Origin of the sequence: Bradyrhizobium tunisiense (genome assembly GCF_042263385.1) — a bacterium.
Taxonomy (GTDB): domain Bacteria; phylum Pseudomonadota; class Alphaproteobacteria; order Rhizobiales; family Xanthobacteraceae; genus Bradyrhizobium; species Bradyrhizobium tunisiense.
In genome coordinates, this window is sequence record NZ_JBHLEV010000006.1 from 55,394 (window position 1) to 111,068 (window position 55,675).

Here is a 55,675-nt window from a genome sequence, read left to right on the forward strand (position 1 = left end):
AATCCCCGCAAGAACGCACTTTTTTGAGCCATGGGCACATTGTTGAAACCTGAGAACACCGATTTGCCTGCCTCGCCGAGGCCAAATCCAGGGTCAGATGCGAGGCCGGATCCCAACCATGCCGACTGCCGCGGGGTCGCCTCCGTGCTGTCCCGCGTCGGCGACAAATGGAGCGTGTTCGTGATCATGATGCTCGGCGGCGGGCCGAAGCGCTTCAATGAGCTCAAACGCATGATCAACGGCATCTCGCAGCGGATGCTGACCCTGACGCTGCGCGGGCTGGAGCGCGACGGCCTTGTCACGCGCACGATCTTCCCGACAATTCCGCCGCGCGTCGATTACGAGCTGACCGATCTCGGCCGCGGGCTGTCGCAGCCGGTCGAGGCCCTCGGCAGATGGGCAATGGAGCATCTCGCGCAGATCGAGGCTGCACGGACACGTTTCGATCAGCGCAACGATAACTAGATCAGCGACACCAACCCGCCGCCATGACGCTCGAGCTTTCCGGCAAGCTCGAGCTCCAGCAGCACGGTGCGCACGATCGCGGGCGAGGCGCCCGACATCCGCACGAGGTCGTCGATCGTCACAGGGGCAGGGCCGAGGAGGCCGGTGATCTGGTCGCGGTCGTGGCCTTGCGGATCGCTCTCGAACGGCTCGCTGTCGGGCTCTTCAGCCGGACGCATCAGCGGCCGCTCCATGATCGGCTGGACCGCGTTGACGATGTCGGCGGCTTCCGTGACCAGCGTTGCGCCCTGCTTGATCAGATCGTTGGCGCCGGCGGCGCGCGGATCGAGCGGCGAGCCCGGCACGGCGAACACCTCGCGGCCCTGTTCGGCCGCCATGCGCGCGGTGATCAGCGAACCCGAGCGGTGCGCTGCTTCCACCACGACCACGCCGAGCGAGGCGCCCGAGATCAGCCGGTTGCGGCGAGGGAAGTCACGGGCGCGCGGCTCGTGGCCGAGCGGCATCTCGGAGATCGCAGCGCCCGCGTGGTCGAGGATCGCGGTGAGGAGATCGCCATGCTCGGGCGGATAGATGCAATCATGCCCGCCGGCCAGCACTGCGACCGTGCCGCCGTCGACGCTCGTGCGATGTGCGGCCTGATCGACGCCGCGGGCCAGGCCGGAGATGACGACGAAGCCGGCTTCGCCGAGCTCGCGCGCGAGCTGGCCGGCGAACTTCAGCCCCGCGCCGGAGGCATTGCGCGAGCCGACGATCGCAATCATCGGCCGCATCAAGGTTTTCGCGTCACCGCGCACGGCGAGCAGCGGCGGCGCATCGTCGATCATCGCCAGCCGGGCCGGATAGCCGTCCTCGCCCGGCGCGAGCCAGGCGATGCCGAATTTGCGGCTCGCGGCGAGCTCGGCCTTGGCTTCATCAGCAGTACAGATGCGCCCCGATCGCTGCGCACCGCCGCGCCGCGCCAGATCCGGCAGCCGCTCCAGCGCGGCGCGCGCGGTGCCGAAATGATCGACCAGCGAGCGGAAGGTGCGCGGGCCCACATTGTCGGAACGGATCAGCCGCAGCCGGTCGATCCGCTCAGCCTCGGTCAGCTCCACGCTCGAATTGATGGCGTCCACGGCGTCTCCTTGCAGGCACAGCATGGAACAACCTGAGGGCGTTGCGCAACAGCGGCGTGTGCTTGCGCGACTTCGCCCCGATGTTAAAAGCGATGCCAATAAGAAGGATGTTGCCATGATCTCACTCGCTGACCTCCAGCGCCGCATTGAAGCGGGCGAGTTGTCGCCCGATGCCGCCATCGCCCAGTCGCACGCGGCGATCGAGGCCAAGGAGAAGGACGTCCGTGCCTTCGTCCGCCACGACAAGTCGGCAAGAGCGCAGGCCACGGGTCCCCTGCGCGGCATCGCGGTCGGGATCAAGGACATCATCGACACCGCCAACATGCCGACCGAGATGGGCTCGGAGATCTATCGTGGCTGGCAGCCGCGCGCCGACGCACCCGTCGTGATGATGCTGAAGCGGGCAGGCGCCACCATCATCGGCAAGACCACCACGACCGCGTTCGCCTCGCGAGATCCAACGCCGACGCTCAATCCGCATAACCTTGGCCACACGCCGGGCGGCTCGTCCTCGGGCTCGGCGGCGGCCGTCGGCGCCGGCATGATCCCGCTGGCGCTGGGCACCCAGACCGGTGGCTCGGTGATCCGGCCCGCCGCCTATTGCGGGACCGCCGCGATCAAGCCGTCGTTCCGCATGCTGCCGACGGTCGGCGTGAAATGCTATTCGTGGGCGCTCGACACCGTCGGCCTGTTTGGATCGCGGGCGGAAGATCTCGCGCGCGGATTGTTGGCCATGACGGGGCGCACCGAGTTTGCCGGCATCGTTCCGGCGAAATCGCCGCGCATCGGCGTGGTCAGGCAGGAGTTTGCAGGCAGCGTGGAGCCGGCGGCCGAAGAGGGCTTGCAGGCCGCGATCAAAGCCGCCGAATGTGCCGGTGCCAGTGTGCAGACCATCGATCTGCCTGAGGCCGTGCAGGAGGCCTGGCGCATCCATCCCATCGTCCAGGATTTCGAGGCGCATCGCGCGCTGGCCTGGGAGTTTTCGGAGCGTCACGACGAGATCGCGCCGATGCTGCGGGCAAGCCTCGATGCGACCGCCAATCTGACGCCGAAGGACTATGACAATGCGCGCCGGATCAGCCGTCGTGGCCGCCGCGAGCTCGGCGAGCTGTTCGAGGGCATCGACGTGCTCCTGACCTATTCGGCGCCGGGCACGGCGCCGGCCAAGGAGCTCGCGACGACAGGCGATCCCCGCTACAATCGGCTCTGGACCCTGATGGGCAATCCTTGTGTCAACGTGCCGGTGCTGAAGGTGGGTGGCCTGCCTGTTGGCGTGCAGGTGATCGCGCGCTTCGGCAACGATCCGGTCGCACTCGCGGCGGCGTGGTTCCTGGAGGACGCGCTGGCGAAGTCAGGCTAGCGCCGGTTCGGCCGCGGGCAATTTGCGTTGAGCCTCATTGCTCGTCACGTCTTGCCCGAGCCAGCGCTCGGCAGCGTGACGGCCGCTCCGGTGCAGTTGCCGAACGAAGCCGCGGCCGAGATCGGTCGATGAGCGCTGCGCCAGGCCGTCAACGGAGTCTTCTGCCGCGATCCTGGTGAGGCGCAGCGACGGTGCGGCATGCGCCTTCGCCCATTCGATCGCGGCGATCTCGGCATTGAGCGCCGCGTTGGCCGCGATCTGGTCCAGCCGGCGGTCGATCGCAGCGAGCGTGATCGGCACGTAGCCGTCGCGCGCCGGCGTGACCTGGACCAGCAGGACGTCGGACGTTGTCGTCTCCTGCGCCAGCCGCAGCAGGGGCGGATTGCCGCCGAAGCCGCCGTCCCAATAGGCCTCGCCGTCGATCTCGACGGCACAGTGAACCAGCGGCGGGCAGGTTGAGGCCAGCGCGACGTCGGCGGTGAGGGCGTCGTTGCGGAAGATCTGCTGCTGCCCGTCGCGGATCCGCGTCGCCGCGATCAGCAGCTTTGGACCGCGGGCGCCACGCAGCGCGGAAAAGTCGATGTCGCGCGACAACGCCTGCCTGAGCGGATCGAGATCGAACGGATCGAAATGGCCGGAGCGCAAGGTCGGACCGAACGCGACCGAGCTTCCCGCCGGCGAGAAGCCACCGACCAGCATCAGCGAGCGAAACGAGGCCTCATGCATCAGGCGAAGCCAGAACCGGCTCAGCCGGCTACGTGCAGCTTCGCGGCCGCCCTCCGCGAGGCCGGAGCCGAGCAGGAGCGCATTGATCGCGCCGGCACTGGCGCCGCTGATCGTGTCGATCTCGATGGGCTCTTCCAGCAGCCGCTCCAGCACGCCCCATGTGAAGGCGGCAAAGGTGCCGCCGCCCTGGAGCGCCAGCGAGAGTCTTCGCGGCGGCCATTGGTCGGAGCGTGCCTGCGCGGGCCCGACCGGCGCAGCTCTGGTCGCGACCTCGACCGTCGCGGGCGCTTGCGCGATCACATCGGGTTGTGCCGCTGGCGGCAAGCCCGGAAGAGACTTTGGCGGAGGCGAGGGCGAGTCGGACCAGATATTGGTCGTCGAGAGCAGACGGCTTGCTGCGGTGCAGGAAGCACCCAGCGAACCAACTCCGTCATGCGTGCCGACAATCTTCTCGCTCATGCTGAGCAACCGCCGCCATTTCCGCCGTCAGGATGACAGGCTCGGAACCCGCTCGCCAATACAACCGTGATTCGGCCGCGAGTTGCGAACAGGATTTGGGCATATAATGCAGAAGGGTTGCTTCGGTATCCGTAGATGCCCGGCTTCTCTGGAAACGCGCTACGCCTTCTCGCCGATGCGGCTTTCCTTGCCCCCTTGCAACCGCTTGATGTTCTCGCGATGCGCGTAGAACATCAGCAGCGTCAGCACCGCGAACAATGCTGCGAGCGCGAGGTGCCCGAACCACCACAGGAATATCGGCGTGATGAAGGCCGCCACCAGCGCCGAGAGCGACGAATAGCGGGTGGTTAAGGCGGTCGCCAGCCAAAGCAGGCAGAACACCACCATGCCGGGCCAGAACAGGCCGAGCAGGACGCCGATGTAGGTGGCGACGCCCTTGCCACCCCTGAACTTGAGCCAGACCGGGAAGAGATGACCGAGGAACGCTCCGAGCCCGGCCACCATGGCAGCGTTGGGGCCGGCAAGATAGCCGGCAATCACCACGGCCGCTGTACCCTTGAGCGCGTCGAGCAACAGGGTGCCTGCGGCAAGGGCCTTGCTGCCCGTGCGCAGCACGTTGGTGGCGCCGATGCTGCCGGAGCCGATCGAGCGAATATCCTGCGTGCCGGCGAGCCTGGTCAGGACCAGCCCGAACGGAATCGAGCCGAAGAGGTAGCCGATGACGAAAGCCACCGGCAGGAAGGCTTCAAGCCCCATGGCTGAGTCTCCAAAGGCTGAATTGCCTCGAACGATCTTGCACGTCAGACATGCTCGTACACCGTGCGACCGCCGACAATGGTGCGCACCACGCGGCCTGTAAAGCGGGCCTCGTCGAACGGGGTGTTCTTGCAGGGTGATTTGAGGTCGGCGGGATCGACCACCCAGGGCACGTCGGGGTCGATCACGATGACATCGGCCGGGCTGCCCGCGCGCAGGGTTCCGCCAGGCAGGCCGAGCAGCTCGGCCGGGCGGGTCGACATTGCCCGGATCAGCGTCTTCAGTTCCAGCTCGCCGTTGTGAACGAGGCGCAGACCCGCCGGCAGCATTGTTTCCAGACCGACGGCGCCGGGAGCGGCTTCCGCGAAGGGCAGGCGCTTGACCTCGACGTCCTGCGGATTGTGGTCGGACATGATGACGTCGAGCAGGCCGGAGGCGGTCGCGGCCACCAGCGCGCGGCGGTCGTCCTCGGTCCGCAGCGGCGGCGACAGCTTCAGGAAGGATCGGTAGGGCCCGATGTCGTTCTCGTTCAGCGCGAGATGGTTGATCGAGACCGAGGCGCTGACGGGGAGGCCGGCATCGCGGGCGCGCTGCAGGATGTCGAGCGAGTCGATGCAGGTCAGCGAGGCCGCGTGATAGCGGCCGCCGGTCAACGCGACGAGGCGCATGTCGCGTTCGAGGATCACCGCCTCGGCGGCATTCGGGATGCCGACCAGGCCGAGCCGCGATGCGAACTCGCCTTCGTTCATCACGCCCTCGCCGACGAGATCGGGGTCCTCGGTGTAGTGGACGATCAGCGCGTCGAAATCGCGCGCGTAGGTCAGCGCGCGGCGCATCACCTGCGCATTGGTCACGCTTCTGGCGCTATCGCAGAAGGCGACGGCGCCCGCGGCCTTGAGCAAGCCGAACTCGGTCATCTCCTGACCGTGCATGCCCTTGGTGAGGGCGGCCATCGGCTGGATGTTGACGATCGCGGTGTCGCGGGCGCGGCGCATCACGAAGTCGACGGTCGCCGAGTTGTCGATGACCGGAGACGTGTCGGGCTGGCAGATGATGGTGGTGATGCCGCCGGTCGCAGCCGCCTGGCTCGCGGTGGCGAAGGTCTCGCGATGGCTGAAGCCGGGCTCGCCGACGAAGGCGCGCATGTCGATCAGGCCGGGCGCGACGACCTTGCCGGAGCAGTTGACGATGTCGGTGCCTTCAGGGACGCCGGCAGCGCCGATGCCGCGACGGGTCTCGCGGATGATGCCGTCGGCGATGAGGACGTCGCCGACACCGTCGAAATCCCTGGAGGGGTCGACGACGCGGGCGTTGGCGAGGAGGATGGGGCGGCGATCGGTCAGCATCGGCATCACGCGTTCGGCAGGTTGCGGGCGAGCGCTTCCAGCACCGCCATGCGCACGGCGACGCCCATTTCCACCTGTTCGCGGATCAGGGACTGCGCGCCGTCGGCCACGATCGAATCGATCTCGACGCCGCGGTTCATGGGGCCGGGATGCATCACCAGGGCATCAGGCTTGGCGTAAGCGAGCTTCTTCTGGTCGAGCCCGAAATAGTGGAAGTATTCGGACGACGACGGCACGAAGGAGCCGTTCATGCGCTCGCGCTGCAGCCGCAGCATCATGACGATATCCGCGCCGTTGAGGCCCTCGCGCATGTCGCGCGCGACCTCGACGCCCATCCGCTCGATGCCGGGCGGCATCAATGTGGTGGGGCCGACCACGCGGACGCGGGCACCCATCGTGTTGAGCAGGATGATGTTGGAGCGGGCGACTCGCGAATGCAGCACGTCGCCGCAGATCGCGACCACGAGCCCTTCGATCCGGCCCTTGTTGCGGCGGATGGTGAGCGCGTCGAGCAGGGCCTGCGTCGGATGCTCATGCGCGCCGTCGCCGGCATTGATCACGGAACCGTCGACCTTGCGCGCCAGCAGTTCCACCGCGCCGGAGGCGTGATGGCGCATCACCAGGATGTCCGGGTGCATCGCGTTCAGCGTCATCGCGGTATCGATCAGCGTCTCGCCCTTCTTCATGGACGAGGAGGACACCGACATGTTCATGACGTCCGCCCCGAGCCGCTTGCCGGCGAGCTCGAACGAGGATTGGGTCCGGGTGGAGGCCTCGAAGAAGAGGTTCACCTGCGTCCGTCCCCGCAGGACGGTGCGCTTCTTGTCAACCTGGCGGTTGAGCTCGACATATTCTTCGGACAGGTCGAGGAGGCCGGTGATGTCGGCCGCGGAAAGGCCCTCGATGCCCAGCAAATGCCGGTGGCCGAGGACGAAGGTCGATTTCGATGTCATTAAAAGCAGAGCTATAGGGGGGGATGACGGGGGGAGCAAGCTTCAAATCCGGCCCGCGGACTTATCCACGGCGCTTTGCGGTCGGGAGGACGCTGGCAGCCTGTGTTCGGGGCAGCCGCTTTGCGCTAGACTCGCGCCATTCGTTGCGTCACGGGCTGGATCATGACGAGCACGCGGTATTTTAATCGACTGGCGCGCAATATTGCTGCGCTGAGCGCCGCGTGCCTTGTCGGCCTGGCGACACCGGCGCTGGCGGAGAAGCGCGTGGCGCTCGTCATCGGCAACGACCTCTATCCGAACCTGCCGGCCGACCGGCAATTGAAGAAGGCGGCCAATGACGCAACGACCGTCGCCGATGCGCTGAGGTCACTTGGATTTGAGATCGTGCTCGGGACCAATCTCGGCCGTCAGGGCATGATCGACCGGCTCGCGGACTTCACCGCGCGGCTCGAGCCGGGCGATACGGCTGCCGTGTTCTATGCAGGGCATGGCGTTGCCATCGCCGGGGTGAACTACCTCGTGCCGAGCGATGTTCCCACCGTCGTCGAGGGCGCCGAAGCACGGGTGCGCGGGGCCTCGATCGCGGAGCCTGACGTGATTGCGGAGCTTCAGGCGAAGTCGGTGCGGGTCGCCTTCATCGTCATCGACGCCTGCCGTGACAATCCGTTTCCGCGCGCCTCCGGCCGTTCGATCGGCAATACGCGGGGGCTCGCTGATGCGCGGCCGGCGCGCGGGATCTTCACGCTCTATTCCGCGGGGATCGGCCAGACGGCGCTCGACCAGCTCAGCAGCAACGATAATGCACATAATTCGGTGTTCACGCGGATATTCATCGAGCAGCTGAAGCGGCCCGAGCTGCACCTCGGCGATCTCGCGGTCGAAGTGCGCGAGCGTGTGGCGGCGCTGGCGCAGACCGCAAAGGACGGTGGAGGGCAACCGGCGCCACACGAACAGACGCCGGCCTACTACGACCAGACGCTCGGCGGGCGCATCTATCTCTGGAATGCGGGATCGTCGAACGGGGCGCCGAAAGTGGCGGGCATGCTGGTGAAGCCGCCGGCAAGTCCTGCGGTCGCGGAGCGATCGGCTTTTCGTCCGCAGCGCCCGTCCACGGCCGGCGAAAGCTGCGCCCGCAGCGGATTCGAGACCTATTGCGTCAGCTCGATGCTGAAGCCGCAATACGGCAATTCGTACGGCGCTGCGAACCTGTTCGACGCCTCTACAGGGACGGCCTGGGTCGAGGGTGCGTCGGGCAACGGCATCGGCGAATGGATCACGATCGAGTTCGAAACCCTGCGGCTTGTCAAGTCGATCCATGTGCAGAACGGCTATCAGAAGAGCCCCGACATCTTCGCCAAGAACAACAGGGTCCGTCAGATCCGGGTGCTGCTCTCGGGTGGCGAGTCCCGGACTTTCATTCTCGACGACAAGCTGTCGGCGCAGCTCCTGACATTGCGGCCGCCGATTGCGGCCTATTGGCTGCAGTTCATCATCGACGATGTCTGGGCCGGCAACAAATACATGGACACCGCGATCACGAAACTTCTGGTCAGCTCGGATCCGGTGCAATGACCGCAAGGATTGGGATCGCAGCGCGCGCAACGCTGGTCGTGCTGCTTGCAATATCCGTCCCCGCGCCGGCGCGGGCGCAGGCCTTGCCGGGCGGCTTCGCGTACTTGCGCGACATCGACCCCAGCATCATCCAGGACATTCGCTATGCCACGTCGAACAATTTCGTCGGGCGTCCGCTTGCGGGCTATGGCGCCGGAGAGTGCGTGGTCAAAAGGGAGGTGGGACTGCGGCTGAAGGCGGTCCAGGAAGAGCTCGCGGCGCAAAGCCTGTCGCTCAAGATGTTCGATTGCTACCGGCCGGCGCGGGCCTCGCTCGACATGGTCAAGTGGTCGCAGAACGGCCAGGAGACCGCCGCCGAGCGGCGCTACAATCCCAAAATTCCCAAGACGGAGCTGTTCCGCCTCGGCTACATCGCCAGCCGTTCGCAGCATTCGACCGGTGCCGCGCTCGATCTCACGTTGGTCGATCTCAAGGCCGACGACACCGCGAAATATGATCCTTCAAAGACCTATGCCGATTGCACCGCGCCGGTCGGGGCGCGCGCGCCCGAAGGCAGCGTCGACATGGGCACCGGCTACGACTGCACCGACACGAAAGGCCATACTGCGGCACCGTCGATCACAGGGGAGCAGCGCACCTGGCGCAGGCGGCTGGTGGCTGCGATGGCCAGGCAAGGCTTTGTGAACTATTCGAAAGAGTGGTGGCATTTTTCCCTGCCGGGGGCGGGTGGGGCAGCCTATGATTTCCCGATCGAGCCGCGCCGGAACTAAAGACCGCGCCGAGGAACTGATGACCCAGCCGAGCTTCGCGACCCACGAGGTCTTCAATCAATCGCCCCCGTTCGAGGATATCGACCTGTTCGCCGTGGATCGGCCGCTGGTCGAGGCGGTCAAGGCCAATGGCGGTGGGGCGGCGGAACGCGAGCTGTCGGAGTTCGGCAAGCAATGGGGTTCGGCCACGATGGCCGATCGCGGGCGCCTCGCGAACGAGAACACCCCGAAGCTGCGCAGCTTCGATGCCAAGGGCAACCGCCGCGACCAGGTCGAGTTTCACCCCGCTTATCATGAGCTGATGGCGCACAGCGCCCATGCCGGCGTGCACAATTCGACCTGGACTGCGAACGGCAAACCTGCGGGCGATGCCGCGGAAGTCATTCGTGCGGCAAAGTTCTACATGGCGGCACAAGTCGAGACCGGCCATCTCTGTCCGATCACGATGACGCGCGCCGCCGTTGGCGCGCTGGCGACGCAGCCGGACCTGCTCGCGCGCGTGATGCCGGTACTGTCGACCAGGAGTTACGATCCCAGCTTTGCGCCGTGGTGGCAGAAGCGCGGCATGACGCTCGGCATGGGGATGACCGAGAAGCAGGGCGGCACCGACGTGCGCACCAACATGACCCGCGCGGTGCGCGAGGGGGAGGCCTATCGCATCACCGGCCACAAATGGTTCATGTCGGCGCCGATGTGCGATGCGTTCCTGGTGCTGGCGCAGGCCGAAGGCGGGCTGACCTGTTTCTTCATGCCGCGCTTCGCGCCGGATGACGCCGTGAATGCGATTCAGTTCCAGCGGCTGAAGGACAAGCTCGGCAACCGCTCCAATGCCTCCTCCGAGGTCGAATTCGCGGGTGCCTACGCCGAACCGATTGGCGAGGAGGGCAAGGGCATCCGCACCATCATCCAGATGGTGCAGCTGACGCGGCAGGATTGCGCGATTGCCTCCGTCGGCCTGATGCGCTCGGGATTGGCGCATGCGCTGCATCACGCCCGTCACCGCAGCGTGTTCCAGAAGCATCTCGCCGATCAGCCGCTGATGCAGGCGGTGCTGTCGGATATGGCGCTGCATGTGGAGGCGAGCACGGCTCTGGTGATGCGGCTCTGCCGCTCCTTCGATCGCACCCCGCACGATGCGGCGGAGGCCGCCTATATGCGATTGCTGACGCCGGCGATCAAATACTGGACCTGCAAGAGCGCGCCGCCGTTCCTCTATGAAGCCATGGAATGCCTCGGCGGCAATGGCTATGTCGAGGACGGCATTCTGGCGCGCCACTATCGGGAGTCGCCGGTCAATGCGATCTGGGAAGGCTCGGGCAACGTCATGTGCCTCGACGTGCTCCGCGCGCTCTCGCGTGAACCGGAGCCGGCGATGGCGGTGCTGCAATCGCTCGCGGCCGAGACGAAGGGCTTGCCCGGGGCAGCCGAGGCGGTCACCTTCATCGGCAAGACCTTCCGCCGCGCCGATGGCGAACGCATCGCACGGCTTGCGGTCGAGAAGCTGGCGCTGCTTGCGGCTGCCGCGGCGCTCAACGGCGTGTCACCGCGCAATGCCGAACTGTTCGCGAGCACGCGTCTTACAGCCAATCACGCCAGCATGTATGGCGCGGTGGACCTGGAGAGCGGCGAGGTGCGCGCATTGCTGGAGCGGGCGCTGCCGTGAGCCTCCCCAACGAAAGCCTCCTGATGGACTCCCTCAATCCCGATCACCTCCCGCCGACTGCGACGCCTGCGGAACAGGCGCCGCGCGTCTGGAAGTTCTGGGGCACGGCGCTGTGGGGCCTCTTCATCTTCTTCGCGATGTTCGTCGGGCAGATCGGCGCCGTCGTTCTGTTGGCGGTGCAGCGTGGTCTTCCCATGGACCTCGCCTCGATCCAGCTCGTCGGCCACGAGCCGCAGACGCTCGCGCTTTCGGTCATCATGGGCCTGCCGACGACGCTTTTGGCGGTGTGGCTCGCCATCAGCATCAAGAAGGCCTCCTTCGTCGACTATCTGGCGCTGCATTGGCCGTCCTGGAAGCAGCTCCTGTTCGGTGCGGTCGGGCTGATCGTGATCGTGCTGGTCTGGGAGACGATGTCGCGCGCGCTTGGCCGCGAGGCGACGCCGGGCTTCATGACCGATCTGCTGAAATCCGGTCGCGACAAGGGCGCGGCGCTGCTGCTTCTGTTCGCCTTCAGCGTGGCCGCGCCGATGTCGGAAGAGATTCTGGCGCGCGGCTTCCTCTATCGCGGCTGGTCGGCGAGCTTCCTGCGCGTACCGGGCGCAATCCTGCTGTCGTCGCTGGTGTGGACGATCGTCCATCTGCAATACGACATGTACTTCCTCGCCGAGGTCTTCACCATCGGCCTGTGGTTCGGCTACATGCGTCATCGTGCCAATTCGCTTTGGCTGACGATCGTGCTGCACGCGCTGAACAATCTTACTGCGGTGGTGCTGACGATGTGGCTGGGGAGCTAGGCGACCAGCGCGATCGCGATCGGCATGGTGATTGCCGCCAGGATCGTCTGCAGCGTGATGATCTGCGCCAGCAGTGGCGCGTCGCCGCCCATCTGGCGAGCGAGGACATAGGCGCTGGACGAGGTCGGCACCGCCGAGCAGATCGCCACGATCGCAAGGCTGTTGCCGGACAGCCCGAACCAGACACCGAGCCCAAGGGCAAGCGCCGGCATCAGCACGAGCTTGAAGACGACGCCGACGCCCGCGCCGAGGCTCGGGCGCAATAGCCCTTCGAGATGCAGCCCCGCGCCGGTGACGAGAAGGCCGATGGCGAGCGAGGAACTGCCGAGCGCGTCGGCAACCTCATGCCAGAGCCTCGGCAGCGGCAGATGGGAGACATTCACGGAAAGGCCGATGATGCAGGCCCAGATCAGGGGATTGCGCACCAGGGTCATGACGATGGCGCGGCCGGATTGCTTTTCGGGCGATGCATAACGAGCGAGCACCGCGACGCTGAACACGTTGACGAGGGGTATGATCGCGACCATCGCCACGGAGGCGAGCGCCAGTCCGACATCGCCGAACAAATTGGCGGCGATCGACAGTGCCACAAAGGTCTGCCAGCGCGTCGCGCCCTGGAAGATCGAGGTGAAGGCAGGACCGTCGATACCGAGCCGAGACAGGGCGGGACGCAGCGCGAGGCACAGCAGCGACATTGCGAGCGCCGACAGCAGCAGCGCGCCGCCGACGCCGGCGACCGGCACCTTGGAAAGGTCGGCCTTCACCAGCGTCTGGATCAGCAGCATTGGAAACAGCACGAAATAGGTCAGCCGCTCCAGGCCGTGCCATTGCGTGTCGAGCCGCATCAGGCTGCGCTTCAGCACGATGCCGAGCACGATCAGGATGAAGACCGGCAGCAGCGCCGCGACGACGACGGCCATGGCTCAGTCGGTCCCCGGGCTGGCGCGAAGATTGGCGAGGCGGTCGAGCGCGCCTTGCAGGATGAAGATGGCGGCATGCTCGTCGATCACCTCGGCGCGCTTGGCGCGGCTGACGTCCATGCCGATCAGCTCGCGCTCGACCGCCGCGGTCGAGAGGCGCTCGTCCCACAGGCCGATGGGCAGCGCGGTCAGGCCGGCAAGGTTGCGGGCGAAGGCGCGGGTGGATTGCGCACGCGGACCCTCGCTGCCGTCCATGTTGATGGGCAGGCCCAGCACGAAACCGGCCGCCTTGCGCTCGGCCGCAATCGCGAGCAGCCGGGCGGCGTCCTGCTTGAACGCCTTGCGCTGGACCGTCTCGACGCCGGTCGCAAGCCGCCGGTCCGGGTCGGACACGGCAACGCCAATGGTCTTGGTGCCGAGATCGAGCCCGACCAGCGCGCCGCGCGCGGGCCAGTGGGTTGCAGCATCGACGAGAGGCAGGATAAGAGCCGGCATGGCGTAGCGCATATCACGCGTCACGCCGCGGAGTGAACCCGGAACAATGGACGCGCTGACACTATTCGGCCTGTTTGCCGTTACGGCGATGCTGGTCTGTTATGCGATGGAAGATCGCAGCCGCTGGTTTGTGCTGCTGTTCGCGGTGTCCTGCGCGCTCGGATCGGCCTATGGCTTCTTGCAGGGCGCCTGGCCATTCGGCCTCGTCGAGGCGATCTGGGCCCTGGTGGCGCTGCGGCGGTGGCACCTCAGGCCGCAGTAAGGAAGGGGGCGAGGGCACGTGCGGTCCTCGCCCTTGAGAAGCTTTGCGCTCAGCGGATGGCGATCGGATTGATCATCGCCTGCACCCCGCCGGTCCAGCGCGGCTGTCCGAGCACGAACAGGAATTCGTAGCCCTTGTCCTTGGCGAGCGCGGCGGTGTCCATGTTCTCGAGGATGTAGGTCCCGTTCATCGCGAGCAGGATCTGGTGCACCTCGAACAGGTTCTTGGATTCGAACGGCACCACCTCGACGCCCCAGGTGTCGGCGCCCACCGCGACCACGCCCTTGCCGGTCAAATACTTCGCGCCTTCGACGCCGAGGCCGGGCTCACCGGCCGAATAGCGCTTGTCGTCCTTGCCAACCAGGCCGAGCCAGCCGGTGTGGAAGATGACGACGTCTCCCTGGCGGATCTCGACGTTCTGCTGCTTGGCGGCTTCCTCGATCTCCTTGACGTTGAAGGCGGTGCCTTCCTTCACCACGTCGGTCTTGAAATAGGCTGCCATGTCGAGCAGCACGCCGCGCGTGACCATCGGCGGCACCTTCTCGATGCCGAGCTTTTTCAAGCCGGTCGGATCGGCGAAATCGGCGAGCTTGTGGCCGTTGTAATAGACGTGCTCGATGCCGAGATGGCCGAGCCCGTCGAGTTGGCTGCCGACGCCGACCCAGGTATTCAGGATGTCATCGTTGTAGGTCGCCTTGTTCGGACCAAGGCCGCTGCTGCCCGCCTGTCCCGGCTGCACGATCGTGATCTTGTAGTCGCGCGGGGGATAGGCCGGAGTCTTGGAATCGACGGGCATGCCGAGCGCGTAGGTCTTGCCGGACTTTACAAGTGATGCCGCCTTCACCACGAGCTCCGGCGTCATGTAGTTGGCGGCGCCGATCTCGTCGTTCGGACCCCATTTCGATTTGGTCCAGTCCTGGGCATTTGCGGTGCCTGTGATCGCCGACAATGCAGCGACCCAGCACAACACGAGCGTATTGCGCATCGTTAGTCCTCCCGATGTCTTGCCGATGTTCGGCTTCGTTATGGTTCGCGTTGGTAGTGACGCATCCTAACGTCAAAGAATCGGGTGCTTCAAAATGTTTCAACGCGTTGCGCTGCGACGGCTGAGCGCAGGGCCGCGGCGATTGATTCAAGTACGACGGATTTGTGGCAGTGAATTTCGTGTTGTGGAACGAAGCGTCGCGTCAGGCCGCAATGACGTCTTCCTCCTGCTTCAGACATCCGGCAAAACCGCGGAGCGCCTTGGTTTGATGTCCGACGCTGCGCTGGATGAAGAGCGTTTCGACGCGCGCGTGCGAGGCACTCAACGTGTGGATCGACACGTTGCTGTTCATCGCGCTGCATTCGACGACCGCGCGCGGCAGCAGCGTCACGCCCATGTCGGCGGCGACGCAGCCGATCATGCCGTCGAGCGTGCCGAGCTCGAAACGCGCCGCCGACGGCCAGCCGAATTCGACGAACACCTGCTCGAGCCGCTGGCGATAGGTGCAACCGGTGCGGAACACCAGCGCCGTCGGGCCGGACTCCGGCGTGCCGGCGCGCAGTTCGGCCAGCGAAGCCCAGCGCTTCGCGCTGACCAGCACCAGCTCCTCGCGGAAGGCGCTGGTCGCGGTGAGGTCGGCATGCGCAATGGGACCCGCGACGAAGGCACCGTCGAGCGTGCCGTCGAGCACGGCAGCGACGAGGTCGGCGGTCGGCGCGGTGCGCAATGAGAGCCGCACGGCGGGAAAGCGGCGGTGGAAGTCGGCGAGCAGCGGCGGCAGCCGCACCGCCGCGGTCGTCTCCATCGAGCCGATTGCGAGCGGTCCCTTCGGCTCGCCATCGTCGCATGCCGCGAGCACGGCCTCGCGCGACAGCGCCGCCATCTTTTGCGCATAAGGGAGGAGGCGCTTGCCGGCGCCTGTCAGCGTCATGCCGCGGCTATGGCGTTCGAACAGCGCCGCGCCGATCTCCGCTTCCAGCGCCTTCACGCGCTGGGTGACGTTCGATTGCACGGTGTTCAGCTCCGCCGCTGCGCGGGTAATGCCGCCGGTGCGGGCGACGGCGGCAAAGGTCTGGAGATCGCTGAGTTCCATGTAATCGTTTCGCTTTTGAGATGGCAACGTTCGCAATAATTCATTTTCAGAGAATGCTAGCCTTCTCTAGTTTCGGTGTCCAGACCGGGGAAGATGTCATGCCGATCGCGACGTCGCTGACCACATTACTGGATATCAAGCATCCCATCCTGCTGGCGCCGATGGACGTCCTCGCAGGTAGCCGGCTGGTGACGGCCGTGAGCGACGCCGGCGGTTTTGGCATTCTGGGCGGCGGCTATGGCGAGAAAGCGTGGCTGGAGCGGGAGACGGCGAAGCTTGCCGGATTGCGTGAGCCCTTCGGCATCGGCTTCATCACCTGGAGCCTGGCCAAGCGACCCGAGCTTCTCGACGTCGCGCTCGCCGCAAAGCCGTCCGCGATCATGCTGTCGTTCGGCGATCCCGCGCCGTTCGCGCCCCGGATCAAGTCGGCGGGTTCACGCCTGATCTGCCAGGTGCAGGACGAGACCATGGCGCTGCAGGCGCTCGATGCCGGTGCGGACATCCTGGTCGCGCAGGGGACGGAGGCGGGCGGCCATGGCGCCTCACGCACCACCATCGACCTCGTGCCCGCCATCGTCGATCTCGCGGCAGGCCGCGTGCCTGTGGTCGCGGCAGGGGGCATCGCCGATGGCCGCGGGCTCGCCGCCATGATGATGCTGGGCGCCAGCGGCGTGCTGCTCGGCACGCGCTTCTACGCGAGCCAGGAGGCCGATGGTCCTGACGAAGCCAAGCGGCGGATCTGCGCGGCGAACAGCGGCTCGACCGTGCGCGGTATCATCTTCGATCTCTCCCGCAACAATGTGTGGCCGGCGCCGTTTACCGGTCGGTGCCTGATCAACGACCATGCCAGACGCTGGATGGGACGTGAGGTCGAGCTGATGCAGCATGTCGCCACGGTTGCCGCGGAGTACGGCGCGGCCAGGGCCGCCGGCAATTTCGACGTCGCCGCCGTGATCGCGGGCGAGGCGGTCGGGCTGATTCATGATATTCCACCGGCGGCCGAGATCGTCGCGCGGATTGCGGCTGAAGCGGAGCTGCTTTTCTCAGGCCAGCGCAACTCCATTGCTGCCGTTGCCTGAAACACGAGAGAACAACCATGTGGCCTGACCGTCGACTGATCGATCTCTTCAAGACCGAATTCCCGATCGTGCTGGCGCCGATGGCCGGGGTGATGGATGCGGAGCTGGTGATTGCGGCTGCGCAAGGCGGAGCGTTGGGCTCGCTGCCTTGCGCGATGATCTCGGCGGAGAAGGCGCGCGAGCAGGTTGGTCTGATCCGCCAGCGCGTGAAGGCGCCGGTCAACTTGAACTTCTTCTGCCACATGCCGGTCGAACTGACGACCGAGGCGGAGGCGCGCTGGAAGCAGCGGCTCGCGGGCTATTACACCGAGCATGGCCTCGATCCCGCCGCGCCGATCACCGCCGCGAACCGTGCGCCGTTCGATGCGGCGTTCTGCGAGGTGGTCGAGGAGCTGAAGCCGGAATTCGTCAGCTTCCATTTCGGCCTGCCGGAGCAGGCGCTGCTGAAGCGCGTCAAGGCGGCTGGCTGCCGCGTCATCTCGTCGGCGACGACGGTGAAGGAGGCGGTCTGGCTCGAGCAGCACGGCGTCGATGCGGTGATCGCGCAAGGCGCCGAAGCCGGCGGCCATCGCGGCATGTTCCTGACAGACAGGATCGCCGAGCAGCCCGGCACCTTTGCGCTGGTGCCGCAGGTCGTCGATGCCGTGAAGGTGCCTGTGATTGCGGCCGGCGGCATTGCCGACGGGCGCGGCATTGCCGCGGCGTTCGCGCTCGGCGCCTCCGGCGTCCAGATCGGCAGCGCGTATTTGCGCTGTCCGGAGTCCAAGGTCAGCGCGGGCGGTCGCAAGGCGCTCGCCGAAGCTGGGGATGATTCCACCGTCATCACCAACGTCATGACCGGTCGTCCGGCGCGCGGCGTCCAGAACCGCCTGATGCGCGAGGCCGGCCCGATCTCGCCGGATGCGCCGCCGTTTCCCCATGCCGCGACCGCGCTGGGGCCGCTGAAGGCGGCCGCCGAAAAGCAGGGCAGGGTGGATTTCACCAATCTCTGGGCCGGCCAGGCGATTGCCCTTGGCCGCGAGGTACCGGCGGCCGAATTGACCCGGGATCTTGCGAAATCGGCCCTTGCACGCTTGCGCCAGATGGCAGGCTAGCCAGCCGCGCCGGTTGCGGCGCAAAACCGGCCTCTGCTATACGGCACATAGGTTTTGCCGTGAGAGGCCTTATATAATGTCCGTCGACGCCGCTACCGTCCGCCGCATCGCGCATCTGGCGCGCATCGCGGTTTCCGAGGGCGAGGTTCCACATCTGCAGGGCGAGCTCAATGCCATGCTCGCCTTTGTCGAGCAACTCTCGGAGGTGAATGTCGAGGGCGTGGAGCCCATGACCTCGGTCACCCCGATGCAGATGAAGAAGCGGCAGGACGTGGTCGATGACGGCGAGATCGCCGACGATATCGTTGCCAACGCGCCCGCGACCGAAGGTCACTTCTTCCTGGTGCCCAAGGTCGTCGAATAGCATCGCGTTTCCGAGCGAAGTGGAAGCCGGTTCGCGTGAAGAAAACGCGTCAAACTAAAGAGTCTCAGGACCAAGTCCGATGTGTCTGCTTTGCGACGATGAGAAGGCCTATCAGGCCTACATGAATTACCTCGACAAGATGGAGCGGCAGGGCAAGGCTGCCGATCCAAACGTCGCCGTCAATGCCGTGCTCGACGAGATCGAGGCCGCTGCGAAAGCCGCCGCTAAAAAAGACGACCCGGCCAACGACAAGACCCTCTCTCCGTTCTTCTGCAGCCCGATCAATAAATGACCGATTTGACATCGCTGACGCTCGCCGAGGCCCGCAAGGGTCTCGCCGACAAGACTTTCACGTCGCTCGAGTTGACAGACGCGCACCTCTCCGCGATCGAAGCCGCGCGCATGCTCAATGCCTTCGTGATGGAGACGCCGGACCGGGCGCGCGACATGGCGCGCGAGGCCGACGGCAGGATCGCCAAGGGTGAGGCGGGCCCGCTCGCCGGGATCCCGCTCGGCATCAAGGACCTGTTCGCGACCAAGGGCGTGCGCACCACGGCCTGCTCGAAGATCCTCGGTAATTTCGTGCCGACCTATGAGTCCACGGTCACCTCGCAGCTCTGGCGCGACGGCGCGGTGATGCTCGGCAAGCTGAACAACGACGAGTTCGCGATGGGCTCGGCCAACGAGACCTCGTGCTTCGGCCCCGTCGGCAATCCCTGGCGGCGCGAGGGAAGCAACGCGACGCTGGTGCCGGGGGGCTCGTCCGGCGGCTCGGCCTCGGCCGTGGCGGCGTTGCTGTGCATGGGCGCAACCGCGACCGACACCGGCGGCTCGATCCGACAGCCGGCGGCCTTCACCGCGACCGTCGGCATCAAGCCGACCTATGGCCGCTGCTCGCGCTGGGGCATCGTCGCCTTTGCCTCCTCGCTCGACCAGGCCGGTCCGATCGCGCGCAGCGTCCGCGACAGCGCGATGCTGCTGCGCTCGATGGCCGGCCACGATCCGAAGGACACGACCTCCGTCGACGTTCCCGTGCCGGACTACGAGGCCGCGATCGGCAAATCCGTGAAGGGCATGAGGATCGGCATCCCCAAGGAATATCGTCTCGACGGCATGCCGGCCGAGATCGAGAAACTCTGGAGCGAGGGCGCCAAGTGGCTCACGGACGCGGGGGCCGAGCTCGTCCCTGTGTCGCTGCCGCACACCAAATACGCGCTGCCGGCCTATTACATCGTGGCGCCTGCGGAGGCGTCTTCCAACCTCGCGCGCTATGACGGCGTCCGCTACGGCCTGCGCGAGCAGGGCAGGAACATCATCGAGCAATACGAGAACACCCGCGCCGAAGGGTTTGGTGCCGAGGTGCGCCGCCGTGTCATGATCGGCACCTACGTGCTCTCGGCCGGCTATTACGATGCGTATTACTTGCGCGCCCAGAAGGTGCGCACGCTGATCAAGAAGGATTTCGAGGACTGCTTCGCTGCGGGAGTCGACGCGATCCTGACCCCGGCGACGCCGTCGGCCGCCTTCGGCATCGGCGAGAAGGGCGGCGCCGATCCGGTCGAGATGTACCTCAACGACATCTTCACGGTGACCGTGAACATGGCGGGCCTGCCCGGCATCGCCGTGCCCGCCGGCAAGGACGCGCAGGGCCTGCCGCTCGGTCTGCAGCTGATCGGACGTCCTTTCGACGAGGAGACGCTCTTCTCCCTCGGCGAGGTGATCGAGCAGGCCGCCGGCCGCTTCACGCCCGCGAGGTGGTGGTGAATGCCGCCGCGTTCATCGCGAGCCTCGACGGCGCGGCGCCCGCGCCGGACCTGAACGCGCCGCTCAGAGGTCTCTGGTGGGCCGCCAAGGGCGACTGGGATCGCGCGCACGAGATCGTTCAGGACGAGAGCAGCCGCGAGGCGGCTTGGGTGCACGCCTACCTGCACCGCGTCGAAGGCGATCTCGGCAACGCCGGCTACTGGTACCGCCAGGCTGGGCAGGTCGTGGCGAAGGATTCATTGGAAGCGGAGTGGGAGCGGATGGTGTCCGCGCTGCTCGGGGATGGAAAAGCATGAACGCGTCAGTCAGACAGGGAAAACTGATCAAGGGTCAGACCGGCGACTGGGAGGTCGTGATCGGCATGGAGGTGCATGCTCAGGTCACCTCGCAATCCAAACTGTTCTCCGGGGCCTCGACCGAGTTCGGCGGCGAGCCGAACAGCCATGTCTCGCTGGTCGATGCGGCGATGCCGGGTATGCTGCCTGTCATCAACGAGGAGTGCGTCAGGCAGGCTGTCCGAACCGGGCTCGGCCTCAACGCCGCGATCAATTTGCGCTCGGTGTTCGACCGCAAGAACTATTTCTATCCGGACTCGCCGCAAGGCTACCAGATCAGCCAGTACAAGTCGCCGATCGTCGGCGAGGGCGAAGTCGTCGTCGAACTGGACGGCGGCAAGGTCGCCACCATCGGGATCGAGCGGCTGCATCTGGAGCAGGATGCAGGCAAATTGCTGCATGATCAGTCGCCGACGATGTCCTTTGTCGACCTCAATCGCTGCGGCGTGGCGTTGATGGAGATCGTGTCGAAGCCCGACATCCGCGACGCCGAGCAGGCCAAGGCCTATGTGACCAAGCTGCGCTCGATCCTGCGCTATCTCGGCACCTGCGACGGCGACATGGAGAAGGGAAGCTTGCGCGCCGACGTCAACGTCTCCGTGCGCAAGCCCGGCGCGCCGCTCGGCACCCGCTGCGAGATCAAGAACATGAACTCGATCACCTTCATCGGCCAGGCGATCGAGTATGAGGCGCGGCGCCAGATCGAGATCCTCGAGGACGGGGGCGCCATCGACCAGGAGACGCGGCTCTACGATCCCAACAAGGGCGAGACGCGCTCGATGCGCTCCAAGGAAGAGGCGCATGACTACCGCTACTTCCCCGATCCCGACCTGCTGCCGCTGGAATTCAACCAGGCGTTCGTCGACGCGCTGAAGGCGGAGCTGCCGGAGCTGCCCGACCAGAAGAAGACGCGCTTCGTCGCCGATCTCGGCCTGTCGGCCTATGATGCGAGCGTGCTGGTCGCCGAGCGCGAGAGCGCGGTGTTCTACGAGACCGTGCTCGACAGGCTCGCCAACCGCGCGCGCGACGGCAAGATGGCGGCGAACTGGGTGATCAACGAGCTGTTCGGCCGTCTCAACAAGGAAGGCCGGGGTATTACGGACTCACCCGTCAACGCCGAGCAACTGGCTGCGATCATCGACCTGATCGGCGAAGGCACGATCTCCGGCAAGATCGCCAAGGATCTGTTCGAGATCGTCTGGCAGGAGGGCGGAGATCCCCGCGCGCTGGTGGAAAGCCGCGGCATGAAGCAGGTCACCGACCTTTCGGCGATCGAGAAGGTGGTTGACGAGATCATCGCGGCCAATCCCGACAAGGCCGCGCAGGTCAAGGACAAGCCGCAGTCGCTCGGCTGGTTTGTCGGTCAGGTGATGAAGGCGTCCGGCGGCAAGGCCAACCCGCAGAGCGTCAACGACCTGCTCAAGTCCAAGCTCGGCGCCTAGCGTCGCGCGTTCGAACGAGGTGATGGAGTGTGTCCGTCACCTCGCTTTCCGCTCGCGGCGCGACGCGCGCCTGCGTCCTCGGCGGCAAACTTCACCCCGATCATCAGCGATTTGACGACCGAATCGCCGTTACGCGATTCGCGCAAAACCGCGGCTCGCGCACGCTTCGGCGAGCGCTCGCGGCGTTAAGCACGAAAATATTTTCGTTGCCAAAAGTCGCGACTCAGAGTCCGCGGAGCGCCCTTGCGAGGCCGTCGCGGGTTTGCCGATGCACCTCATCGCGATGATCGCGCGCGATGCGCGCTTACAGAAAAATACTTGCTGCATAGTGTTTTCCGGCAATCGCATATGCCGCGAACGTCGATGTCGCGAGCACTCTTCGCGGTCCATCGCACGCGTCATGCAGTGCGCTTGCGTCGCGCTCGCCAAGCGCACGCGCGTTGCGTCGTCAACACTTCTTTAAGCGAGAAGCTGTTTTTTTCGTCGTGTTGGTGTATTCGGGATGAGTGTGCATTCGATCCCCGACTGCATGCAGCGATTAAAGCCATCTCACACATCGGAGGGCAACATGGCCAAGAAAGCGAAGAAGGCGAAGGCGAAGAAGGCGAAGAGCGCAGTGAAGAAGACTGCGAAGAAGACCCGCAAGGTCGCCAAGAAGAAGAAGTAACTTCGACTTCTGAAGTTGCCGGCTCCAGTAGCCGGCACGTCATCAGCGCCTTGAGGTTCTGATCGACGATAGAGGGTGTCGGCGAGACATCAGGTCAACGGTCGGATCGTTCTTTCACGGTCCGGCAGAAGAAACGAGTTTTCTTCGTTCGGTGCGGTGCTCCCCGCGAGGGGGTCCGCAATTTCACAGGCGGCCTTCGGGCCAACGTGAAATCTGGTCCTGACGTGTTCGCCGACGCCCTCGTTCTCTTGAGGCCGGGGTATTGCCGGCATTCCTTTCCCGGACATTGCCGATCTGACCGCGACGTGGCCGCACTGACGTCTTGCTCTGTCCTTGTGCAGGCGAGGGCGGCGGCTTGATTGCGATGTTCGCCCGCTGCCGCATTGCCATCGCGGTGTCTCCGCCCGGCCGTGACCGGGCCACCCAGCGGGTTCTCGACGGGCGGCTGCTGCTTCCGAAAGATTGGATCCCCACCTGCGTGGTGACGACCAAGACCGGCGCACAGAGCGCGACCGCGCGCATCCGACCGCGCGCGATGGTTATCGTTCTCCCAAAATCGCAGGGTAAACCGAATCTGACGAATCGCGGAAGTGCCCGTCAAACAGAGACTTTTCCAATTCTTCGCACCCGCGCCGCGCGTCCGCGTTTACGTCTGCTTCATCGCGATGCTTAAACTGCCATTCAAATTTGCCCGCCATCATCCGCTTCAACAAGCCGGCAAACGGCGATGGGGATGAGTTGAACAGTGCACGATCCCGGGAAGGATCATGCGGAATCAGAGTTGGACGGGAGCCGCGCTCGGGGGAACGAGGCGGCACAAGAAAAAAGGGGATGCGTGATGTTTCAGGGTACTTTCGATATGGACACGGCAACGCCGATCGACGCGAGCGCGCTGTCGGACGTGCTGTTCGAACGCGGGATTTATTGGGCGAGCGGCCGCTCCGGCCTCGTCGATCTCGTGGCCGCTCATAAATGGTTCAACCTCGCCGCGCTGAAGGGCCGCAAGGACGCCGTGGCGCTGCGCCAGGAAGTCGCCGGGCAGATGTCGGAGATCGAGATCTCGGCCGCGCAGCGTGAGGCGAGGGCGTGGGTTTCCGCCCACTGAACCTCGGCGCATCCACACCCGTGTTCGCACGGGTGGGCGCGGTTGCGCTGAATCAAGTTTCTTCGTCGTGCCGCCACATAGACCCGAGCGGCATGAGCGACCCCGACACGCATGGACGATGGCTCCCGATTCAGATCGCTCCCGATGAGTGCGACCTGGAACTCGGGCGTCGGCACAAGACTGGAATTCTGCCCTGGTCGTTTCCGTGCCGGCGCAGGTCCGGCGTGTGGTTCAACACCTGGGTGGACGAAGCGGTGCTGATTGCGCCGTCGCACTGGCGGATCTGGCGGTTCCCCCGCTAGACGCGGACCACACATATATAAAGGACGGTGCGAATCGCGTTGGAACCGCGCCGATCCTTGCGCCGGGTTTTCGCGCCGGCCTCACGATCGCTTCAGGTGAAACGCCCGGACTTCGGTTGATTCTGCCGCTGGGTGGCGGAGAGGGAGGGATTCGAACCCTCGATACAGCTTGAGACCGTATGACGCTTTAGCAAAGCGTTGCCTTCAGCCACTCGGCCACCTCTCCGGTGCGAGCCTTATGCCTCTAATTGCTTGGGCCGGTCAATTTGGAAGCGTGTGTTTTCGCTCGAATATTCCCAGCGATTTTCGAAACAAGACGACTTGGCCGCCGCGCGTGAACGCAACATTGGGAGAATGGGCACCGAGGGAGAAGTGCCTAGCACGATGTTCCGCATTCGGAGCCGTCGATCTCACGTAAGACGCTGAGTTTACGGGAATATTTGATCGGGCGGGGAGGCGGCCCGTCGAAAGTCGATTCGCCTGCCTCCGGCCAGCCGGCCCCCATAATCCTGCGCTTTCATAATAGAGTGTTCGCTGCAGGTGTGCCGCGCGCCCCGAGGTCCGTCCCTGCGTGAAGCTGGAGAGTCGTCGCGCAGGTCGGTGCGCTTTTCGCCGTGAGTCTCCCTTTGATTCCAGGATTCGAGCACCTCCAAGCCCCTTCAGGCCAAGGTCCTCATCTGCGGTGCCTTAAGTGAGGAACTTTGATGGCAAGCGGAACCGTCTCAAAAAAGTAAATGATAACAATAGCTTGCAAAGGCGCTTCGATCACATCTGCGTGTTATTTGTGCAACACCCGTCGGAAAACAAGCCTCATAGGCCCGCTTCGAAGCGTTCTGTTGTTGTGTGTGCAAGGACGTTCGGTAATTGTGACTGAGCGACGGAGGGGGGCATCCCGAGGTCGTCCCGTTTAGGTCATTCGCTTAAGTCCCTCGCGTTCATGCGGGTGTGTCCGAAGACGCGAAGGAGCCAAAAGCGGTGATTTAGAGGGGGTTGGGGAATTGGCCGTCCGGTCAGTGACCTTCCCTGAAGAGCAACTTGGAGGTTTAACATGAAGTTGGTTAAGAGCCTTTTGCTCGGCTCAGCGGCGGGTCTGATCGCCGTGAGCGGAGCGCAGGCAGCCGATCTCCCCGTGAAGGCCAAGGCGGTCGAATACGTGAAGATCTGCTCGCTGTACGGCGCGGGTTTCTACTACATCCCGGGCACCGACACTTGCATCAAGCTGGGTGGCTACGTGCGCGCTGACGCGCTCGCGAACACCAACAGCGACTACGGCATCGGCCAGGGCGCTCCCGCTGGTGCGAAGAACCGCCTGAGCGGTTACTACACGACCCGCGCTCGTATGGACTTCACGGTCGATACGCGTACGGCGACCGAATACGGCGTGGTGCGTACCTACGCCGATATGGTGTTCTCCTACGACACCCCGTCCGTCACCGGCAGCGGCGGCGGCACGACGGCCCCGACCGGTGCGGCTTCGCTCGGCCTCTACCACGCGTTCGTCCAGTTCGCTGGTTTCACCTTCGGTCGTACGGTCTCGATCTTCGACGCTCCGTGGCAGAGCTATCCTGCTGGCGGTCCCGACTTCCTTCCGGGCGGCAGCAACTACGTCACTGGTATCAACCAGGTCGCCTATACGGCCGACTTCGGTCAGGGCATCACCGGTTCGCTGGCGTTGCAGGATCAGTCGACGGGTGCCGGCGGTCAGTCGAACCTCTGGAACGCCACGGCGTTCGCGGCTTCCGGTTCGGTTAGCAGCACGGGCGTCGTCACTGTGACCCCGGCGGCGGCAGCTGCGGCTGCGGCCATGATCCAGGGCCAGTACGGTGTGTCGGACTGGGGTGGTACGCGCGTGCCCGATATCGTCGGTCAGGTTCGTGTCGATCAGGCCTGGGGCCTGTTCCAGCTGTCGGCCGTCGCGCACAACATTCACTCGGGCTACTATGGCGCGACTGAAGTTACCGGCCATCCCGACGACAAGTGGGGCTGGGCTGTGCAGGCTGCTCTGTCGATCAAGAACATCCCGACTGGTGCGGGTGACTCGATCAACTTGCAGGCCGTCTACACCGACGGTGCCTCGCACTACAACTTCCAGAGCCTGTTCCCGCAGACTCTGTTCATGTATGGCGGCAGCGGCGTCGGCGCGTATCAGAGCCTCGCATTCGCTGGTATCGCTGACGGCATCTACGGTGCCGGCACCGGCATCGACACCGTCAAGACCTGGGGCTTCCGCGGTGGTTACACCCACAACTGGGCTCCGGGTTGGGCGTCGGGCATCTACGGTGCCTATGCTCAGCTCAAGTACGGCAACACGGGCAAGGGTCTGATCTGCACGAACTTCGTTGCGGGTCTGGCTCCGTCGCTCGGCGCTGCTGGCTGTAACCCCGACTTCAACCTCGCGGTTATCGGCGGCAACTTGGTCTGGACCCCGGTCAAGGGCCTCGCCTTCACGACGGACGTGAGCTACGTCTGGCTCGACCAGAAGTACTCGGGCACGATCGTTGCTCCGGCGTCTGCCACGATTGCGAAGCCTGCAGCTACCTATGAGCTGAAGGATCAGGGCAACCTCCAAGTGTTGTTCCGCGCTCAGCGCAGCTTCTAAGATCAATCTTCCGGTTGATCGAAGAACCCCGGCAGGAAACTGCCGGGGTTTTTATTTGCGGGCCGTGCACCGAGTACCTAAATGATAGCTCGTTCGAGAGCACGGTAAGGAGCTTCAGGCCATGAACATTTCGACGATCTGGAGACGGGGGCTGAGCGTGCTCGCCACGACATCGATGGTTGCCGTGGTTACTCCGGTAGTCGCGCCGGTAGCTGCCGCACCCGTGGATTCCGCCTATCCGGTGTGCCTCCAGCAATGGGAGTGGGGCGGCAGCAGCAGGATTTCCTGTAGCTACCCGTCGTGGGAGGCATGCAAGGCGTCCGCGATGGGACTGCCGGCGATGTGCCTCACGAATCCATATTGGTCGCAGCCGACCTCAGCTCGTCCGGCTCACCGCCGATCCGCCCCCGACAGAATGTGGTGAGGATCGAATCCTGAACTCGAGCATGATCCGGAAAAGTGCTCAGCGGTTTTCCGAAAAGATCATGCTCAAACGACATCCTAAAGCGCGAAGACGATTCATCCTGATCGCGTCGCGCTTCGGGAAGCGGGGTCTCGCGCCCGCGTAGAACCCCGCGCACGCTCGACGAGAGCGGTCAGATCACCATCTTGGACCCTTCCACTCCTGGAAGGCATAGGTCGGGTTCAGGCCGCAGCCATCAATGGTCCCCGACGCGGTCGCCATGCACTGGCTGTAAGTGGAAAACTGGCAGTTGCCAGGATATCCCCACCGCTGCCCTTGCAGGCAATAGCGATCCTGAATGCCGGTCGGCTGTACCCCTGGCCGGGGATGGCGGTCCTTGCCGTAGGCGGTCGAGCCGCCCGGAAGACCGGACAGGATCACGGCTGCCATCGCGAATGCACCGACTACGCGCAACATGACACGTCTCCAGATTTGTAGTGCCTGCCAACCGGCGAGCGGCACGGCTTGTTCCAATTCTATCGCCATGCGGTCGCCAGAGTAATGCAATTCTGCCGAAGCCCGCGGCCACGGCTCGGGGCAGGACCGGCTTCGTCGACATATCTTATTCCACGCTGGCGGTGCCGCGGCGCAGATCGGCCTCGATCTGCAGGCGCGAGCCGCCGCCAAAGCGGGCGCGGTAGACCTGAAGATTCTCCATGATCCGCTGCACGTAATTGCGCGTCTCCGAGAACGGAATCAGCTCGACCCAATCGACTGCATCCACCTTCGGGTCGCGCGGGTCGCCGTAGCGATCGATCCACTTCTTCACGCTGCCGCGGCCGGCATTGTAGGCGGCAAAGGTCATGATGTAGGAGCCGCGGTAATCCTCGAGCAGTCCGCCGAGCTCGGCCGAGCCGAGCGTGGCGTTGTAGACCGAATCGTTCTTCAGCCGGCCCAGATCGTAAGTCGCGCCGTGGCGCTTGCAGACATAGCGCGCGGCGTCCGGCGTCACCTGCATCAGCCCATAGGCCTGCGCCGGCGAGACCACCGACGGGTTGAACGCGCTCTCCTGGCGCGCGATCGCGTAGATGATGCTGCGCTCGACCTCGGGCCCGATCGGCGTGAACTGCGGAATGCCGTTGACGGGATAGGCATAGAAGTCGAACGGCAGGCCGCGGTTGAGCGCGGCCTTGCCGAGCAGCAGCATGCCGCGCGCGTCGCTGTAGCGCTGGGTCAGTTCGCCGAGACCGGCAAGCGCTTCGGGATCGCCGTTTTCACCCATGTCCGCGAGCAGAGGTATCGCCATCTCGCGCTCGTCGAGCTCGTAGAGCAAATGCGCGGCGCGCACGATCTCCAGGCGTTCGGCACCGCGCCCGCGCGGCTGGCTGTTGAGCTCGATCTGCGGCAGGCCGAGCTTTGCGCGTGCGAGCTGGCCGTAATAGCTGGTCGATTGTTCGGCAGCCCGCGCATAGGCGTTGCGCGCCTCCTGCTGGCGGCCCATCGCCTCCGCGGCGCGGCCCTGCCAATAGCCGGCGCGCGCCAGTGCGGTCGGATTGACACTGCCGACGCCGATGCGGGCGAAATGCTGCGCGGCGGCGGCGGGGTCGTTGAGGAAGCGCAGCGCGATCCACCCGGCGGTGAACTCCTGCTCGGTCTTGTAGATGTCGCGCGAGGGCAGCGCGGCATCGCGCGCGATCAGATAGGCGCTGCGGAATTCCTCGGTGTCGATCATCTTGCGCGCCAGAAGGCGCCGCTCGATCCACCATTCGTCGAGATTGTGGAGCCGGCCCGGATCCTTGGGCGCGGACAGCATCAGCTGCGCCGCTTCCGCGAACTTCTCCTCGCGGCGCAGGAGCTGGATCTTGCTGAAGGTGAAGCCGGGATCGTTGTGCAGCTCGCGCGGTACGGCATCCAGCAGCGCGCGCGCGTTCGGCGCCTTCTTGACGGCGGCGATGCGAGCTTTGGCGAGTGCGACATAGCCGGCGCCGAGGCGCTTTGCGGCGCGCAGCGCGGCCTCGTTCTCGCTGCCGTAGAGCAGCGTGTCCATCCGCGCCTTCTGATCGCCCGGCGTCAACAGGGCGCCGAACTGGTCGAGCGCGTTGTTCTCCGTGTCCTCCGACATCGGATCGCTGCGCCAGGCCTCGCGCACCAGCCGCTCGGCATTGGCGCGGTCGCCGCGGGCCAGCATCGCCTTGGCGAGCGTGAAGCGGCCCTTGGCGGAAATGGGGGACTCGTTCTCGAACCACGACCACGCGACGGAATCGTCGCGCCTGTCGTCCCACATCGCAGCTTCGAGGCGCCGGCGCAGAAAGGTCTGCGACGGCCAGCTCGGATTGGCGGAGATGAAGGCGCGGTAGCGCTCCACGGTTGCGCCATTGTCCTCGCTGCGCAGGATGATCCATTCCGCGAGTTTTCGCGCGACCGGATCCGAGATGCTTGCGCTCGCGTTGGTGGCTTCACCCGCCTTGCGCTTGCGCACGAGCTCGATGACGCTCTCCAGGGTCTCCTTGTCGCCCTGCGACGTCGACGACGTCGCAGCGACCGCAGCCGGTATCACCGGCTTGCGCGGCGCTGCATGCTGGCGGGTGGCGGGCGCCAGCACCGGAGCTGCGATGGGCCTTGCGGCCGGGGCGGCCGGTCCGACGGTGGCCGTCGAAGCCGGGGCGGGCGCTGGTTTGGGGGCCGAACCGCTGGCGGCGGGGTGCGGCTTCGGCGCCGTCGCCGCAGGCTTGGCTGCCGCCGCCGGATTCGCTGTTGCCGCAGGCTTGGCTGCTGCCGCGGGCTTCGCTGCCGCCGCGGGAGTCACTGCTGCCGCGGGCTTGGGCTTGTCCTTGGCGGGTTCCTTTCCGGTGTCCTTGGCAGCCTTCTTCCCGGCATCCTTGGCCGGGGCGCTGGCCGTGCCCTTGTTGGCGCCCTTGGCGGCATCCTTCGGCGTTTCCTTGGGTGCTTCCTTGCCGGCTCCCTTGGACTGGTTCTTGGCGACCGGCTTTGCGGAATTCTTCGCGTCCTCCGCCGTCGGCTCGTTGGGCTTGGCCAAAGCCGCACAGCCGACCGACAGCCCTGCCATCAGGCACACGACCAGACCGGTGGATCGCCAAGCGGCGCGAGGGAATGAGGTCACGGGTTTCGTCGCCCCGAATCAGTCAAGTGGCTCAAGATCTATCTGTATTTGATTGAATATGCGGACAAAATACCAACAGCCGCTTACCGCGGGCCGATTTGCACCACCACCGCGGCAAAATCGCGGCCTAAACGGTGCGTCACACGGAAGCGGGCCTTTTACCGGCGGGATAGACCCGATATGAATGGCGCTTGCTCGAGAGATAGCCGCGTACGGAGGAAGTCCATGGCAGCCAAGACGAAATTCCGGGGGTCGTTCACCGCCTTGGTCACGCCGTTCAAAAACGGTTCGCTGGACGAGGCCGCGTTCCGCTCGCTGGTCAACTGGCAGATTTCAGAGGGCACCAACGGCCTGGTCCCGGTCGGCACCACCGGCGAGAGCCCGACGCTCAGCCATGACGAGCACAAGAAGGTGGTCGAATGGTGCATCGCGGAGGCCAAGGGGCGCGTGCCTGTCATCGCGGGGGCCGGCTCCAACTCGACGAAGGAGGCGATCGAACTCTCCCAGCACGCCGAGAAGGCGGGCGCGGACGCCGTGCTGGTGGTGACGCCCTATTACAACAAGCCGACGCAAGAAGGCATGTACCAGCACTTCAAGGCGATCAACGACGCGATCGGGATTCCGATCATCATCTACAACATCCCGCCGCGCTCGGTGATCGACATGTCGGTCGACACCATGAAGCGGCTGTGGGAGCTGAAGAACATCGCCGGCGTCAAGGACGCCACCGCCAGCATGGTGCGCGTATCGCAGCAGCGCGCGGCGATGGGAGAGGAGTTCAACCAGCTCTCCGGCGAGGATGCCACCATCCTCGGCTACATGGCCCATGGCGGCCACGGCTGCATCTCGGTCACCTCGAACGTCGCGCCGCGCCTGTGCTCGGAGTTCCAGGCGGCCTGGGCCAAGGGCGACGCCAAGGCGGCGCTCGCGATCCACGACAAGCTGATGCCGCTGCACAACAACCTCTTCATCGAGAGCAATCCGGCCCCGATCAAGTATGCGATGTCGCTGCTCGGCAAGCTGGACGAGACGCTGCGGCTGCCGATGGTGCCGGTTTCCGAGCCGACCCGCGTTGCGGTCCGTAGCGCGATGGTGCACGCTGGCCTGATCAACTGACGCGCTCGCATCGGGGGCCGTTCATGAGCGTCGAGGAAAGGGGCACGCGCATGCTCAAGGAGTTCCGCGAATTCGCCATGAAGGGCAACGTCGTCGATCTCGCGGTCGGCGTCATCATCGGCGCGGCCTTCGGTGCCATCGTCACGTCGCTGGTCGGTGACATCATCATGCCGATCATCGGCGCGGTCACCGGAGGCCTCGACTTCTCGAACTACTTTGCCCCCTTGTCGAAGGCGGTCACCGCCACCAACTTAGCTGATGCGAAAAAACAAGGCGCCGTACTTGCTTACGGCAGCTTCCTGACACTGACGATCAACTTCATCATCGTCGCCTTCGTGTTGTTCCTGGTGATCCGCGCCATGAACACCTTGAAGCGCAAGGAGGAGGCCGCCCCCGCCGCTCCGGCGAAGCCGTCGGCCGAGGTCGAGCTGCTGACCGAAATCCGCGATCTCCTCAAGAAGTGACGCGCGCGCTTCATCCGAACTGTTAGCTTCGCTGCGCATCTCGATCAGGTTTACCTGTCATGGCCGATAAAAACGAACGTCCAATCAAGGTCATGGCGGAAAATCGCAAGGCCCGCTTCAACTATGCGATCGAGGACACGATCGAGGCGGGCATTGCGCTGACCGGTACCGAGGTCAAGTCGATCCGCAACGGCAAGAGCACGATTGCGGAATCCTACGCCGATTCCAAGGACGGCGAGATTTGGCTGATCAACGCCACCATCCCCGAATATCTGCAAGGCAACCGTTTCAATCACGAGCCCAAGCGGCCGCGGAAATTGTTGCTCCACCGCCGGCAGATCAACAAGCTGATGGGCGCGGTCGATCGCGAGGGCATGACGCTGATCCCGCTGAAGCTCTATTTCAACGAGCGTGGGCGCGCCAAGCTGCAGCTCGCGGTTGCAAAGGGCAAGAAGCTGCACGACAAGCGCGAGACCGAGAAGAAGCGCGACTGGAGCCGGGAGAAGGGGCGCCTGATGCGGGCGAGGGGCTGACGAAAATGGCGCAGCGGAACCTGCTCGAGGTCGATTGGACCCAGATTCCGGCGCCCGAAGACGACGGCGGTGCCGCCCATCTCGTGGGTATGATTTTGCCTCCGATCGGCTTGCTCGCGACCGACGACACGTCGGTCACGCTGTCGGCACTGCGCGGTCGCACCGTGGTGTTCGCCTATCCGCGCACGGGCGAGCCCGGCAAGATCGCACTGGTCGACGATTGGGACATGATCCCGGGTGCGCGCGGTTGCACGCCGCAGACGTGTGCGTTTCGCGATCTGTTTGCCGAGTTGAAGGCCGCGGGTGCCGCCCACGTGTTCGGCCTCTCGACCCAAAGCAATGAGTACCAGACCGAGATGGCCTCACGGCTGCATCTGCCGTTTCCGGTGCTGTCGGACGAGAAGCTGGCGCTGACGCGCGCGCTGAAGCTGCCGACGATGGACGTCGCGGGCCTGACGCTGATCAAGCGCCTCGCGCTCGTGATCGACGACGCACGCATCACGCATGTGTTCTATCCGGTGTTTCCGCCCGACCGGAACGCCGGCGACGTGCTGGACTGGCTGAAGGCCCATCCGGCAAAGCCCGCCTAAAGCGCGATGCGATTAGGATGAATCGCCATCGCGCTTTAGGTTGTTGTTTAAGCATGATCTTTTCGGAAAACCGCTGAGCACTTTTCCGGATCATGCTTTAGTCGAGATCCGCCTTCACCTTCGCGAACACCGATCGGAACATGTCGGCCGTCAATACGCCCGTATTCGTGTTGTAGCGCGAGCAGTGATAGCTGTCGTAGAGCTTGAACGGGCCGGCCTGATGCACGGCGCCATGCCCGAAGGGGGCCTGAGAGGCCTTCAGCTTCAGCGGCTTGAGCACGCTGTCGTGCGCAATTCGTCCGAGCGCGATGATCGCGCGCAGCTTCGGCATCGTCTCCAGATTTGCGACCAGAAACTGCCGGCAGGTATTGATCTCCACCGGCAGCGGCTTGTTCTGCGGCGGCACGCAATGCACGGCGTTGGCGATCCGGCAGTCGATCAGCTTCAGGCCGTCATCGGGACGCGCCTGATACGTGCCCTTGGCAAATCCGTATTCGAGCAGCGTGGCATAGAGCAGGTCGCCGGCATAGTCCCCGGTGAAGGGCCGCCCCGTGCGGTTGGCGCCCTGCATTCCCGGCGCGAGGCCGACGATCAAAAGGCGCGCCTTGATGTCGCCGAAGGGCGCGACCGGTGCATTGTGCCACAACGGCTCGCGCGCCCGGTTCGCCTCGCGAAAGGCGACCAGGCGCGGACAGAGCGGACAATCGCGGTCGGGAACGACGGTGGAAGGCTGGCGGCTTGACGGGGCCGCCTCACTCCTCGAAGTCGTCATCGCCCCTCGGCGCCATCGTGGTTGCGCGCTGGAGGAATTGCGGGGCGTGGTGGCGTTCGCCACGCTCACCGCGGTCACGCGGGGCGGGGCGTTCGGACGGATCGCGGCCGAGCTTGGATTGCAGCTCGACGAGGTCGGTGAAGACGTCGGCCTGGCGGCGCAGCTCGTCGGCGATCATGGGCGGCTGGCTGGCGATGGTGGAGATCACGGTGACCCGCACGCCGCGGCGCTGCACGGCCTCGACCAGGGAGCGGAAGTCGCCGTCACCGGAGAACAGCACCATCTGGTCGATGTGCTCGGCGAGCTCCATGGCATCCACGGCGAGCTCGATATCCATGTTGCCCTTGACCTTGCGGCGGCCGGAGGCGTCGATGAACTCCTTGGTCGCCTTGGTGACGACCGTGTAGCCGTTGTAGTCCAGCCAGTCGATCAACGGGCGGATCGAGGAGTACTCCTGATCCTCGATGATCGCGGTGTAGTAGAAAGCCCGCAACAACGTACCGCGGCTCTGAAACTCCTTCAGCAGGCGCTTGTAATCGATGTCGAAGCCCAGAGTTTTCGCCGTCGCATAGAGATTGGCTCCGTCGATGAAGAGCGCGATCTTGTCGGTAGAGGAAGGTGACATTCAGTTTGCTCGCGTAGAGTTCGTGATTGATCGTTTATTGTTGGCGCGGCGACAGCAGGCCGCGCATTTCTAAAGTGCCGCTAGGACCCGTCGAAACCGTAAATCCGGAGAAGTCGGGGCAATCAAGGTATAGTTATGGCGGACTTTCATATCTCCGGCGCCGCCCTCAATGGCAGCCCGGGAAACCACCCATCCCAGCCCCAATGTGGGGGTACCAGAGCCGTTTGGCGAGGCCAAATCACAAATTGGCCTTGCGAAACCGTCCCGGCCCCTATAACTAGCCCCAATCATCCACATATTTCGTCCCACCCACAACGGAGCGACAGTCCATGGCTCGCGTCACCGTAGAAGATTGTATCGACAAGGTCGACAACCGGTTTGACTTGGTCCTGCTGGCCGCCCACCGTGCCCGCATGATCTCGTCCGGTTCACAACTAACGGTTGACCGCGATAACGACAAGAACCCTGTTGTGTCTTTGCGCGAAATTGCCGAGACGACCATTTCGCCTGAGGACCTCCGCGAGGAGCTGGTGCACTCGCTCCAGAAGTTCGTCGAGGTCGACGAGCCCGAGCCGGATACGGTGCCGCTGATCGGTTCCGCGGGTGCAAGCGTCGATGCGGACGATACCGAAGTCGCCGTCGAGCGCATGACCGAAGAGGAGCTCCTGAAGGGTCTCGAAGGCCTCGCGCCGCCCGAGGAGCAGCCCGAGGAAGACGAGTAAATCGTCGGTCGCGATCGTCGACTTCCTGTGATTTCATCAAAGGCCCGAACGGTTGTTCGGGCCTTTGCTTTTGTTGACGTTTTCGTGGTTACCATAGCGTCGTCGCCGGCGATGCGTCCTGTCACCGAATTGATCGGACACGAGCGCGATCGGAGCTAAGATGGAATGGAGCGGGCTGCTTAGGGCCCGTTTGAAGGCAGGACGGCATGGTATATCGGCGCCGCAGATCCACGCAGATGCAGGCCGCAACCGAATCGGTTGCAGTGGCCCCGACTGCGCCGGTCGCCCGCCCGGCCAAGCCCCGCGCGCGGATGATGCGTCAATATGACCTCGTCGAGCGCGTCCGGTCCTACAATCCCAACACCAACGAAGACCTGCTGAACCGCGCCTATGTCTATGCCATGAAGGCGCATGGCTCGCAGACCCGCGCCTCGGGCGATCCGTATTTCTCGCACCCGCTCGAAGTGGCAGCGATTCTCACCGACCTGAAGCTCGATGACGCCACCATCGTGGCCGCGCTGCTCCACGACACGATCGAGGATACCGAAGCGACACGGGCCGAGATCGACCAGATCTTCGGGCCGGAGATCGGCGCCCTGGTCGAGGGCCTGACCAAGCTGAAGCGGCTCGAGCTGGTGTCGCGGGAGGCCAAGCAGGCCGAAAACCTGCGCAAATTGTTGCTGGCCATTGCCGACGATGTCCGCGTGCTTCTGGTCAAGCTCGCCGACCGCCTGCACAACATGCGCACGCTGGACTTCGTGCCGACGGATTCGCGCAGGCGCATCGCCGAGGAGACGCTCGACATCTATGCGCCGCTGGCGGGGCGCATGGGCATGCAGGAAATGCGCGAGGAGCTGGAGGATCTGTCCTTCCGCACCCTCGATCCCGAAGCCTATTCGGTCGTGATGCAGCGTCTCGACGCGCTGGCCGAACGCAACCGCAATCTGATCGGCGAGATCGAGGACCAGCTCTCCAACAATCTGCGCCACCGGGGCTTGGGAGCGCGGGTCTATGGCCGCCGCAAGAAGCCGTTCTCGATCTGGACCAAGATGGAGCGCAAGTCGGTCGGCTTCGAGCAATTGTCCGACATTTTCGGCTTCCGCCTCGTCGTCAACGACATCGAGGCCTGCTATCGCGCGCTCGGCATCGTCCACACCACCTGGCCGGTCGTGCCGGGGCGCTTCAAGGACTACATCTCGACGCCGAAGCAGAACGACTACCGTTCGATCCACACCACGGTGATCGGCCCGGGTAACCAGCGCGTCGAGCTGCAGATCCGCACCGAGGCGATGGACCAGATCGCCGAGCGCGGCATCGCCGCGCACGTCTTCTACAAGGAAGGCGTCGGCTCGCCGACCGAATTCCTCAAGCGCGAGTCCAACGCGTTCGCCTGGCTGCGCCACACCATCGGTATTCTCTCGGAGAGCGCCAACCCGGAGGAATTTCTCGAGCACACCAAGCTCGAGCTGTTCCACGACCAGGTGTTCTGCTTCACTCCGAAGGGCAAGCTGATCGCGCTGCCGCGCCACGCCAACGTGATCGACTTCGCCTATGCCGTGCATACCGACGTCGGCAACAGCGCGGTGGGCTGCAAGATCAACGGCCAGTTCGCGCCGCTGTCCTCGGAGCTCCAGAACGGCGACGAGGTCGAGGTGCTGACCTCGGAGGCACAATCGGCACCGCCTTCGGCATGGGAAACGCTTGCGGTCACCGGCAAGGCGCGCGCCGCGATCCGCCGCGCCACGCGCACCGCCGTGCGAGATCAATATGCCGGTCTCGGCCGGCGCATCGTGGAGCGCCTGTTCGAGCGCGCCAAGATCGAATATGCCGACGACAAGCTCAAGGGCGCGCTGCCGCGGCTCGCGCGCACCTCCATCGAGGACGTGATGGCGGCGGTGGGGCGCGGCGAGATCAAGGCCTCCCACGTCGCGCGTGCGATGTACCCCGACTACAAGGAGGAGCGCATCGCGCGCTACGGCGTCAAGAAGGGGCTCGCCGCCAAGCTCAAGGAGAAGTCGTCGGAGGCGCCGCGCAGCCCGGTCGCGATCCCGATCCGCGGCATCAACTCCGACCTGCCGATCAAGTTTGCCCCGAACGGCGGCGCGGTGCCCGGCGATCGCATCGTCGGCATCGTCACGCCGGGCGAGGGCATCACGATCTATCCGATCCAGGCGCCCGCGCTGAAGGATTTCGAGGAGGAGCCGGAACGCTGGCTCGATGTGCGCTGGGACATCGAGGACTCCGCGCCGCAGCGCTTCCCGGCCCGCATCAAGGTCGAGAACGTCAACGAGCCCGGGGCGCTGGCGCAGATCGCGACCGTGATCGCCGAGCACGACGGCAACATCGACAATATCAGCATGCAGCGCCGCTCACCCGATTTCACGGAGACGACGATCGATCTCGAAGTCTACGATCTGAAGCACCTCAGCGCGATCCTGGCGCAGCTGCGCGCGAAGGCGGTCGTCGCCAAAGTCGAACGTGTTAATGGATAGGCGCATCCCGCACGCGCCCGTCTCTCTGATTTCGTGAGTTCTGAAATGCCCGCTTCGAAGCTCCGCCTCGGCGTCAATGTCGACCATGTCGCGACCCTGCGTAACGCGCGCGGAGGCCACAATCCCGATCCGGTGCGGGCGGCGCTGCTGGCGATCGAGGCCGGCGCCGACGGCATCACCGCCCATTTGCGCGAGGATCGCCGCCACATCCGCGACGAGGACATGGCGCGGCTGAAGGCCGAGATCTCCAAGCCGCTCAATTTCGAGATGGCGGCGACCGACGACATGATGCGCATCTCGCTCGCCACCAGGCCGCACGCGGTGTGCCTGGTGCCCGAGCGGCGCCAGGAGGTGACCACCGAAGGCGGGCTGGATGTGGTCGGCCAGCACGACGCGCTCGCGCCTTACATCGCGCGGCTGAACGACGCCGGTATTCGGGTCTCGCTGTTCATTGCCGCCGATCCCGCCCAGATCGAGATGGCGGCGCGGCTGCGCGCGCCGGTGATCGAGATCCACACCGGCGCCTGGTGCGACGCCGTGGTCGACGGCCACACGGAGAAGGCCGAGGCTGAATGGCAGCGGATCGTGGCGGGCGCCAAGCTGGCCAAGGCTGCCGGGCTCGAGGTTCATGCCGGGCACGGGCTCGACTATACGACCGCGGAGACGATCGCAGCCCTGCCTGACATCATGGAGCTGAACATCGGCTACTACATGATCGGCGAAGCGCTGTTCGTCGGCCTTGCCGAGACGGTGCGCAGCATGCGCGCGGCGATGGATCGCGGCCGGAGCCGGGCATGATCATCGGCATCGGCTCCGACCTGATCGACATCACCCGCGTCGGCAAGGTGATCGAGCGCCATGGCGAGCGCTTCCTCGACCGCATCTTCACCGCGGCCGAGCGGGCCAAGGCGGAGCGGCGCGCCAAGAACGAGAAGATGGTGGTGGCGACCTATGCCAAGCGCTTCGCCGCCAAGGAGGCGTGCTCCAAGGCGCTCGGCACCGGGATCCGGCGCGGGGTGTGGTGGCGCGACATGGGGGTGGTCAACCTTCCGGGCGGGCGGCCGACCATGCAACTGACCGGCGGCGCCCTGGCCCGGCTTCAGGCCCTGACGCCGGAAGGGTTCGAGGCGCGGATCGACCTGTCGATCACCGACGATTGGCCGCTGGCGCAGGCCTTCGTCATCATTTCCGCCGTGCCGCTGCCGAAACCCTGACCGGCCCGTGGATTTCATGAATTGTGTTATAAATCAATAAGTTATGTAGTTTTGATGCGATCCTTGATTGCGTGGCCTCCGACAACCGTCTAAAAGTCCGCGGACGCAAATCAGCCTGGGCGAATTCGGCTTTACGCCGGAATTGGCCCTCACTATCAGAATCAGGACAATCTCCTTGCGCCGCGAACCGGTGGGCCGTTCGCCGGAGGAGGGCGCTCTGTGATCGCCGCCGGAATTGAGAGAGCAATGAGCGTGACTTCGGGAACGAAAACTGAGAGCGGCGTCGGCGAAACGATCCGGGTCGTGATCCACGCTCTCCTGATCGCGCTGGTGATCCGCACCTTCCTGTTCCAGCCGTTCAACATCCCGTCCGGCTCGATGAAGGCGACGCTGCTGGTCGGCGACTATCTGTTCGTCTCGAAATATTCCTACGGCTATAGCCATTATTCGATTCCGTTCTCACCGCCGCTGTTCTCCGGGCGGATCTGGGGCTCGGATCCGGCCCGCGGCGACATCGTCGTGTTTCGCCTGCCGAAGGACGATTCCACCGATTACATCAAGCGCGTGATCGGCCTTCCCGGCGACCGCATCCAGATGCGGGACGGGCTGCTCTACATCAACGACGCGCCGGTCGAGCGGCAGCGGATGAGCGAATATGTCGGAGAGGAGCCCTGCGGCTCGGAAGGCGGCGGCATCTCCCGGGTGAAGCGCTGGAAGGAAACGCTGCCGAACGGCGTGTCCTATGAGACGCTCGACTGTGCCGACAACGGCTATGTGGACAACACCAACGTCTACACAGTGCCATCAGGCCATTTCTTCATGATGGGCGACAATCGCGACAATTCCACCGACAGCCGCTTCCTCGGCCAGGTCGGCTATGTGCCGCAGGAGAATCTGATCGGCCGCGCCCAGATGATCTTCTTCTCCATCGCCGAAGGCGAGCATGCCTGGATGTTCTGGCGCTGGCCGTGGGCGGTGCGCTGGAATCGCTTCTTCAAAATTGTCCGATGAAAGACGAAGCCAAGGATATCGCGATCCAATCGATCGAGGCCCAACCGGGCCCCGACGGCGAAGCTGCGACCAAGAGCCTTGTCGCCAAGACTCCGGAAGCCAAGACTCCTGAACCCAAAACTCCTGAAACCAAGTCTCCTGGAGCGAAGACTCCTGAGGCCAAGGCGCCCGCGAAGAAAAAGCGAACGCGGAGCAGAAAGGCCAAGGGCAGCGATGCCAATGCGGCGCTCGAGGCGCGCATCGGCTACAGCTTCACCGACCCGAACCTCCTGATGCAGGGGATCACGCATGTCTCGGCGCTGAAGTCCGGGCGCAAGCGCGGTGACAGCTATCAGCGTCTGGAATTTCTCGGCGACCACGTGCTCGGGCTCGTCGTCTCCGACATGCTCTATCACGCCTTCCCGAACGCCGATGAGGGCGAGCTGTCCAAGCGTCTTGCCGAGCTCGTGCGCAAGGAAAGTTGCGCCGACGTCGCCAAGTCGCTCGGTCTGCTCGACGACATCAAGCTCGGCTCGGTCGGCTCCAGCGCCGACGCGCGCTTGCGCAAATCGGTGCTCGGCGACATCTGCGAGGCCGTGATCGGCGCTGTCTTCCTCGACGGCGGCTACGCGGCGGCGTCCGATTTCGTCAAACGCAACTGGACCGAGCGCATGCACAAGCCGCGCCGTCCTCTGCGCGATCCCAAGACCGTGTTGCAGGAATGGGCACAGGGCAAGGGGCTGCCGACGCCGGTTTACCGCGAGGTCGAGCGCACCGGCCCGCACCACGATCCGCAATTCCGCGTCGCGGTGGATCTGCCTGGCCTCGCGCCGGCCGAGGGCATCGGCGGCAGCAAGCGCGCAGCAGAGAAGGTGGCAGCCTCGGTGATGATCGAACGCGAAGGCGTCGGCGGCAGCAATGACGGCTGAAGCAAGCGGCGAGACGCCTACTCCGACGCGCTGCGGCTTCGTTGCGCTGATCGGCGCGCCGAACGTCGGCAAGTCCACGCTGGTCAATGCGCTGGTCGGGGCCAAGGTCACGATCGTCTCGCGCAAGGTGCAGACCACGCGCGCGCTGATCCGCGGCATCGTGATCGAGAACAACGCGCAAATCATCCTGGTCGACACGCCCGGCATCTTCCTGCCCAAGCGCAGGCTGGACCGCGCCATGGTCTCGACCGCCTGGAGCGGGGCGCATGACGCCGATCTCGTCTGCGTGCTGCTCGATGCCAAAACCGGAATCGACGAGGAAGCCGAGGCGATCCTCACCAAGGTCGCCAGCGTCAACCACGAGAAGATCCTCGTCATCAACAAGGTCGATCTGGTCCAGCGCGAGAAATTGCTGGCGCTGGCACAGGCCGCCAACGAGCGCATGAAGTTCGCGCGGACCTTCATGATCGCGGCGATCTCGGGCGACGGCGTCGACGACATCCGCACGACGCTTTCAGAGATGGTGCCGCCGGGACCGTTCCTCTATCCCGAGGACCAGATGTCGGACGCGCCGATGCGGCAGCTCGCGGCCGAGATCACGCGCGAAAAAATCTATCAGAAGCTGCACCAGGAATTGCCCTACCAGTCCACGGTCGAGACGGACAAATGGGAGGAGCGCAAGGACAAGTCGGTGCGGATCGAGCAGACGATCTTCGTGGAGCGCGAAAGCCAGCGCAAGATCATGCTCGGCAAGGGCGGCGCCACCATCAAGTCGATCGGCGCGGACTCGCGCAAGGAGCTGATGCAGATCCTGGACGTGCCGGTGCATCTGTTCCTGTTCGTCAAGGTGCGCGAGAACTGGGGCGACGATCCCGATCGTTACCGCGAGATGGGCCTGGACTTTCCCAGGGAATAACCAGGAAAGATCGGTATCCGATGAGCGTGCCCAGCAACGTCAGGCGCTTCGAAGCGCTGCTCTACGCATCGTTGATGCTGGACGCCTTGTCCGTTGCGGTGCAGGACCGCACGCCCAATGCCCAGGTGACCGAGCAGATGATCATGACGGGGACCTTGCTGGCCGGCGGCATGATCCTGCTCCTGGTTTATTTCGTCAGGCTCGCCGCGCATCATCGCAAGAACTGGCCGCGCTTTGTGCTGGCGGCAGCGCTGGTGCTGACGGTGATCTCGCTCGGCCAAATCATCGGGGAGAAGGGCCTGGAGCTCGACAGCGCCATCGAGATCGTGTCCTGCGCGCTGACGACGATGGGCCTGTACTACTCCTTCACCGGCGACGCGCAGGGCTGGTTCAACGCGTGACGTTTTGCGCGGTGCCATAGGGTGGGGCAAAGGCGCGCCCTTGCGCGCCGTGCCCACCATCGCATCATGGTCGCAAAAATGCGTGGGCACGCATCGCTTTGCCCACCCCATAATAGTTCGAAATGCGATAAGATTCCTCCCATGGAATGGACCGACGAGGGCATCGTGCTGGGCGTGCGGCGGCATGGCGAATCCAGCGCCATCGTCGAGCTCTTGACGCGCGGGCACGGCCGGCATCTCGGTCTCGTGCGCGGCGGCGCCGGCTCGCGGATGCGGCCCTTGCTGCAGCCGGGGAACAGCGTGAGCGTGGTGTGGCGGGCGCGGCTGGACGAGCATCTCGGCACCTACGCGATCGAGGGCCTGAAGCTGCGCGCGGCCAATTTGCTCGGATCATCCCATGGCGTCTACGGCGTCACTCATCTCGCTTCGATTGCGCGGCTCTTGCCGGAGCGCGATCCGCACGAGGAGATTTTTGCGCTGCTCGAGCATTCGCTCGACGATTTCGACGATATCGGCGGCGCCGCCGTCCATGTCATCCATTTCGAGCTGGCGATGCTCGCCGAGCTCGGCTTCGGGCTGGCGCTGGACAATTGCGCGGTGACCGGCGAGACCACCGACCTGATCTACGTCTCGCCGAAATCCGGCGGCGCGGTATCGCGCGGCGCAGGCGAGCCTTGGCGCGACCGCCTGTTGCGCCTGCCGCCATTCCTGCGCCAGGGCGAAACCGCCAGCGATCTCACCGAGCAGGATCTCCAGGACGGCTTTCGGCTCACCGGCCTGTTCCTGCTGCGCCACGTGCTGGAGCCGCGCGGGCAGGGCCATTCCGACGCGCGCGCGGGCTTCATCAATGCCCTGACACGGCAGCAGGCGAAGGCGGCGATCCCCGCGCCATGAGCGAGGCGGGACTCTGGATTGTCGCTTGATGTGAAGTTCCATGGAACGAAATCCAGACTGATGGAATTGGCAATGAGGGTTCCACAACGGGGACAGCCTAAATGTTGATCAGGGGATTCGCCTTGTCCGCGGCGCTGCTCGCGTTTGCGCCTGATGCAATGGCTGCGGAGCCGCAACCCGGCGCGTTTCGCCGGGCCTCCTGCACCGTCGTCCGGTACTATGTGGCCAAATATTCTGCTGCGGCCGCAGAGACATGGGCGCGGTCGAAGGGGGCGACGGAGGCCGAAATCGAGGCCGCCCGGCGTTGTCTGGCCAATGTGCCGACGCCGCCTCAGGACAAGTCTCAAACCGTGACAGCCGGATGGGCGGGCCACTAGCCGCCCACAGGGAACTAATCCATCCTTGCCCGATTCGCTTCCACGGTTTAACCGGGCGGCATGGGAAAACGATTGATTCCGCCGGAAGAGCCGGCCGAAATTCACGAGGTGCCGCTGCGTGAAGCGCTCGAGGAGCGCTATCTCGCCTATGCGCTCTCTACCATCATGCACCGCGCGCTGCCCGACGCGCGCGACGGCCTGAAGCCGGTCCACCGGCGCATCCTCTACGGCATGCGCCTGCTCAGGCTCGATCCCGGCACCGCCTTCAAGAAATCCGCCAAAATCGTCGGCGACGTGATGGGCTCGTTCCATCCGCACGGCGACCAGGCAATCTACGACGCCATGGTCCGCCTCGCGCAGGACTTCTCCTCGCGCTATCCGCTGGTCGACGGCCAGGGCAATTTCGGCAATATCGACGGCGATAACCCCGCCGCCTACCGCTACACCGAAGCCCGCATGACCGACGTCGCGCGGCTTCTCCTCGAGGGCATCGACGAGGACGGCGTCGAGTTCCGTCCCAATTACGACGGCCAGTCGAAGGAGCCGGTCGTGCTGCCCGGCGGCTTCCCGAACCTGCTCGCCAACGGCGCGCAGGGAATCGCCGTCGGCATGGCGACCTCGATCCCGCCGCACAACGCCGCCGAGCTCTGCGATGCCGCGCTGCATCTGATCGAGAAGCCCGATGCGAAGTCCAGGGCGCTGATGAAGTGGGTGAAGGGTCCGGACTTCCCGACCGGCGGCATCATCGTCGATTCCAAGCAGGCCATCGCGGAAGCCTACACCACGGGCCGCGGCTCGTTCCGCGTCCGTGCGCGTTGGACGCAGGAGGAGGGCGCGCGCGGCACCTGGGCTGTCGTCGTCACCGAGATCCCGTTCCTGGTGCAGAAGTCGCGCCTGATCGAGAAGGTCGCAGAACTGCTGGACCAGAAGAAGCTGCCGCTGGTCGGCGACATCAGGGACGAGTCGGCCGAAGACGTTCGCATCGTGATCGAGCCGAAGTCGAAGAACGTCGATCCCGCGCTGATGATGGAATCGCTGTTCCGGCTGACCGAGCTCGAGAACAAGATTCCGCTGAATCTGAACGTGCTGATCAAGGGCAAGGTGCCCAAGGTCGTGGGGCTGGCCGAGTGCCTGCGCGAATGGCTCGACCATCTGCGCGACGTCCTGATCCGCCGCAGCAACTATCGCAAGGCGCAGATCGAGCACCGGCTGGAGGTGCTGGGCGGCTTCCTGATCGCCTATCTGAACATCGACGAGGTGATCCGGATCATCCGCAACGAGGACGAGCCGAAGCCGGCCTTGATGAAGGCGTTCAAGCTCACCGAAGTGCAGGCCGAAGCCATCCTCAACATGCGCCTGCGCTCCCTGCGCAAGCTCGAGGAAATGGAGATCCGCACCGAGGACAAGAACCTCCGCGCCGAGCTCAAGGGCATCAACGCGGTGCTCGCCTCGGAAGCCGAGCAGTGGAAGAAGGTCGGCGAGCAGGTCGGCAAGGTCCGCGACATGTTCGGGCCGAAGACGCCGCTCGGCAAGCGCCGCACCACCTTTGCCGACGCGCCCGAGCACGATCTCGCCGCGATCGAGGAAGCCTTCGTCGAGCGCGAGCCGGTGACGGTCGTGGTCTCCGACAAGGGCTGGATCCGCACCATGAAGGGCCATGTCGAGGATCTCTCGGGCCTCGCCTTCAAGCAGGACGACAAGCTCGGTTTTGCGTTTTTTGCGGAAACGACCTCGAAGCTCTTGTTGTTCGCGACCAACGGCAAGTTCTATTCGCTGGATGTCGCAAAACTGCCCGGCGGTCGCGGCCATGGCGAGCCGATCCGCCTGTTCATCGACATGGAGCAGGAGGCGGCGCCCGTCGCGTTGTTCGTCAACAGGGGCGGACGCAGATTCCTGGTCGCGAGTACCGAAGGGCAAGGCTTCGTCGTCAACGAGGACGATTGCGTCGGCACCACCAAGAAGGGCAAGCAGGTCCTCAACGTCGAGATGCCGAACGAGGCGCGCGTGGTTACCGAAGTGCTCGGTGACACCGTCGCGGTCATCGGCGAGAACCGCAAAATGCTGGTCTTCCCGCTCGACCAGGTGCCGGAGATGGCCCGCGGCCGCGGCGTGCGCCTGCAGAAGTACAAGGACGGCGGTCTCTCCGACGTCGTCGTGTTCGAGGCCAAGGCCGGCCTGACCTGGAAGGACTCGGCGGGGCGCGAATTCAGCGCAACCATGAAGGAGCTCGCGGAGTGGCAGGGCACCCGTGCCGACGCCGGCCGCCTGCCGCCGAAGGGCTTTCCGAAATCGAACAAGTTCGGCAAGGTGATCGGGTAGGGGCCCTCTGGTCCCGGACGCGCTGCAACGCTCTTCGCATTGCTGCGTAGAGCCGGGACCCAGCAAGCTACACGCTACGCTGATGCATGGGCCGGGGCACGAGAAAGATTAGCGCGCAACTGCATCCACATCGTCATTGCGAGCGCAGCGAAGCAATCCAGAATCTTTGCGCGGCGGCAGCCTGGATTGCCTCGCTGCGCTCGCAATGACGGGATGCGATGGCGCCGCGCTCCAACTCAAAAGTGCGCATCCCGCAAACGCGTGGCAGATAGTCGTGAGCGCATGAGTGCTTTTGGCGTCCGGGCACGAACATTGCTTTTTCCTGGCGACTGCGAACGTTCAGTCAAAAGGCGAAACCACACCAATGTTCAAACCAAAGGCTTTCATTCCGGCGTTGCTTGGGCTCGCGATCGCTGCGGCACCTGCGCATGCGGCGGGCAATCTCATCGCGGTGCTCGAGGCGGAGATCGTCACGCTCGATCCGCATTTCTCCACGGCCTATATTTCGCGCACGTTTGGCTACATGGTGTTCGACACGCTGTTCGCGAAAGACTCCAAGGGCGACATCAGGCCGCAGATGGTGCAGGACTGGAAGGTCTCCGCGGATGGATTGACCTACACGTTCACACTGCGTGACGGGCTGAAATGGCACGATGGCCAGCCGGTCACGGCGGCCGATTGCGTGGCCTCGCTGCGCCGCTGGGGCACCCGCAGCGCGCTTGGCCGCCGCATCTTTGCGATCACGGCCTCGCTCGAGCCGAGCGATGCGAAGACCTTCGTGCTGACGCTGAAGGAGCCGTCCGGCCTCGTCATCGACGCGCTCGGCAATCCCGTCAGCCCCGTCGCTTTCATGATGCCCGAGCGCATTGCGAAAACGCCCGGCGACCAGCGCATCACCGAGATCGTCGGCTCCGGCCCGTTCGTCTACAGCAAGGCCGATCACCGCACCGGCGACCGGATGATCCTGAAGAAGTTCGCCGACTATGTGCCGCGTTCCGAGCCCGCCGACTTCCTCGCCGGCGGCAAGCGCGTCAACGTCGACACGCTCGAGATCCGCGTCATTCCCGATGGTGCCACCGCCGCATCGGCGCTGCAGGCCGGCGAAATCGACTTCATGCAATACGCGCCGTTCGATCTGCTGCCGCAAATGGAGAAGAATTCCCGCGTCAAGCTGGTGAACTTCACCGGTGGCAACATGTTCGCGGGCGCCTATCGCCTCAATGCCGCATCGAAGCCGTTCGACGATCCCGCGATCCGCCGCGTGCTGTGGAAGCTGGTCGACCAGCGCGAGGTGCTGGACGCCCTCGGACTCGATGCCAAATACGCCACGCCTTGCGCCACCTTCTTCACCTGCGGCACCACCTATGACAGCAAGGCCGGCACCGAAGCCGCCGCAAAGCCCTCAATCGAGGCGGCGAAGGCTGCGCTGAAGGCGACCAAATATGCCGGTGAGCCCGTCATCGTCATGCAGGCGAACGATCTCGAAGCGCCGCGCGTCTCGGCGCAGGTGCTTGCGGAGCGGCTGAAGGCCGCCGGCTTCAACGTCGATCTGCAGGTGATGGACTGGGCCAGCGTGCTGGCGCGCCGCGCCAAGAAGGAGGGCTGGAGCGTCTATGGCGTGCACGCCGGCGGATTCGATCTCGGTTCGCCGCTGACCAATGTGATGGTCGCCTTCAATTGTGCCGATTTCACCGGCTGGCAGTGCGACCAGCGCATCACGCCCTTGACGGAAGCCTTCGCCAAGGCGCCGGCCGAGGAGGACCGCAAGAAGATCGCGGGCGAGATCCAGGCCGTCATGTACGATCAGGCTCCCGGAATTCCGTGGGGCCAGTTCGCGCAGCCCGCCGCCTATCGCGCGACGTTACGCGGTCTGATACCGTCCGCCATCCCGGTGTTCTGGAATGTCGAGAAATAACGCAATGTATGATGTCATTGTTGTCGGCGGCGGCTCCGCTGGCGCGGCGGTTGCCGCACGACTGTCCGAGGATTCCGCACGCCGCGTGCTGCTGCTGGAAGCGGGCCGCGACTGGCGCGCCGATGAGGCGCCGTGGGAGGTGCGGACGCCCAATCCCATCCCGATCATCCACAAGCGCGAATACCAGGAGAAATGGCAGTGGCCCGATCTGTTGTCGCGCCGCGTGGCCGGGCAGGAGCCACGCTTCTACTGGCGCGGCAAGGGGCTCGGCGGCTCCTCGATGATGAACGGCCAGATCGCGATCCGCGGCGTGGCAGACGCCTTCGACGAATGGGCCGCCAATGGCTGCACCGGCTGGTCGGCGAAGGACGTGATGCCGCTGTTCTCCGTGATCGAGGACGATTTTGAGTTCGGCGACGCCGAGGGCCATGGCCGCGGCGGACCGCTGCCGGTCTATCGCGCGCCGCCGGAGACATGGGGCCCGATCGATCGCGGCTTGCGCGATGCGGCGCTGGCGAGCGGTTATCCCTGGTGCGCCGATCTCAACGGTCCCGATGGCGAGGGCGTTGCCTGTTATCCCATCAACAGCCGCGACTTGCGCCGCATCAGCACCAATGAGGGCTACCTGGAGCCCGCGCGTGGCCGCGCCAATCTGGAGATCCGCGGCCATGCGCTGGTCGATCGTGTGCTGATCAGCGACGGCCGCGCGACCGGCGTCCGCGTCCATTTCGAGGGGCAGGGCACCCACGAGATTAGCGCGCGGCAGATCGTGCTGTGCGCCGGCGCCATCCACAGCCCGGCCCTCCTGCTGCGCTCGGGCATCGGGCCAGCGGACGAGTTGAAGGCGATGGGGATTGCAGTCGAGCGCGACCTGCCCGTCGGCAAGCACTACTTCGACCACCCGCTGTTTCGCGCCACGATCCAGCTCCGCGAAAATCTGCGGCCCACGGATCCGGACACGCGCCACACCAATTGCTGCGTGACTTATTCGTCGGGTCTCGCCGACGGCGGCAAGCGCGACATGATCCTGATCGCCTTCAATCACCGCGGCATCGGCAACTCCGGGGCGATCGGTGCGGGCCTGTTCAATGCGTATTCGCGCGGCACGCTGAAGCTGGCCTCGACCGACCCTGCGATCGATCCGGTTGTCGAGGAGAACATGCTGGCCGATCCCCGCGACATGCTGCGCATGATGGATGCGGTGAAGAGGCTCGCCGTGATCACGTCGCAGCCCGCGCTGGCAGGCATTGCCGACTGGATCCGGCTCGCGGACACCGACCTGACGCTGCCGCAAGCAGCCAGCCTGCCGGATCACGAGCTCGACGCGGTGCTGCGGCGTGAGACCGGCGACATCCAGCATGCCGCCGGCAGTTGCCGCATGAGCGGCGCCAATGATGCCGATGGGGTGGTCAATCCCGACGGCACCGTGAAGGGCATCTCGGGCCTGCGCGTCGCCGACGCCTCGATCATGCCATCCGACTGCCGTGCCAACACGCATTTCACCACGGTGGTGATCGGGGAAGCGATTGCGCGGATGATGGTGCGGTAGGTCTGCCGCGCCGGTGTCATGCCCCGGCTCGGGGCATCCGGTACGCCGCGGCCCATCGATTCAACCACGACTGTCTCGGAGTACTGGATCGCCCGGTCAAGCCGGGCGAAGACCCCGAGGGTGGGGCCCGCGGCTTCCACATCGTCATTGCGAGCGCAGCGAAGCAATCCAGAATCCCACCGCGGAAAGACTCTGGATTGCTTCGCTGCGCTCGCAATGACGGAGCAAGGGGCGAGGCCATTGCTCTCCAATTCACACTTCAAACAGCGGACGCACCATCGCCTTCTCGCGGCGTGTCTCGCCCGAGTTTTGCGTCTCTCAACGCCCCCGAAAAACGAGGGCGCAGGGAAGGCCGGGCACCGGCTGGCACCCGCAATCCGTGCGCGATAGAAATGCACACGGGGTGGACCACAGGTGTGCCGGTCGCCCGGCCTTCCCTGCGCGAATGGTTTTAACGGTGTCCTTCGTGCTCTCCTCGGGGAGCGTTGCACTATTGCCCCCGTCGCCTTGCGGATGATCGATGCGCGGACCGGTCGGCCGCCACATCTCCGCAAGACTTGACGCCAGAACCCCGGGCGTCGGGACCACACGACTTCTCCGTCCGCGCACGTCTTCGCATGTCGCTGCGAGGGGTGGCGTGTGCTCGCCCCCGAAGCCATGCGAAGACGCTGTCGGCGTCGTGTCGTTGCGCCAAGGCAATCGCTCACGGTGTCCCGCCCTGCAATGCCCGTTGCGCCCGACGCCGTCGCGTCCATCGCTGCCCAGCCCGCGGTTCGTGACGATCGCGATCCGCCCCTTGTCTCGGGCCAGGGTGTTTCGCTTGTACGACAAATCCGAATTTCGGTAAAGTGTAATATTTTGCGACATGGACCTTGACAGCGGCGCAGCCGGGCGCGCGGCTGTTTTGCCCGACGGGTGGCCGGGCCGACGGGGGAGCTTTTGCTTCGAGGACGGGTACAAAAACGGCAGCTCCTGAAAAGGCGGAAGTCGCTCCGGTCATAGTCGCCGGCCTGCGGCTCAAAGCGGACTTTGGAGCAAGCAAAGACACAACGGCTTGTGCTAAATTGCCGGTGTGACCGCCCTCGCTTTTCTGGCATGCTGTACTTGTTCCGATCTCCTTAGAAGGTGCTGCTCGTGACGAGTGACTGCGGAGAACGAACCGCGCGATCTTTCGGCTTTGGGCCGTTTCTCCTTATTCCCGAACGCCAATTGCTGCTCAACGGAGAGGTACCAGTCCGCATCGGGGGCCGCGCGCTGGACATCTTGACGGCACTGGTCGAGCGGCCGGGCGAAATTGTGAGCAAGCAGGAGCTGTTCGCGCGTGTCTGGCCGAACACAATTGTCGAAGAGGCAAATCTCAAGGTCAACATGAATGCCCTGCGACGGGCACTCGGCGACGGGCCCGAGCCGGCCAAGTATATCGCGACCGTAACCGGGCGTGGCTACCGATTTATCGCGCAGGTCCAGGCAGCCGAAGAAGGGATCTCAGCCGGAACGGCGACAGGGGGGCAAGGTCTCCCGATGGCGGTGGCGCGCATCTTTGGCAGAGCAGACGTCATTGATGCAATCCTTCACGACCTAAACGTATCGAAGATTGTATCGGTCGTGGGGACCGGCGGGGTCGGCAAGACGACCGTCGCCGTAGCGGCAGCTCACGAAGCGTCTCGCCAGCGCGCCTACGGCGCCACGTTCGTGGACCTTGCGAAAATCAGCGACCCGCAGTTCGTGCCTACGGCGATCGCCTACGCGCTCGGGCTCGGCGTAACGGGCGGGGATCCGCTGTCGAGCGTCTTGCGTGCTTTGAAGCTGCAGGAAAAGATCCTCCTGTTCGACAATTGCGAGCACCTGCTTCCTTCCGTCGCGATTGCAGTTGATCGGCTTGCTCGCCAGCTCGATGGCGTGCGCATTCTCACAACGAGTCGGGAGCCCCTCGGGCTGGGCGGCGCGGAGCGGATACATCGCATCCGCGGACTGGAATGCGATCCCAGCGAACGTCCCGCAGCAGACGAGGCTTGCAAGTTTCCCGCGGTCGAGTTGTTTGCCACGCGCGCAACCGAGCGATCGGGATATCGGCTAACAGACGCGGACGCTGCCGCGGTGGCGGAAATCTGCCGCCGGCTTGATGGCAACGCACTCGCCATCGAGCTCGCCGCAACACAAACGGCCGCCTTCTCGCCGGCACGCATCCTGCAGATGCTGGACGAGAGTTTCCGCCTGCTCAATCTCGGTCCCCTTGGCGCGCCTCAGAGACAGCAGTCGCTGCTTGCGACACTCGACTGGAGCTACAGCCTGCTTTCCGAGCGTGAGGCCGCATTGCTGTGTGAGGTCTCCGTGTTCGCCGGTGTTTTCAGTGTCGATGGGGCAGCCGCGGTGTCGAACGGAGGGCCCGCTGAGGCAATGGATACACTCGCCAAGCTTGCCGCGAAGTCGCTGCTGGTGATGGATACGGATGCAGACTTGGTCAGCTACCGCCTCTTGGAAACGACACGCAGCTATTGCGCGGAGCGCCTGCGGATCAGCGGTGAGGATCAGGCGGTCCGCTGCCGTCATGCGGAACATGTATGTGCGGTGCTGGAGCAGGCCGCAAGCGAGTGGTCGCAGCGTCCAGCCCACGAATGGGGCGCCGCCTACCGCCACGTCGTCGACGATCTGCGTGTTGCGCTGGCTTGGGCCCGTCGGGACGAGGCAAATCGGTCGCTGCGAATTCGACTGACCGTTGCAGGCCTGCTGCTCTGGAATCATTTTTCGCTGATCCAGGAATGCCACGTCCACGTTTCACGCGCGGTCGAGGAACTCGATGCCGCTGGACTCGCCGGCACGGCATTCGAGATGAAGTTCAAGCTGTGGCTCGGAGCCTCGACCATGATCACGCGTGGTCTGAAGCCGGCGGCCATGGCTGCATTGCGGCGCGCATCGGAGATCGCAAATCGGATTGGTGACACCGATTATCGTCATCGTTGCCTGATGTTGATTGCGGCATTTGAACTCTTCACGGGTGAGTACGACTCAGGAATACGCACGATCAAGACATTCGCCTCGGTAGCCGCAGCGGATGATCCCTCGATTCTTCCCGAGGGCGAAGTTCACTTGGGAATAGCCGACCTCTTTCTCGGTCGTCTTCAAGACGCCCAGCACCGACTGGAAAGCCTACGGCAGCGCGATCTGCGATATTTCAATCGTTCGTACAGCGTTCGGTACTTGGCCGACATTGTCATTCTGTTGGAATGCGCGCTATCTCAGGTACTGTGGTTGAGGGGCTTGCCAGACTCTGCCAGCCGGACCGCTGCTGCCGCCTTTGAGCGTGCCCGACCGGGCCACCATCACCTTTCGCTGAACAACGCGCTTACATACTCATGCCCAGTTTTCTTTTGGTGCGGGCGTTACGAGGAATGCGATCAATACGTCGAATTGCTCGCCGAACATGTCGATAGGCAGGGACTATTCACGAGACGGCCGATTGCCAGTTTTTATCGCGCTGCCTTGGCACACGAGAAAGGCGACGCTTCGTCGGACACGATCGATTCCCTCAAGGAGGCGATCGAGGAGTTCCGCAATGTCAATTACCTGGTGCGGATGCCCTATTACCTCAGTGTTCTGGCAGATGCTCTTGCCCGTGCCGGACGGTTCGGCGAAGCTGAAGCAACGATCCTGACCGCAGTGAAGACCGCCCGAGCGCGGAGCGAAGGTTGGTGCCTTCCAGAAATCATTCGCGTCCATGCGTTCATTCTCGCCGCCCAGGACCAGACAAGAGAAGCTGAGGCAAGCCTCATGGAATCGATCCAGCTTGCCCGGGACATCGGTGCGTTGTCGTGGCGTTTGCGCGCAGCGAATGATCTCGCGAAGCTCTGGTGCGCCCGGTCGCGAAGGGATGATGCCCGCAAGATGCTGCTGCCGATCTACGACGAATTTACCGAGGGTTTTCAGACGAGGGATCTACTCGTCGCAAGCGACCTGCTCGCCAAGCTTGCAACCTCCGGAGATGGCAGAGCGGCCTAAAAGGCTGCATTCGCTATTCCGCGGCCTACGCCGTCTACGTGGGAGTCCGGTGCATCTACGACACTGGTCCACCCCGTTGATCGAACAACATCCGATATGCCTGAAGCGTCAGGGACATTCGGAAGACGTTCATCGACAATGCTTTGCGACCATCGATGCTCGCGAGGGGTTTCCGGCCTGCAAAGGCCGCCGCAAGCTATCGCGGCGGCCTTTGCAATGTCAGTGAGGCGGCACTCGACGCTCAGATCGTCTGACCGCCCGATACTTCGATCCGTTGTCCCGTGACCCAGCGATTGTCCTCACTCAACAGGCTCGCGACCATCGGGCCGATATCATCGGGGACGCCAACGCGGCCCAGCGCTGTCATGGCGGCGAATTGCTTGTTCACGTCCGGATTGTCGCGCACCAGGCCACCGCCGAAGTCGGTTTCGATGGCTCCCGGCGCAACGCTGTTGACGCGGATTCCACGCGGGCCAAGCTCCCTGGCCATGCAGACCGCCATCATGTCGGCGGCAGCTTTCGCCATGGTGTAGACGGCGAAGCCCGGATAGGTGACCCGTGTCAGGCCACTGCCGATGGTCACGATCGAGCCACCGTCTGCCATCAACGACAAAAGCGCCTGCGTGAGGAAGAAGACGCCTTTGACATGCAGGTTCATCTGCTGATCGAACTGAGCCTCGGTGGTCTCGCCGATCGTGGCGTAGAGGCCGTCGCCGGCATTGTGCACGAGGTGGTCGAAGTTCTCGCGACCAAATGTTTCCTTCAGCGTCTGACCCAGTGTTTGCGCGAAGATTGGGAATCTGGCGACGTCGGCGCCGTCCAGCTGAAAGGCCACGGCCCGGCGTCCGAGCGCCTTGATCTCGGAAACGACGCTCTCCGCGAGATCCGCACGGCTCCTGTATGTGATGATGACGTCACTGCCTCTGCGCGCGATGTTGACGGCCATGTTGCGGCCAAGTCCGCGGCTCGCGCCGGTGACGATTGCGATTTTAGCCATGTCATGTCTCCTTCGTTGACGCCGTGAAGGTGGCACACACCGCAACATTCCAATTGCCGGATCCTTGAACGTTTTTGCCTATTCCTCCAAATGGCCGCCCCGCGCCGCCCAGGTCGGCCGGCAGGACATCGGTCGTTCAATTCACAATGCGGAAAGTTGGAGCAGTCGAGTCATGCCCGGTTGCCGGAGCCCGCGGTTGATATAAATTCGCGGAATGACGACGACCTTGCTCGAAGTTGTTCGCCACTACGCGGATTTGCATTCGGACCAACACGGCGCCGCCAAGACGCCGATCCCCGGGCTTACGGCCGTACGGGCTGCGACGCGGGGCCAGCTCCAGCACGCGATCAACCGGCCGCTCGTTGCGCTTGTCCTGCAGGGCCGTAAGCGCGTGATGATGGGATCGCACACCTTCGATTTCGGCGCGGGACAGTCGCTCCTGATCTCGGCGGACGTGCCGACGGTCAGCCAGATCACCCGGGCCAGCGCGCAAGTTCCCTATGTTTCTCTGGTCGTTGAACTCGACCCGGCGATGATCGCGAGCCTGATCGTGGAGATGAACCTGGCTCCGGAACAGAAAGGCACTCCCGTACGAGTCGATCCGACCGATTCGGAGGTTGCCGATGCCGCGCTTCGATTGATGCGGCTGCTCGAGCGCCCGTCTTCTTTGCCGGTTCTGGGATCTCAGTTCGTTCGCGAAATCCACTACTGGCTGCTGGCGGGGCGACACGGCGCAGCGATAAGGGCGCTGGGGGTGGCCGACAGCCATGCGCAACGGATCGCGCGTGCCGTCGCGATCATTCGATCCGAATACCAAAAGCCGCTGCGCGTCGAACGCCTGGCGGAAGCGGCTGCCATGAGTCCTTCCTCGTTCCACCAGCACTTCCGCGCGATTACATCACTCAGTCCCTTGCAATTTCAGAAGCAGCTGCGGCTCATCGAGGCGCGCAGGAGGATGCTGTCGGATGGCCTGGACGTGAGCAGCACGGCCTTCGAAGTGGGTTACGAGAGCGTCCCGCAATTCACGAGAGAATATGGGCGCATGTTCGGGCTGCCCCCCGCCAAGGACATCAAGGCTGCGCTCGGGCAATTGGACACCGCAGCCTGAGGCCAAGCCATCGACCGGCCCAGGACATTCAGGACGGACAGCGTAGCGGCGCGTTCCTTCAAATGATGCCCACCAGCCTCAGCGCCACACCCGCCGCGCAGCTTCCCGCCAGCACCGTCAGCATCCCCAGCTTGTACCGGAAGATCGCAGTCGCCGCCGCGATCGAGAGCAGGAGCGCGGGGATGTCCACGCTGGTCAGCACCGGCATGTCGAAGTTCAGCGGAAATGCATGCACCGGCACCGTCTCGCGGAACAGCGTGTGCAGGGCGAACCAGATCGAGAGGTTGAGGATCACGCCGACGACGGCCGCGGTGATGGCGCTCAATGCGCCGGTGAGGCCTGCATTGCCGCGCAGGCGCTCGATGTAGGGCGCGCCGACGAAGATCCAGAGGAAGCAGGGCGTGAAGGTGACCCAGGTCGCGAGCAGGCCGCCGAGCGTCGCCGCGAGCATCGGCGACAGCCCGCCCGGATCGCGATAGGCCGCCATGAAGCCCACGAACTGCAGCACCATGATCAAGGGGCCCGGCGTGGTCTCGGCCATGCCGAGGCCATCAAGCATCTCGTGCGGCTTCAGCCAGTGATAGTGCTCGACCGCCTGCTGGGCGACATAGGCCAGCACGGCATAGGCGCCGCCGAACGTGACCAGCGCCATCTTCGAGAAGAACAGCGCGATCTGGCTGAAGACGTTGCCTTGCCCAAGAGCGAGCAGCAACACGGCCACCGGCACCAGCCAGAGCGCCAGCCACA

The 55,675-nt window shown here is 64.6% G+C and carries 52 protein-coding genes and 1 tRNA gene (1 of these 53 only partly in view); 37 read left to right on the top strand and 16 right to left on the bottom strand.

Annotated elements, in window-relative coordinates; all coding sequences use genetic code 11:
- The first annotated feature begins 30 nt into the window (after positions 1 to 30).
- Complete coding sequence (locus tag ACFDR6_RS24870) at positions 31 to 465, top strand: winged helix-turn-helix transcriptional regulator (protein ID WP_212089564.1); 435 nt, start codon at positions 31 to 33, stop codon at positions 463 to 465.
- On the opposite strand, the gene dprA is transcribed toward ACFDR6_RS24870, so the two are convergent.
- Positions 462 to 1,604 (bottom strand): DNA-processing protein DprA, encoded by a 1,143-nt coding sequence (gene dprA, locus ACFDR6_RS24875; protein ID WP_375859864.1) that lies wholly within the window; start codon positions 1,602 to 1,604, stop codon positions 462 to 464. The genes ACFDR6_RS24870 and dprA overlap by 4 nt on opposite strands.
- 91 nt (positions 1,605 to 1,695) lie before the next feature.
- Here dprA and ACFDR6_RS24880 point away from each other — a divergent pair, with 91 nt between their 5' ends.
- Positions 1,696 to 2,940: an amidase gene (locus ACFDR6_RS24880; protein ID WP_375859865.1), complete on the top strand. Its 1,245-nt coding sequence runs from the start codon at positions 1,696 to 1,698 to the stop codon at positions 2,938 to 2,940.
- On the opposite strand, the gene ACFDR6_RS24885 is transcribed toward ACFDR6_RS24880, so the two are convergent.
- The 4 genes from ACFDR6_RS24885 to ACFDR6_RS24900 all read right to left on the bottom strand — a co-directional run bounded on the left by ACFDR6_RS24885 (position 2,932) and on the right by ACFDR6_RS24900 (position 7,180).
- Positions 2,932 to 4,125 carry a patatin-like phospholipase family protein gene (locus tag ACFDR6_RS24885; RefSeq protein ID WP_375859866.1) on the bottom strand — a complete coding sequence of 398 codons (1,194 nt, stop codon included), beginning with the start codon at positions 4,123 to 4,125 and terminating at the stop codon, positions 2,932 to 2,934. The two genes, ACFDR6_RS24880 and ACFDR6_RS24885, sit on opposite strands and share 9 nt — an antisense overlap.
- Before the next feature lie 159 nt (positions 4,126 to 4,284).
- Positions 4,285 to 4,881 carry a glycerol-3-phosphate 1-O-acyltransferase PlsY gene (gene plsY, locus ACFDR6_RS24890; RefSeq protein ID WP_212089571.1) on the bottom strand — a complete coding sequence of 199 codons (597 nt, stop codon included), beginning with the start codon at positions 4,879 to 4,881 and terminating at the stop codon, positions 4,285 to 4,287.
- Positions 4,882 to 4,925: 44 nt separating this feature from the next.
- Positions 4,926 to 6,227 carry a dihydroorotase gene (locus ACFDR6_RS24895; protein ID WP_317243916.1) on the bottom strand — a complete coding sequence of 434 codons (1,302 nt, stop codon included), beginning with the start codon at positions 6,225 to 6,227 and terminating at the stop codon, positions 4,926 to 4,928.
- Positions 6,228 to 6,232: 5 nt separating this feature from the next.
- Positions 6,233 to 7,180, bottom strand: coding sequence for an aspartate carbamoyltransferase catalytic subunit (locus ACFDR6_RS24900; RefSeq protein ID WP_212089576.1), 948 nt, complete (start codon positions 7,178 to 7,180; stop codon positions 6,233 to 6,235).
- A 162-nt stretch (positions 7,181 to 7,342) separates the two neighbouring features.
- Between ACFDR6_RS24900 and ACFDR6_RS24905 the strand changes: the two genes are divergently transcribed.
- The 4 genes from ACFDR6_RS24905 to ACFDR6_RS24920 are packed head-to-tail and all read left to right on the top strand — an operon-like array spanning position 7,343 to position 11,979.
- Entirely contained in the window at positions 7,343 to 8,752 is a 1,410-nt protein-coding gene (locus ACFDR6_RS24905; protein ID WP_375859867.1) for an NADase-type glycan-binding domain-containing protein, read from the top strand.
- Entirely contained in the window at positions 8,749 to 9,522 is a 774-nt protein-coding gene (locus ACFDR6_RS24910; protein ID WP_375859868.1) for a M15 family metallopeptidase, read from the top strand. Before ACFDR6_RS24905 ends, ACFDR6_RS24910 begins: the two co-directional genes overlap by 4 nt.
- 19 nt (positions 9,523 to 9,541) lie before the next feature.
- Positions 9,542 to 11,185 carry an isovaleryl-CoA dehydrogenase gene (locus ACFDR6_RS24915; RefSeq protein WP_375859869.1) on the top strand — a complete coding sequence of 548 codons (1,644 nt, stop codon included), beginning with the start codon at positions 9,542 to 9,544 and terminating at the stop codon, positions 11,183 to 11,185.
- Positions 11,186 to 11,208: 23 nt separating this feature from the next.
- Positions 11,209 to 11,979: a CPBP family intramembrane glutamic endopeptidase gene (locus ACFDR6_RS24920; RefSeq protein WP_375860018.1), complete on the top strand. Its 771-nt coding sequence runs from the start codon at positions 11,209 to 11,211 to the stop codon at positions 11,977 to 11,979.
- Here ACFDR6_RS24920 and ACFDR6_RS24925 read toward each other — a convergent pair.
- Together ACFDR6_RS24925 and ruvX are read right to left on the bottom strand one after the other, a co-directional pair.
- Positions 11,976 to 12,899: an AEC family transporter gene (locus ACFDR6_RS24925; protein ID WP_317243764.1), complete on the bottom strand. Its 924-nt coding sequence runs from the start codon at positions 12,897 to 12,899 to the stop codon at positions 11,976 to 11,978. The genes ACFDR6_RS24920 and ACFDR6_RS24925 overlap by 4 nt on opposite strands.
- Before the next feature lie 3 nt (positions 12,900 to 12,902).
- Positions 12,903 to 13,394, bottom strand: coding sequence for a Holliday junction resolvase RuvX (ruvX, locus tag ACFDR6_RS24930; protein ID WP_212089585.1), 492 nt, complete (start codon positions 13,392 to 13,394; stop codon positions 12,903 to 12,905).
- Positions 13,395 to 13,440: 46 nt separating this feature from the next.
- Between ruvX and ACFDR6_RS24935 the strand changes: the two genes are divergently transcribed.
- On the top strand, positions 13,441 to 13,656 hold the full coding sequence (locus ACFDR6_RS24935) for a hypothetical protein (RefSeq protein ID WP_375859870.1): 216 nt from the start codon (positions 13,441 to 13,443) through the stop codon (positions 13,654 to 13,656).
- 49 nt (positions 13,657 to 13,705) lie between these two features.
- Here ACFDR6_RS24935 and ACFDR6_RS24940 read toward each other — a convergent pair whose 3' ends face one another.
- Positions 13,706 to 14,641: a cyclase family protein gene (locus ACFDR6_RS24940; protein WP_317243766.1), complete on the bottom strand. Its 936-nt coding sequence runs from the start codon at positions 14,639 to 14,641 to the stop codon at positions 13,706 to 13,708.
- A gap of 202 nt (positions 14,642 to 14,843) precedes the next feature.
- Positions 14,844 to 15,734, bottom strand: a complete 891-nt coding sequence (locus ACFDR6_RS24945; RefSeq protein WP_375859871.1) for a LysR family transcriptional regulator — start codon at positions 15,732 to 15,734, stop codon at positions 14,844 to 14,846.
- Between the two features lie 98 nt (positions 15,735 to 15,832).
- On the opposite strand from ACFDR6_RS24945, the gene ACFDR6_RS24950 reads away from it, so the two are divergent.
- From ACFDR6_RS24950 to ACFDR6_RS24990, 9 genes are all read left to right on the top strand, one after another.
- A complete protein-coding gene (locus ACFDR6_RS24950; RefSeq protein ID WP_375860019.1) occupies positions 15,833 to 16,813 on the top strand; it encodes an NAD(P)H-dependent flavin oxidoreductase in 981 nt (326 codons plus the stop codon).
- 17 nt (positions 16,814 to 16,830) lie between these two features.
- Positions 16,831 to 17,907 (top strand): NAD(P)H-dependent flavin oxidoreductase, encoded by a 1,077-nt coding sequence (locus ACFDR6_RS24955; protein ID WP_375859872.1) that lies wholly within the window; start codon positions 16,831 to 16,833, stop codon positions 17,905 to 17,907.
- A 76-nt stretch (positions 17,908 to 17,983) separates the two neighbouring features.
- On the top strand, positions 17,984 to 18,271 hold the full coding sequence (gene gatC / locus ACFDR6_RS24960; RefSeq protein WP_028143922.1) for an Asp-tRNA(Asn)/Glu-tRNA(Gln) amidotransferase subunit GatC: 288 nt from the start codon (positions 17,984 to 17,986) through the stop codon (positions 18,269 to 18,271).
- 79 nt (positions 18,272 to 18,350) lie between these two features.
- Positions 18,351 to 18,563, top strand: a complete 213-nt coding sequence (locus ACFDR6_RS24965; RefSeq protein ID WP_027547180.1) for a hypothetical protein — start codon at positions 18,351 to 18,353, stop codon at positions 18,561 to 18,563.
- Complete coding sequence (gene gatA / locus ACFDR6_RS24970) at positions 18,560 to 20,035, top strand: Asp-tRNA(Asn)/Glu-tRNA(Gln) amidotransferase subunit GatA (RefSeq protein ID WP_375859873.1); 1,476 nt, start codon at positions 18,560 to 18,562, stop codon at positions 20,033 to 20,035. Before ACFDR6_RS24965 ends, gatA begins: the two co-directional genes overlap by 4 nt.
- Positions 20,026 to 20,331, top strand: coding sequence for a hypothetical protein (locus ACFDR6_RS24975; protein ID WP_212089605.1), 306 nt, complete (start codon positions 20,026 to 20,028; stop codon positions 20,329 to 20,331). Before gatA ends, ACFDR6_RS24975 begins: the two co-directional genes overlap by 10 nt.
- On the top strand, positions 20,328 to 21,812 hold the full coding sequence (gatB, locus tag ACFDR6_RS24980) for an Asp-tRNA(Asn)/Glu-tRNA(Gln) amidotransferase subunit GatB (RefSeq protein WP_375859874.1): 1,485 nt from the start codon (positions 20,328 to 20,330) through the stop codon (positions 21,810 to 21,812). Before ACFDR6_RS24975 ends, gatB begins: the two co-directional genes overlap by 4 nt.
- A 1,022-nt stretch (positions 21,813 to 22,834) precedes the next feature.
- Positions 22,835 to 23,152, top strand: a complete 318-nt coding sequence (locus ACFDR6_RS24985) for a hypothetical protein (protein WP_212089609.1) — start codon at positions 22,835 to 22,837, stop codon at positions 23,150 to 23,152.
- A gap of 165 nt (positions 23,153 to 23,317) precedes the next feature.
- Positions 23,318 to 23,584, top strand: coding sequence for a hypothetical protein (locus tag ACFDR6_RS24990; RefSeq protein WP_212089611.1), 267 nt, complete (start codon positions 23,318 to 23,320; stop codon positions 23,582 to 23,584).
- A 435-nt stretch (positions 23,585 to 24,019) separates the two neighbouring features.
- On the opposite strand, the gene ACFDR6_RS24995 is transcribed toward ACFDR6_RS24990, so the two are convergent.
- Positions 24,020 to 24,112: transfer RNA gene (locus ACFDR6_RS24995), tRNA-Ser, on the bottom strand.
- 822 nt (positions 24,113 to 24,934) lie between these two features.
- On the opposite strand from ACFDR6_RS24995, the gene ACFDR6_RS25000 reads away from it, so the two are divergent.
- Together ACFDR6_RS25000 and ACFDR6_RS25005 are read left to right on the top strand one after the other, a co-directional pair.
- Positions 24,935 to 26,485 (top strand): porin, encoded by a 1,551-nt coding sequence (locus ACFDR6_RS25000; protein WP_212089613.1) that lies wholly within the window; start codon positions 24,935 to 24,937, stop codon positions 26,483 to 26,485.
- 121 nt (positions 26,486 to 26,606) lie between these two features.
- Positions 26,607 to 26,909 carry a DUF3551 domain-containing protein gene (locus tag ACFDR6_RS25005; RefSeq protein ID WP_375848614.1) on the top strand — a complete coding sequence of 101 codons (303 nt, stop codon included), beginning with the start codon at positions 26,607 to 26,609 and terminating at the stop codon, positions 26,907 to 26,909.
- Positions 26,910 to 27,086: 177 nt separating this feature from the next.
- Here ACFDR6_RS25005 and ACFDR6_RS25010 read toward each other — a convergent pair whose 3' ends face one another.
- Together ACFDR6_RS25010 and ACFDR6_RS25015 are read right to left on the bottom strand one after the other, a co-directional pair.
- A complete protein-coding gene (locus tag ACFDR6_RS25010) occupies positions 27,087 to 27,365 on the bottom strand; it encodes a DUF3551 domain-containing protein (protein WP_375859875.1) in 279 nt (92 codons plus the stop codon).
- A gap of 145 nt (positions 27,366 to 27,510) precedes the next feature.
- A complete protein-coding gene (locus ACFDR6_RS25015; RefSeq protein WP_375860020.1) occupies positions 27,511 to 29,955 on the bottom strand; it encodes a lytic transglycosylase domain-containing protein in 2,445 nt (814 codons plus the stop codon).
- Between the two features lie 279 nt (positions 29,956 to 30,234).
- On the opposite strand from ACFDR6_RS25015, the gene dapA reads away from it, so the two are divergent.
- From dapA to ACFDR6_RS25035, 4 genes are read left to right on the top strand one after another with little or no spacing between them, the layout of a single operon-like run.
- The gene (gene dapA / locus ACFDR6_RS25020) at positions 30,235 to 31,125 is read left to right on the top strand and encodes a 4-hydroxy-tetrahydrodipicolinate synthase (protein ID WP_317243772.1); all 891 of its coding nucleotides are present in this window, start codon (positions 30,235 to 30,237) and stop codon (positions 31,123 to 31,125) included.
- A gap of 23 nt (positions 31,126 to 31,148) precedes the next feature.
- Positions 31,149 to 31,589, top strand: coding sequence for a large conductance mechanosensitive channel protein MscL (gene mscL, locus ACFDR6_RS25025; protein ID WP_317243773.1), 441 nt, complete (start codon positions 31,149 to 31,151; stop codon positions 31,587 to 31,589).
- A 59-nt stretch (positions 31,590 to 31,648) separates the two neighbouring features.
- Positions 31,649 to 32,122 (top strand): SsrA-binding protein SmpB, encoded by a 474-nt coding sequence (gene smpB, locus ACFDR6_RS25030; RefSeq protein WP_027530006.1) that lies wholly within the window; start codon positions 31,649 to 31,651, stop codon positions 32,120 to 32,122.
- Positions 32,123 to 32,127: 5 nt separating this feature from the next.
- Positions 32,128 to 32,712 (top strand): peroxiredoxin, encoded by a 585-nt coding sequence (locus ACFDR6_RS25035; protein WP_317243774.1) that lies wholly within the window; start codon positions 32,128 to 32,130, stop codon positions 32,710 to 32,712.
- Positions 32,713 to 32,809: 97 nt separating this feature from the next.
- Here ACFDR6_RS25035 and ACFDR6_RS25040 read toward each other — a convergent pair whose 3' ends face one another.
- Positions 32,810 to 33,484 carry a uracil-DNA glycosylase gene (locus tag ACFDR6_RS25040; RefSeq protein WP_317243775.1) on the bottom strand — a complete coding sequence of 225 codons (675 nt, stop codon included), beginning with the start codon at positions 33,482 to 33,484 and terminating at the stop codon, positions 32,810 to 32,812.
- Positions 33,465 to 34,109 carry a LabA-like NYN domain-containing protein gene (locus ACFDR6_RS25045; RefSeq protein WP_063194883.1) on the bottom strand — a complete coding sequence of 215 codons (645 nt, stop codon included), beginning with the start codon at positions 34,107 to 34,109 and terminating at the stop codon, positions 33,465 to 33,467. The genes ACFDR6_RS25040 and ACFDR6_RS25045 overlap by 20 nt, the downstream gene beginning before the upstream one ends.
- 329 nt (positions 34,110 to 34,438) lie before the next feature.
- On the opposite strand from ACFDR6_RS25045, the gene rpoZ reads away from it, so the two are divergent.
- From rpoZ to ACFDR6_RS25115, 14 genes are all read left to right on the top strand, one after another.
- Positions 34,439 to 34,831: a DNA-directed RNA polymerase subunit omega gene (rpoZ, locus tag ACFDR6_RS25050; RefSeq protein ID WP_007603391.1), complete on the top strand. Its 393-nt coding sequence runs from the start codon at positions 34,439 to 34,441 to the stop codon at positions 34,829 to 34,831.
- Positions 34,832 to 35,037: 206 nt separating this feature from the next.
- The gene (locus tag ACFDR6_RS25055) at positions 35,038 to 37,323 is read left to right on the top strand and encodes a RelA/SpoT family protein (protein WP_212089635.1); all 2,286 of its coding nucleotides are present in this window, start codon (positions 35,038 to 35,040) and stop codon (positions 37,321 to 37,323) included.
- A gap of 45 nt (positions 37,324 to 37,368) precedes the next feature.
- Positions 37,369 to 38,121, top strand: coding sequence for a pyridoxine 5'-phosphate synthase (locus tag ACFDR6_RS25060; RefSeq protein ID WP_375859876.1), 753 nt, complete (start codon positions 37,369 to 37,371; stop codon positions 38,119 to 38,121).
- The gene (acpS, locus tag ACFDR6_RS25065; RefSeq protein ID WP_028144381.1) at positions 38,118 to 38,537 is read left to right on the top strand and encodes a holo-ACP synthase; all 420 of its coding nucleotides are present in this window, start codon (positions 38,118 to 38,120) and stop codon (positions 38,535 to 38,537) included. Before ACFDR6_RS25060 ends, acpS begins: the two co-directional genes overlap by 4 nt.
- Positions 38,538 to 38,783: 246 nt before the next feature.
- Entirely contained in the window at positions 38,784 to 39,548 is a 765-nt protein-coding gene (lepB, locus tag ACFDR6_RS25070; RefSeq protein ID WP_212089638.1) for a signal peptidase I, read from the top strand.
- Entirely contained in the window at positions 39,545 to 40,456 is a 912-nt protein-coding gene (gene rnc, locus ACFDR6_RS25075) for a ribonuclease III (RefSeq protein ID WP_317243777.1), read from the top strand. Before lepB ends, rnc begins: the two co-directional genes overlap by 4 nt.
- Positions 40,446 to 41,372 carry a GTPase Era gene (era, locus tag ACFDR6_RS25080; RefSeq protein ID WP_375859877.1) on the top strand — a complete coding sequence of 309 codons (927 nt, stop codon included), beginning with the start codon at positions 40,446 to 40,448 and terminating at the stop codon, positions 41,370 to 41,372. The genes rnc and era overlap by 11 nt, the downstream gene beginning before the upstream one ends.
- Before the next feature lie 20 nt (positions 41,373 to 41,392).
- Complete coding sequence (locus ACFDR6_RS25085) at positions 41,393 to 41,773, top strand: hypothetical protein (protein WP_212089645.1); 381 nt, start codon at positions 41,393 to 41,395, stop codon at positions 41,771 to 41,773.
- Positions 41,774 to 41,914: 141 nt separating this feature from the next.
- The gene (gene recO / locus ACFDR6_RS25090; protein ID WP_317243780.1) at positions 41,915 to 42,667 is read left to right on the top strand and encodes a DNA repair protein RecO; all 753 of its coding nucleotides are present in this window, start codon (positions 41,915 to 41,917) and stop codon (positions 42,665 to 42,667) included.
- Positions 42,668 to 42,768: 101 nt separating this feature from the next.
- Positions 42,769 to 43,044 carry a hypothetical protein gene (locus ACFDR6_RS25095; RefSeq protein WP_249153411.1) on the top strand — a complete coding sequence of 92 codons (276 nt, stop codon included), beginning with the start codon at positions 42,769 to 42,771 and terminating at the stop codon, positions 43,042 to 43,044.
- A gap of 60 nt (positions 43,045 to 43,104) precedes the next feature.
- Positions 43,105 to 45,363 (top strand): DNA topoisomerase IV subunit A, encoded by a 2,259-nt coding sequence (gene parC, locus ACFDR6_RS25100; protein ID WP_375859878.1) that lies wholly within the window; start codon positions 43,105 to 43,107, stop codon positions 45,361 to 45,363.
- A 364-nt stretch (positions 45,364 to 45,727) separates the two neighbouring features.
- Positions 45,728 to 47,278 carry an ABC transporter substrate-binding protein gene (locus ACFDR6_RS25105; protein WP_375859879.1) on the top strand — a complete coding sequence of 517 codons (1,551 nt, stop codon included), beginning with the start codon at positions 45,728 to 45,730 and terminating at the stop codon, positions 47,276 to 47,278.
- 4 nt (positions 47,279 to 47,282) lie between these two features.
- Entirely contained in the window at positions 47,283 to 48,827 is a 1,545-nt protein-coding gene (locus tag ACFDR6_RS25110; RefSeq protein WP_375859880.1) for a GMC family oxidoreductase, read from the top strand.
- Between the two features lie 1,125 nt (positions 48,828 to 49,952).
- Positions 49,953 to 52,823, top strand: coding sequence for an ATP-binding protein (locus ACFDR6_RS25115; RefSeq protein ID WP_375859881.1), 2,871 nt, complete (start codon positions 49,953 to 49,955; stop codon positions 52,821 to 52,823).
- A 241-nt stretch (positions 52,824 to 53,064) separates the two neighbouring features.
- Here the strand turns inward: ACFDR6_RS25115 and ACFDR6_RS25120 are convergent, their stop codons facing one another.
- The gene (locus ACFDR6_RS25120) at positions 53,065 to 53,820 is read right to left on the bottom strand and encodes an SDR family NAD(P)-dependent oxidoreductase (protein WP_375859882.1); all 756 of its coding nucleotides are present in this window, start codon (positions 53,818 to 53,820) and stop codon (positions 53,065 to 53,067) included.
- Between the two features lie 214 nt (positions 53,821 to 54,034).
- Between ACFDR6_RS25120 and ACFDR6_RS25125 the strand changes: the two genes are divergently transcribed.
- Complete coding sequence (locus ACFDR6_RS25125) at positions 54,035 to 54,928, top strand: AraC family transcriptional regulator (protein ID WP_375859883.1); 894 nt, start codon at positions 54,035 to 54,037, stop codon at positions 54,926 to 54,928.
- A gap of 58 nt (positions 54,929 to 54,986) precedes the next feature.
- Here the strand turns inward: ACFDR6_RS25125 and chrA are convergent, their stop codons facing one another.
- Positions 54,987 to 55,675, bottom strand: partial view of a chromate efflux transporter gene (gene chrA, locus ACFDR6_RS25130; RefSeq protein ID WP_375859884.1) — the 3' portion only. The gene runs 697 nt beyond the window's last position; 689 of the gene's 1,386 nt are visible here — the last part of the coding sequence; the start codon falls outside the window, past its right edge; its stop codon occupies positions 54,987 to 54,989.

Excerpts from the sequence above, each read along its gene's own strand:
- ACFDR6_RS24870 (WP_212089564.1), top strand. The coding sequence starts at position 31 with ATGGGCACATTGTTGAAACCTGAGAACACCGATTTGCCTGCCTCGCCG.
- dprA (WP_375859864.1), bottom strand. The coding sequence starts at position 1,604 with ATGCTGTGCCTGCAAGGAGACGCCGTGGACGCCATCAATTCGAGCGTG.
- ACFDR6_RS24880 (WP_375859865.1), top strand. The coding sequence starts at position 1,696 with ATGATCTCACTCGCTGACCTCCAGCGCCGCATTGAAGCGGGCGAGTTG.
- ACFDR6_RS24885 (WP_375859866.1), bottom strand. The coding sequence starts at position 4,125 with ATGAGCGAGAAGATTGTCGGCACGCATGACGGAGTTGGTTCGCTGGGT.
- plsY (WP_212089571.1), bottom strand. The coding sequence starts at position 4,881 with ATGGGGCTTGAAGCCTTCCTGCCGGTGGCTTTCGTCATCGGCTACCTC.
- ACFDR6_RS24895 (WP_317243916.1), bottom strand. The coding sequence starts at position 6,227 with ATGCTGACCGATCGCCGCCCCATCCTCCTCGCCAACGCCCGCGTCGTC.
- ACFDR6_RS24900 (WP_212089576.1), bottom strand. The coding sequence starts at position 7,180 with ATGACATCGAAATCGACCTTCGTCCTCGGCCACCGGCATTTGCTGGGC.
- ACFDR6_RS24905 (WP_375859867.1), top strand. The coding sequence starts at position 7,343 with ATGACGAGCACGCGGTATTTTAATCGACTGGCGCGCAATATTGCTGCG.
- ACFDR6_RS24910 (WP_375859868.1), top strand. The coding sequence starts at position 8,749 with ATGACCGCAAGGATTGGGATCGCAGCGCGCGCAACGCTGGTCGTGCTG.
- ACFDR6_RS24915 (WP_375859869.1), top strand. The coding sequence starts at position 9,542 with ATGACCCAGCCGAGCTTCGCGACCCACGAGGTCTTCAATCAATCGCCC.
- ACFDR6_RS24920 (WP_375860018.1), top strand. The coding sequence starts at position 11,209 with ATGGACTCCCTCAATCCCGATCACCTCCCGCCGACTGCGACGCCTGCG.
- ACFDR6_RS24925 (WP_317243764.1), bottom strand. The coding sequence starts at position 12,899 with ATGGCCGTCGTCGTCGCGGCGCTGCTGCCGGTCTTCATCCTGATCGTG.
- ruvX (WP_212089585.1), bottom strand. The coding sequence starts at position 13,394 with ATGCCGGCTCTTATCCTGCCTCTCGTCGATGCTGCAACCCACTGGCCC.
- ACFDR6_RS24935 (WP_375859870.1), top strand. The coding sequence starts at position 13,441 with ATGGACGCGCTGACACTATTCGGCCTGTTTGCCGTTACGGCGATGCTG.
- ACFDR6_RS24940 (WP_317243766.1), bottom strand. The coding sequence starts at position 14,641 with ATGCGCAATACGCTCGTGTTGTGCTGGGTCGCTGCATTGTCGGCGATC.
- ACFDR6_RS24945 (WP_375859871.1), bottom strand. The coding sequence starts at position 15,734 with ATGGAACTCAGCGATCTCCAGACCTTTGCCGCCGTCGCCCGCACCGGC.
- ACFDR6_RS24950 (WP_375860019.1), top strand. The coding sequence starts at position 15,833 with ATGCCGATCGCGACGTCGCTGACCACATTACTGGATATCAAGCATCCC.
- ACFDR6_RS24955 (WP_375859872.1), top strand. The coding sequence starts at position 16,831 with ATGTGGCCTGACCGTCGACTGATCGATCTCTTCAAGACCGAATTCCCG.
- gatC (WP_028143922.1), top strand. The coding sequence starts at position 17,984 with ATGTCCGTCGACGCCGCTACCGTCCGCCGCATCGCGCATCTGGCGCGC.
- ACFDR6_RS24965 (WP_027547180.1), top strand. The coding sequence starts at position 18,351 with ATGTGTCTGCTTTGCGACGATGAGAAGGCCTATCAGGCCTACATGAAT.
- gatA (WP_375859873.1), top strand. The coding sequence starts at position 18,560 with ATGACCGATTTGACATCGCTGACGCTCGCCGAGGCCCGCAAGGGTCTC.
- gatB (WP_375859874.1), top strand. The coding sequence starts at position 20,328 with ATGAACGCGTCAGTCAGACAGGGAAAACTGATCAAGGGTCAGACCGGC.
- ACFDR6_RS24990 (WP_212089611.1), top strand. The coding sequence starts at position 23,318 with ATGTTTCAGGGTACTTTCGATATGGACACGGCAACGCCGATCGACGCG.
- ACFDR6_RS25000 (WP_212089613.1), top strand. The coding sequence starts at position 24,935 with ATGAAGTTGGTTAAGAGCCTTTTGCTCGGCTCAGCGGCGGGTCTGATC.
- ACFDR6_RS25005 (WP_375848614.1), top strand. The coding sequence starts at position 26,607 with ATGAACATTTCGACGATCTGGAGACGGGGGCTGAGCGTGCTCGCCACG.
- ACFDR6_RS25010 (WP_375859875.1), bottom strand. The coding sequence starts at position 27,365 with ATGTTGCGCGTAGTCGGTGCATTCGCGATGGCAGCCGTGATCCTGTCC.
- ACFDR6_RS25015 (WP_375860020.1), bottom strand. The coding sequence starts at position 29,955 with ATGGCAGGGCTGTCGGTCGGCTGTGCGGCTTTGGCCAAGCCCAACGAG.
- dapA (WP_317243772.1), top strand. The coding sequence starts at position 30,235 with ATGGCAGCCAAGACGAAATTCCGGGGGTCGTTCACCGCCTTGGTCACG.
- mscL (WP_317243773.1), top strand. The coding sequence starts at position 31,149 with ATGAGCGTCGAGGAAAGGGGCACGCGCATGCTCAAGGAGTTCCGCGAA.
- smpB (WP_027530006.1), top strand. The coding sequence starts at position 31,649 with ATGGCCGATAAAAACGAACGTCCAATCAAGGTCATGGCGGAAAATCGC.
- ACFDR6_RS25035 (WP_317243774.1), top strand. The coding sequence starts at position 32,128 with ATGGCGCAGCGGAACCTGCTCGAGGTCGATTGGACCCAGATTCCGGCG.
- ACFDR6_RS25040 (WP_317243775.1), bottom strand. The coding sequence starts at position 33,484 with ATGACGACTTCGAGGAGTGAGGCGGCCCCGTCAAGCCGCCAGCCTTCC.
- ACFDR6_RS25045 (WP_063194883.1), bottom strand. The coding sequence starts at position 34,109 with ATGTCACCTTCCTCTACCGACAAGATCGCGCTCTTCATCGACGGAGCC.
- rpoZ (WP_007603391.1), top strand. The coding sequence starts at position 34,439 with ATGGCTCGCGTCACCGTAGAAGATTGTATCGACAAGGTCGACAACCGG.
- ACFDR6_RS25055 (WP_212089635.1), top strand. The coding sequence starts at position 35,038 with ATGGTATATCGGCGCCGCAGATCCACGCAGATGCAGGCCGCAACCGAA.
- ACFDR6_RS25060 (WP_375859876.1), top strand. The coding sequence starts at position 37,369 with ATGCCCGCTTCGAAGCTCCGCCTCGGCGTCAATGTCGACCATGTCGCG.
- acpS (WP_028144381.1), top strand. The coding sequence starts at position 38,118 with ATGATCATCGGCATCGGCTCCGACCTGATCGACATCACCCGCGTCGGC.
- lepB (WP_212089638.1), top strand. The coding sequence starts at position 38,784 with ATGAGCGTGACTTCGGGAACGAAAACTGAGAGCGGCGTCGGCGAAACG.
- rnc (WP_317243777.1), top strand. The coding sequence starts at position 39,545 with ATGAAAGACGAAGCCAAGGATATCGCGATCCAATCGATCGAGGCCCAA.
- era (WP_375859877.1), top strand. The coding sequence starts at position 40,446 with ATGACGGCTGAAGCAAGCGGCGAGACGCCTACTCCGACGCGCTGCGGC.
- ACFDR6_RS25085 (WP_212089645.1), top strand. The coding sequence starts at position 41,393 with ATGAGCGTGCCCAGCAACGTCAGGCGCTTCGAAGCGCTGCTCTACGCA.
- recO (WP_317243780.1), top strand. The coding sequence starts at position 41,915 with ATGGAATGGACCGACGAGGGCATCGTGCTGGGCGTGCGGCGGCATGGC.
- ACFDR6_RS25095 (WP_249153411.1), top strand. The coding sequence starts at position 42,769 with ATGTTGATCAGGGGATTCGCCTTGTCCGCGGCGCTGCTCGCGTTTGCG.
- parC (WP_375859878.1), top strand. The coding sequence starts at position 43,105 with ATGGGAAAACGATTGATTCCGCCGGAAGAGCCGGCCGAAATTCACGAG.
- ACFDR6_RS25105 (WP_375859879.1), top strand. The coding sequence starts at position 45,728 with ATGTTCAAACCAAAGGCTTTCATTCCGGCGTTGCTTGGGCTCGCGATC.
- ACFDR6_RS25110 (WP_375859880.1), top strand. The coding sequence starts at position 47,283 with ATGTATGATGTCATTGTTGTCGGCGGCGGCTCCGCTGGCGCGGCGGTT.
- ACFDR6_RS25120 (WP_375859882.1), bottom strand. The coding sequence starts at position 53,820 with ATGGCTAAAATCGCAATCGTCACCGGCGCGAGCCGCGGACTTGGCCGC.
- ACFDR6_RS25125 (WP_375859883.1), top strand. The coding sequence starts at position 54,035 with ATGACGACGACCTTGCTCGAAGTTGTTCGCCACTACGCGGATTTGCAT.